Here is a 56,926-nt window from a genome sequence, read left to right as displayed (position 1 = left end):
GGCAGCGCCGGTTCCTCGTCCACCGCGCCGGTCGCCAGCAGCACGCGGCGTGCGCGGATCGGCCGGTCGGCGTCGCCGTCCACCTCCGCCAGGAAGCTCTCCGCCGTCTGGCGCAGCGCGGTCACGGTTCCCACCCGCGGCGCCACGTCGTAGCGACGGAGGTTCTCGCGCTGGCGCCGCAGCATCTCGCGCCCGCCCAGCCCGTCCGGCGAAACGGGGAAGTTGTGCGACACCGGAATCCAGTCCGCCCGGCTGCTGCCCGAGTCCACCAGCGCGAAGCGCCGCCCGAAGCGCGCGAGGTAGAGCGCCGCCGTCATCCCGGCAGGCCCCGCCCCCACGATCAAACAGTCCAGCGCCCCGTCCGCTCGCTCCGCCATGTCACCTCACGCCCCCTGTCGCAGGGGGCAACGCGGCAGCACGCGGGTGTTTGCGCGCCGCAGCATCGGGGCGGTTGCTTTGCGGCAGGAGGGTTCGGAGGGTGACCGTTGTCCCGGGGAGGAGGAGAAGGAATTCTCCCCCTCCCCGGACCCCTCGCCCCTCATCTTTTTTCAGGACGCTGCCGCGGGAACGTGGCTGGGGCGGTGCGCTCCGGCTCATCGAGCCGGAGCGAAGGACGGTTCAGCCAGGGCTGACAGGAAGCCTGTTCTTTTCAGAAACACCCGCGGCCGCCGTTTCGCGACCACTCCAACACCGCCCCGCGGCAGCGTCCCAAAAGAAGATGAGAGGGGGTCCGGGGGAGAGAGCTCCTTCTCTCCCCCGGGACAGCGCCGCGCAGGATCAGCCGCCGCTCAGACCCGGCGGATGTTCCAGAAGGCCGGCAAGCCCTTGACCACGCCCTGCAGGTCCGCCCGGTGCGCCACCGGCGAGAAGAGCTGTCCGGTCGGGATATAGGGCAGGTCCTGGAAGGCCTGGAGCTGGATGTCGCGCGCGATGCGCTTCTGCGAGGCCTCGTCGGGCGCGCCGAGCCACTCGGTGCGCAGCGCTTCCAGCTTCGGGCTTTCGGGCCAGCCCGGGGCGGCGGACTTGCCGTTGCCGCGCAGCCAGATGTTGCTGACCGGGCTGAGCTCCTCCGAGCCGCCCTGGCCGGTGTGGAAGATGCTCCAGCCGCCGGCCTCCACCGGGTCGGGCTTGGCTCGGCGCTGCATGGCGGTGGCCCAGTCCATCGCCTGCACGTCGACGTTGAAGCCGATCGCGCGCAGCAGCTCCCCGGTGACCTCGGCCATGGCGTTGTAGATCGGGAAGTCGGTGGGCATCATCACCACCACCTTCTCGCCCTTGTACGAACTCGCGGCGAGCGCGTCCTTGGCCCTCTTGATGTCGCGCGGCGCGGTCAGCGCCTCCATCCCCGCGTCCGAGGCCATGGCGGTGCCCGGCGTGAAGAAGCCCGCCCCGTCGCGCCACAGCGTCGTGTCGGCGCCATTGGCCGCCTGCATGTAGTCCGCCTGCGAGAATGCCGGCAGGATCGCGCGGCGCACGCCCGCGTCGTTGAACGGCGCATGGAGGTGGTTGAAGCGGAACTTGCCCACCAGCCCCAGCGGCTCGATCACCGTGACCGCCACGCCCGGCGCCTCGCGCAGCATCGGCACCAGGTCGATCAGCGGCCAGCGCAGGAAGTCCACCTCGCCCCGCTGCAGCGCCGAGGCGGCGGTGGCGCCGTCGGGCATCACCAGGAACTCGACCCGCTTGAAATGCGCGACCTTGGGCCCGGCCGAGCCCTGCGCCACGCCGTCCGGCCGCGGCACGTAGCCGTCGAAGCGCTCATAGGCCATGCGCGAGCCCGCCACGCGCTCCCCCGCGAGGAAGCGGAAGGGCCCGCTGCCGGTCGGCTCGGTCACCGCCGTGAAGGCATCGGTCTTCGCCAGCCGTTCCGGCATGATCACGCAGACCGGCGAGGAATACTTGGCCAACGCCGCCGGCAGCTGCGGAAAGGGCGACCTGAGGCGGAACACGACGGTCTTGTCGTCGGGCGCCGACAGCTCCTCCGTGATCGCCATCAGCGACTGCCCGAAGCTGTCGCGCACCGCCCAGCGGCGGATCGAGGCCACGCAGTCGCGCGCCAGCACCGGCGTGTTGTCGTGGAAGCGCAAGCCCTCGCGCAGCGTCATGCGCCACAGGCGGCCGTCATTCTCCACCACGTGGCCGGCCACCATCTGCGGCTGCGGCTTCAGCGACTCATCGAGGCCGTAGAGCGTGTCGTAGATCAGGAAGGCGTGATCGCGCGTCTGCGAGGCCGTGGTCCAGATCGGGTCGAGCGCCGGGATATCGGCCGCCGGCACGAAGCGCAGCACGTCCGGGCTGCCTTTGGCCCCTCCTCCGCTCCCCTGGGCGCGGGACAGCGACGGGGCGGCGAGCGCGGCGAGGCCGGCGCCCGCCGCGAGAAAGGAGCGGCGGTACATGACGGTGTTTCCCTGGACGTCGCGGCACCGTCTCGAGGCGGCGCCTGGGTGCCATGTCAGCGCCGGCCAGGGCGGCTGTCAAAGCCCCATGGCGGGGGGGGGAGCCGCTTTTCGCCGCTACCTTCCGCCACGCTCCTCACGGCGGGCGGGCACCGGGCGCGGTCCGGTTCGTCAGGATGCGGCGGGCGGGGCACGCACCGGACTGTCCCACCCGGCGGGCCCGCGCCGGTTCATACCAGGCGTGATCGCGCCGGGTTGGGCCACGCCGGACAACCACGCCGGGTTGGGCCCAGTCGGACGACCACGCCGGACGACCACACCGGACGACCACGCCGGGCTGAGCCAAGTCGGGCCAGGTCACGCCGGGCAGCGCCACACGGCGCGATGCCACGTCGGTCCCGCGGGCCGTTAACGATCCGCCAGCACGCGTCGGCGCAGCCTCCGCCGCATGATCCGCCCGCTCCTCGCGCTCCTGCTCCTCCTCGCCCAGCCCGCCCTGGCGGACGGCGACCTCGACGCCCGCCTGGACCGCTTCGGCGACGCCTTTCCCGCCGGCGCCCCGCCGATGCCCGTGTGCAACCGCCCGCGCGAGGGTGTGGCGGCCTGCCTCGCCGGCAAGCAGTGCGTGTGCCGCTTCGAGCGCGGCGGCAGCATCACCGGCCGCCCCGACGGCTTCCGCTGGGACTGCGGCGTGCTCCAGGCCGACTGCCCGGCGGCCCCGGCCGCGGTGGCGCCCCCGCCCGCGCTGGACCCGGCACTGGGCGCGGCGCTGCCCTACCTGGCGAACCCCTATGGCGGGGCCGCCGCGCCGGAGGGTATCGGCCGCAGCGGCGACGACCTGCTGCGCGGCCGCTGAGCCTCCCCCACGCCACGCCGCCCCGCGGCGCGACCGATCAGGCAACGACCCTGCCAGGCCCGCAGCGCCAACCCAGCACCACCAAGGTGGCACGATCCGGCACGCGCTGAGCGCCGCCTACCACCAGTGTCCCCCGGCCTTGCCCCACCCCGCCCCGCTGCCGACATGCCCTCCTCCACGACCGCAGAGGCCCCCTCGCATGAGCAACGCCGCCGGCACCCGCGTCCTTCTCGCCAGCCGCCCCACCGGCCGCCCCACGGCGGAGAACTTCCGGATCGAGCCCATGCCCATCCCCACACCCGCCGAGGGGCAGGTGCTGCTGCGGGTGCTGTTCCTGTCGCTCGACCCCTACATGCGCGGCCGGATGGACGACCGGAAATCCTACGCCGCCCCCAACCCGCTGGGCGCGGTGATGGAAGGCGGCACGGTGGCCGAGGTGGTGGAAAGCCGCCATCCCGACTACGCCGCGGGCGAGGTGGTGCTGAGCTATTCCGGCTGGCAGACGCACGCTCTGTCCGACGGCAAGGACCTGCGCAAGCTCGACCCCGCGGCCGCGCCGCTTTCCACCGCGCTCGGCGTACTGGGGATGCCAGGCTTCACCGCCTGGTCAGGCCTGCGCAACATCGGCCAGCCCAAGCCCGGCGAAACCCTGGTGGTCGCCGCCGCCAGCGGCCCCGTGGGCTCGGCGGTGGGGCAGATCGCCCGCATCCACGGCGCCCGCGCCGTGGGCGTCGCCGGCGGCCCGGAGAAGTGCCGCTTCGTGCGCGACGAGCTGGGCTTCGAGGCCTGCCTCGACCACCGTGCGCCGGACTTCGCCGAGCAGCTGCGCGCCGCCTGCCCCGACGGCGTGGACGTGTATTTCGAGAATGTCGGCGGCGCCGTCTGGGACGCGGTCTTCCCGCTGCTCAACACCTTCGCCCGCGTGCCGGTCTGCGGCCTCGTGTCGCAGTACAACGGTGCCACCCCTGGCAACACCGACCGCCTGCCCGGCATGATGCGCGAGGTTCTGTCCCGCAGCCTCCTGATCCGCGGCTTCATCCAGCGCGAATTCGCGGCGCAACAGCCCGAGTTCCGCACCGAGATGGCCGGCTGGATCAAGGACGGCCGCGTCCGCTACCGCGAGGACATCGTGGATGGTCTGGAGCACGCGCCCGAGGCCTTCATCGGCCTGCTGGAAGGCCGCAACTTCGGCAAGCTGGTGGTCCGCGTCGGCTGAGGTGGCGCCGGTTCCGGGGGAGAGAAGGAATTCTCTCCCCCAGACCCCCACTCATCTTTCTTTGAGACGCTGCCGCGGGAACGCCCAGAGCCAATCGCGGTACGGCACCGCCAGCGCTGCTGAAAAGAATCAAATTCCCTGTCAGCACGAACGGACCTGTCCCTCGCTCCGGCTCGGTGAGCCAGAGCGCACGACCCTGGCCACCTGCCCGCGGCAGCGTCGGAGAAAAAGATGAGAGGGAGGGGTCCGGGGAGGGGGAGAACACCTTCTCCCCCTTCCTGGCCACAGCGCTCCCTCACCCCTCGAAGGCGGCGCGTGCTTCCGGCAGGTCCCAGATGCGCCGGATCGCGGCGGCGCCGGCGGCGGTGATGGCGGCCTCGTCGCCGTGCAGGTATCGCCCGCCGCCCAGCAGCACGCGCCCGTCCACCATCACCACGTCGACGTTGCCGCGGTTGGCGAGCCAGACCAGCGCGCGCTGCGGCTCGTAGGTCGGTTGCAGGTGCGGGTGCGACAGGTCCACCACCGTCAGGTCCGCCTTGGCGCCGGCGCGGATGCGGCCGAGGTCGGGGCGGTTGATCGCGGCGGCCGCCTCGGTGGTGACGGCGGCGATGATCTCCGGCGACGTCGCGACCGTGGCGTCGCCCGCGATCAGCTTCGAGATCATCGCGGCCGCGTTCATCTCGCCCAGCAGGTCCATGTTGTAGCCGTCGGTGCCGATCACGGTGCGCACGCCCTGCGCGCGGAAGCGCCCGAAGGAGGCCACCGTGCCGGCGCGGGCGAAGACGCGCGGGCAGTTCAGCACCGTGGCGCCACGCGCGGCCATCAGTCGCAGGTCCGCGTCGGTGGAGGCGATGCAGTGCGCCGCCAGCAGCTCCGGCAACAACCCGAGCCAGTCGAGGTATTCCGCCGGCGTGCGCCCGTCGTAGCGCGCCGCGATCGTGGCCACCTCGCCCGCGCTCTGCGCCAGGTGCGTGGTGATCGGCACGTTCAGTTCCCGCGCCCGCGCGGCCGCGGCGCGCAGCAGGTCGGGGCCGCAGGTGTCGGTGGCGTGCGGGCTCATCGCCAGGCGGATGCGCCCCTCGTCGCGCCCTTCCCAGGCCTCGTGCAGCGCGTCCCAGGCGGCGAGGTCCGCCGCGCCGTCATCCACACCGCCCGAGGCCGCGGCGTAGCGCACCGTGCCGTCGCGCCCGGCCACCGCATCGGCGGTGGAGAACAGGTAGGGCGCGCCGTAGAAGCGCAGGCCCATCTCCTCGGCCGCCTCGAACATCTCGGGGATGCCGTTGCGGAACGGCTCCATCGCGGTGGTGGCACCGCCCTTGAGCAGCTGCAGGATGCCCATGCGCGCCACCGCCAGCCGCTCCTCGTGCGACAGGATCTCGATGCCGCGCTTGGTCAGCGGCAGCAGCACGGTATAGACGATGCTCTGGTTGTTCTTGCGCCCCGCACCGTCCTCGGAATGGGTGCGCGCCACCGCCTCGCTGAAGCAGTGGTTATGGAGGTTCATCAGCCCCGGCAGCACGAAGCGGCCCGGCGCGTCGAACACGATCTCCGCGCCTTCAGGCTTCGTCGGCGTGACGGCGGCGATCTCGCGCCCTTCCGTCAGCACCCAGTGGTCGCGCAGCACCCGTGGCTGCCCCTCGACCTCCGCCAGCACGTAGGAACCGAAGATGGCGGTCTTGCCGGGGTCGAGGATGGCCATGCTGCGTTCTCCCGCTTTTCTCTCGTTCGTTCCCGTCAGGCCGGCCGCACGTTCCAGAACACCGCCGTGCCGTTCAGCACGCCGGTGATGGAGCTGCGGTGGGCCGAGGGCTGACGGTACACGCCGACCGGGTAGAAGGGCACCTCCTCCACCGCGACCTGCTGGATCTCGCGGCAGATGCGCTGCTGCTCCGCCAGCGTGGGCGCCTGCAACCACCCGTCGCGCAGCGCCGTGACGCGGTCGCTCTTGTACCAGCCGGGATAGGTGCCGTCGCCGCGCAGCGGGATATGCGCCGCCGGGTTGAGCCAGTCGATGCCCTGCCAGTTGGCGGCCACGGCACTCCAGCCGCCTTCCTCCACCGGACCCTTCTTGGCGCGACGCTGCAAGACGGAGGCGAAGTCCAGCGCCACGTACTCGACGTTCATGCCGACCTCGCGCAGCATCCCCGCCGCCACGTCGCCCAGCGGCTTCTGCGCCAGGCTGTCGGCCGGCACCAGCAGCACCACCTTCTCGCCGGCATAGCCAGCGGCCTTCAGCGCTTCCTTGACCTTGGCCGGGTCGCGCGGACCTTTCAGGACCTCCAGCCCCACCTCGCTCGCCATCGGCGTGCCGGGGCAGAAGTAGCCTGCCGGCGTCTGGCGATAGGCCGGGTCCTCGCCCGCCACGGCCGACATGAAGGCATCCTGGTCGATCGCGCCCCACAGCGCGCGGCGGATCGCGGGGTTGTTGAAGGGCGCCTGCAGGTGGTTGACCTGCAGCAGGCAGTCGTAGCCGCGCGGGTCGAGCACGGTGACGCGGATGTTGGGATCACTCTTCAGCAGCGGCAGCAGGTCGTGCGGCGTGGTTTCCTGCCAGTCCTGCTCGCCCGCCTGCACGGCCGAAGTGCCGGTGGCGGCGTCGGGCATGGTGGTCCATTCGACGCGGTCGTAGTGCACGACCTTCGGGCCCGCGGTCCAGTCCGCCACGCCGCTCGCGCGCGGGCGGTAGCGATCGAAGCGCTCGTACACGTTGCGGGCACCCGGCACGCGCTCATCCGCCTTGAAGCGGAAGGGGCCGGAGCCCACGACCTCGGGGATCTGCTTGAACGGGTCGGTGCTGGCCAGCCGCTCGGGCATCATGAAACAGGCCTGCACCGCCGCCTTGCCCAGCGCGTCGGGCAGCAGCGGGAAGGGCCGCTTCAGCCGGAAGCGGATCGTGCGGTCGTCGGGGGCCGAGAGATCGTCGGTGGCCTCCATCAGCGCCGCGCCGAAGGCGTCGCGCTTCGCCCAGCGCCGGATGCTCGCCACGCAGTCGCGCGCCAGCACGCGCTCGCCGTCGTGCCACAGGAGGCCGTCGCGCAGCCGCAGGTTCCACAGCTTGCCGTCGGCCTCGACCGTGTGCCCTTCCACCATCTGCGGCGAGGCCTCGAGCTTCGTGTTCACGCCGTAGAGCGTGTCGAACACCATGAAGCCGTGGTTGCGCGACACCTGGGCCGTGGAAAAGATCGGGTCGGTGAAGGCGAGGTCGATCACCGGCACGAAGCGCAGCGTGGTGTCGCTCGCGGCGCGGGCGAGGCCCGGCAGGGCGAGCATGGGCGCGGCGGCGGCCGCCTTGAACAGCGTGCGACGAAGCATCGGCAGGATTTCCGGCGGTGATCGGGAAAGAAAAAGCCGGCGGCAGGCGAGGCCGCGCCGCCGGCGGGCGGGCGTTACTCGCCCTGGTCCACGGTGATGGCGGTCAGCGCCTGCCGCTCCATCCCGTTGCGGCGCACGATCTCGGCGTAGGAGCCGTCCGCCACCATCCGCTGCAGCCCGGCCGCCACGGCATCGCGCAGCGCCGCGTCCTTCTTGGCGAAGGCCAGGCCGAACAGCCCGCGCGTGATCGGCGCCCCCACGGTCACGAAATTACCGGGCTCGAGCGACTGGAGGTACACCACGTATTCCGCGCCCAGCACCGCGCCGTCGGCCCGGCCCTGCTGCAGGTCGAGGCGGGACGCCGCGGCGCCGTCGGTGCCGATCACGCGGATCGGCGGCTTGCCGGCGGCGACGCAGTGCGCGTCGCTCCATTCCTGAACCTGGCGCGGATAGTTGGTGGTGCGCGGCGTGGCGACGCTGCGGCCGCAGAAGTCCACCGCCTCCTTGGCGCCGCGCGCCTGGGCGGTGGTGGTGAAGATCTGCGCCCCGGTGGACAGGTAATCCACGAAGCTCAGCGTTTCCCGGCGCGCCGCGGTGTCGCTCATGGCGGTGCCGCTGAAGTCCACGCGCTCGGTGGTGACGGCCGGGATCAGCTGCGCGAAGGCCATCTCCTCGTAGCGGATCTCGACGCCCATCACCTTGCCCAGCGCGTTCAGCAGGTCGACGTTGATGCCGCGCCGCTCGTTGGTGGCCGGGTCCTTGTAGGCCATCGGCGGATAGGTCGCCTCGATGCCCACGCGGATGAAGCCCTGCTTGCGGATCGCCTCCGGCAGGTCGGCCGCGGGGGACTGCGCCCAGACCGGCGCGGCGCCCAGCAGCGGCAGCAGCACCGCCGCGGCGGCGAGCAGGATGCGGCGCGCGCTCATGCCCGGTCTCCCTTCTCGCAGGCGGCGAAATGCGCCGCGATCTGTTCGCCCGTCGCGATCCACACGTCGCCGAAGTCGCGGGCGTAGCGCAGGAAGTTGCGCAGGAGGCGAAGGCGCATCGGCCGGCCGCTGACCTGCGGGTGCAGCACGGTGGTCACCATACCGCCCCAGTCGCGCGTTTCCGCCAGCTCGTCCTTCCAGATCGACAGCACGTGCTCGGCCGGGAACATGGAACGCGGGCTGTAGCGCTGCGACAAGCCATACAGCCAGTCGTCGTAGGTCATGGTCACCGGCAGCTCGATCAGCCCCGGCGTGCCGTCGTCCAGCAGGTGCCGGTAGGGCCGCACGTCGTCGCGCCAGGAGGAGGAATACAGCAGCCCCCTTTCCTTCAGCAGCACGCGCAGCTCCTCGCAGCTCTCGCCCGACGGCGCGCGATAGCCCACCGGCACCACGCCCAGGCGCCGCTTGAGGCTGTCGAGGCCGCGGTCCACCTCCTCCACCAGGCTCGGGTCGCCCGGCATCGGCATCAGGTGGTGGAAGCCGTGATGGCCGATCTCGTGCCCGTCGCGCAGGATCGCCTCGCACATCGCGGGATGCGCCTCGACCGACCAGCCGGTGATGAAGAAGGTGGCCTTCATCCCTTCTTCCCGCAGCAGCTCCAGCAGCTTCGGCACGCCCACGCGCGCCTCGAAGCCGCCGAAGCTCATGGTCACCAGCTCGCCGTAGCGGGCGGGGTCCTTGGCGGTCCAGGCGCTCTCGGCATCGACGTCGAAGCTCAGGAACATCGCCGCCTTGTTGCCCGCCGGCCAGGGGTATTCCGGCGCCAGCGGCGCGCGATTGGCAGGCGCCAGCGGCACCGGCTCGGGCTTGCCTTCCCAGCTCATGATCTCACTTCCCCGCGTTGATGGTGATCTCAGGCACGCCGCTGGGCGTCAGCGACCACTTCTCCAGCAGCTTGGCGTAGCTGCCGTCGGCCACCATCGCCTTCAGCCCGTCGCGCAGCGCGTTCTGCAGCTCCGTCGCGTCCTTGCCCGTGGCGATGCCCATCAGCGTGTAGCGCACCGGCTCACCCACCAGCGCGTAGGTGTTGGGCTCCTGCGCCATGATGTAGGGCAGCGTTTCTCCCCCCTGCATCGCGGCGTCGATGCGGCCCTGGCGCAGCTGCGTGCGCGCGTCGGCCGAACCCTCGGTGCCCACGACCTTGATCTCGGGCCGCCCCTTGGCCACGCATTCGCGGTCGGAGAATTCCTTGATGTCGTTCACCAGCGCGGTGCGGCGGCTGGCGCCCACCGACTTGCCGCACAGCCCTTCGGGCTTGCTGAACTCCGCCGCGCGGCTCGCCTGGGTGAAGAACTGCGAGCCGGAGCGCAGGTAGTCCACGAAACTCGCGGTGTCCTGCCGCGTGGCCAGGTCGCTCATGCCCGACAGGATGATGTCGACGCGCCCCGTGCGCACCGAGGACAGCATCTGATCGAAGCTGGTTTCCTGCCACTCCATCTTCACGCCGAGCGACTTGGCCAGCGCCTCGCCCAGCTCCACGTCGAAGCCGGTCAGCTTGTTGCTGGCCGGATCGCGCATCTCCAGCGGCGGATAGTTCGGCACGATCGCGGCGGTGATCGCCCCCTTCGCGCGGATCGCCGCCGGCAGCTCCGCCGCGGCGGCCGCACCGGCGGAGAGCGCGAGGACCGCGCCCAGGAGACTATGCTTCACACTACGCTTCAACATGGCTCCGAACGCTCTCCTTGGGATGTTTTCAGCTCAGCACGGCATTGAGGAAGGCGCGGGTCCGCGCCTCGCGCGGGTTCCCCAGAACCTCCTCGGCGGTGCCGGATTCCACGATGGCGCCGCCGTCCATGAACACGACGCGGTCGGCCACCTCGCGCGCGAAGCCCAGCTCGTGCGTCACCACGATCATGGTCATGCCCGAGCGTGCCAGCTCCTTCATCGCCGCCAGGACCTCGCCCACCAGCTCGGGGTCGAGGGCCGAGGTCGGCTCGTCGAACAGCATCAGCTTCGGCCGCATCGCCAGCGCGCGCGCGATGGCCACGCGCTGCTGCTGCCCGCCCGACAGGTTGGCCGGAAAGGAGCGCTCCTTGTCGGCCAGGCCCACGCGCGCCAGCAGCGCCCGCGCTTCCTCGACCGCCTCGGCGCGGCGGCGCCCCTGCACGCGCACCGGCCCCTCGATGATGTTTTCCAGCGCCGTCATGTGCGCGAACAGGTTGAAGCGCTGGAACACCATGCCGGTGTGCAGCCGCTGCCGCGCGATCTCCCGCTCGCTCAGCGGATACAGCCTTCCCTCGCCCAGACGGTAACCCGTCAGGTCGCCGTCCACCCAGATCGCGCCCGCGTCGGGCCGCACCAGCTGGTTGACGCAGCGCAGCAGCGTCGTCTTGCCCGAGCCTGAGGCGCCGATGATGCACAGCACCTCGCCCGCCTGCACGTCAAGCGAAACGCCGCGCAGCGCGTGGAAGTCGCCGAAGCTCTTGCGCACGTCGACGATGGAGACCAGCGGCACCGCGCTCATCGCGACACCCCCGTGCCGCGGGCGAAGCGGCGTTCCAGCAGCGCCTGCAGCGGCGTCAGCACCGAGATGATCACGAGGTACCAGACGCCCGACACGATCAGCAGCTCGATCACCCGGTTGTTGGCGTAGTAGATGTTCTGCGCGTTGTGCAGGATCTCGCTGTACTGAATCACGCTGGCCAGCGAGGTCGACTTCACCATGCCGATGAACTCGTTGCCCAGCGGCGGGATGATCACGCGCATCGCCTGCGGGAAGATGATCCGCCGCAGCGCCTTCAGCCGCGTCATGCCGATCGCCTTGGCCGCCTCGTACTGCCCGTTGTCCACCGACAGCATGCCGGCGCGGATCACCTCCGAGGTATAGGCGCCCTGGTTGATGCCGAGCCCCAGCAGCGCCGCGAAGGCCGGCGTGATCACGTCCACCGTGCGCGCCGACCAGAGCCACGGAATGCCCAGGCTCGGGAACACCAGCGCCAGGTTGAACCACAGCAGCAGCTGCAGGATCAGCGGCGTGCCGCGGAACAGCCAGGAATAGCCCATGGCCACCCCCTGCAGCACCGGGTTGGCCGACATCCGCATCACCGCCGTCACCACGCCCAGCACGATGCCCAGCGCCATGGCCGCCACCGACATCAGGATGGTGTTCACCAGCCCGTCCAGGATGGACTGCGCCGTGAGAAAGGTGCCGACGAAGCGCCACTCGATCTGCCCCACCGCGAAGGCGCGCACCAGCGCCGCCAGCAGCACCAGGATCACCGCCACCGCGACCCAGCGCCCCCAGTGCCGCTTGGGCACCAGCGCGTAGCCGGAAACATCCGGCAGCGCGGCGCTGCCTCCCACGGTCGGGGCGTTCGGGTGCGTGGCGCTCACGGGCGCAACTCCTGGAGTAGGGTGGGGCTCGGGCGTCGGGATGGGCGTCGGGTCGGGCGGCGGCGCGTCACGGGTGGCGGGGCGGGCAGCGCCGGCTCAGACCGTCACCTCGGCGCCGGTCTGCCCGGTGATGCGGCCGTAATGCTCGGGCCGGCGGTGCATGGCGAAGTTGAACATCTTCTCCTTGCCCTGGCGGCAGGCGTCGAGGTCGCAATCGGCCACCACCACCTCGTCGGCCAGCGTCTTGGCCTGCGCCACCACCACGCCGTTCGGATCCACGATGCACGACCCGCCAATCAGGCCGGAGCCGTCCTCGTCGCCGGCCTTGGCCACGCTCACCGCCCAGGTGGCGTTCATGTAGGCGTTGCCCTGCGCCGCCAGGGTCGAGTGGAAGGTGCGGATCTCCTCGTTCTCGGTGGAGCCGCCATTGGGGTCGTAGGCCGCGGAGTTGTAGCCGATCACCATCAGCTCCACGCCCTGCAGGGCGTAGACGCGCCAAGCCTCGGGCCAGCGGCGGTCGTTGCAGATCAGCATGCCCATCACCGGCCCGCCCCAGGCGGCCGGGCCGCGGAAGGCCGGGAAGCCCGTGTCGCCGTACTCGAAGTAGCGCTTCTCCAGCTGCTGGAAGCGGTCGCCCACGCGCGGCTCGACGGAGCCCGGCAGGTGCACCTTGCGGTACTTCGCGATGATCGTGCCGTCCGGCCCCACGGTGACGGCGCTGTTGAAGCGCTTGCCCTCGGCCGTCATCTCCGCGTAGCCGACGTAGAAGCCGACGCCGAGTTCCCGCGCCCGGCTGAACAGCGGCTGCACCGCCGGGTTGGGCATCGCCGTCTCGTAGTAGCCGTCGAGCTCCGCGCCCTCGAGCAGCCAGCGCGGAAAGAAGGTGGTGAAGGCGAGTTCCGGGAACACCACCAGCTGCGCGCCCCGGCCCGCCGCCTCCTCCAGCAGCCGCAGCATCCGCGCCAGGATGGCCTCGCGCGTGTCGGCGCGCTGGTTGGGGCCCATCTGGGCGGCGGCGATGCGAAGGATGCGGGGCATGGTGCGGGCCTTTCGGAACAGGCGGGCGCAGCCCCGGAGCAGGAGGGGGCCGGCCGTCTCGCGATCGTGTTTGCCGCACTCCGAAGTGGCAGTTCAATCCGTTTTCTTATACGAAATCGCCGAACTCCATTCGCAAACCGAATAGCCTGCCCAAGAATGACGCTACGACAGCTCGAAATCCTCCGCGCCGTGATCCGCTGCCAGACCACCATGGCCGCCGCCCGCCTCCTGGGCATGTCGCAGCCGGCCGTCAGCAACGCCATCCGGCAGATCGAGGCGCAGCTGGGCTTCCCGCTGTTCGAGCGGGTGAACAACCGCCTCTTCCCCACCGAGGGCGCCACCATCATCCACGAGGAGTCCGAACCCCTCTTCGCCATGCACGCGGCGCTGGAGGAACGGGTGGGGGATCTCCGCGCCGACAAGACCACGCGGCTGCGCATCCTCTCGACCCCGCCGCTCGGCCACGGCGTGATCCCCGCCGTGCTGGCCGGCTTCAGCCGCCGCCACCCCCGCCTGCGCACCGTCTTCGACACGCGCGAGCTCGACGAGGTCATCCGCGGCGTCGAGAGCGGCAAGGCCGAGCTCGGCTTCGGCCTGGGCCTGGGCGCCCAGCCCAGCCTGGAGGTGGAGGCCATCGCGGAAGGCCGCATGGTCTGCGTCTGCCGCCCCGACCACCCCCTGGCCCGCCGCGGCAGCGCCGGCGGCCACGACGGCAGCGCCGGCGACACCCCGGCCAGCACCGCCGACGACCCCGCCGGCCGTTTCTCTGGCAGCCCTTCCACTGGTTCCTCCGGCAGTGCCACCGGCAAACACGTGGACGCCCCCACCGACCATCCCGCCGGCCACCCGAACGGCGCCCCCAACGGCGGCCCCCATGGCGGCCCCCATGGCGGCCCCCATGGCGGCCCGGTCACGCCGGCCGACCTCGCCGGGCAGCGCCTCATCGCGCTCGACCCCACCACCCGCATGGGCGCGGCGCTGCGCGACAGCTTCGCCGAGGCGCGCCAGCCGCTCCAGGCCGCGGTCGAGGTCCGGCTGTGCAACACCGCCTGCGTCCTGGTCGCGGCCGGCATGGGCGCCGCGGTGGTGGACCCCTTCACCGCCGCCCACCACGCCCGCAGCCTGGTGGTGATCCCCTACGAGCCCGCCATCCCCTCGGTCGCCTGGGTGTTCTGGAGCAACCGCAAGCCACTCTCGGAAACCGCCCGCCGCTTCGTTCGGGAAATCCGCCTGGCGCTGTCGGGCTGAGGCGGTGGTTCGGAGGTCGCTCCGGTTCGGCGTCGCCCCGTCCCTGGGGAGGGCTCCGCCTTCCCCCGGAGCCCCCATCCGCCAGGAACCTGAGGTTCCTGGACCTCCCGGGAATTGGCGCTCCGAGGCTCAGGCGCGTGCCCGTTCCCTGGTCGGCTCACGCCGGAGAGCCATGCTCTCCGGCGACTGCCAAGGCAGCCCGCGCGGCCTCATGGATTCTTCTCCATGCCCTGCCTGAACCCGCGCGCGGCCGGATCGGCGTTGGATACCTCGCCTCGCTGGCACCTCGGTCACCCGGACACGCGCACGGCCCAATCGGCCCGCAGCACCTCCGGCAATCAGGCGGCACCAATTCCCCGGCGGGATCTCGGGGTGGCCCTGCCACCCTGAGCCGAGAGGGTCCGGGAGAGGCAGCGCCTCTCCTGGCCACCGCGCGACACCCCCAACCCTTCGCGACCTGCCGCAGCGGTGCCACCCTGCCGCCCCTGCCATCGTTGGTTCCCCTGGATGAATGCCCTCCGTGTCCGGCTCGTGGTGTTGTGGCTCCTGTCGCTCGCGGTGTCGGTCGCGGCGGCGCTGCTGCTCGTGCGCGCCTCCACCCAGTCGGTCGAGGCGCAGGTCGCGCGGGGCGAGGCGATCGTGGCGCGGGCCTGCGACCTGATCCGCGACCGCTACGGCTTCTACAGCACGGACTGGAGCGGCCCGGTGCCGCCGCCCGACGATCCGGCGCTGCAACAGTCGCTCGGCGCCGTGGTGGCGGTGGCGCTGGCGCGGCAGCCGGGCGTCGCCGGCGGGGTGTGGCAGAGCGAGGCCGGGCCGCTCACCGCGATCCGCCTGCCGCGGCGGCGGCCGCGCGCCTGGGGCGAGCGCTGGCTGCGCGCCCGGGCGGAGGGGACGCCCGCCGCCGATCCTGCCAGCGGGGTTTCCGCCGGGGACGCGGCGGCGCCGGGCACCCCTGCCGGGAACACCGCGGCCGGCGATGTGCCGGGCGGGCCAGCGGGTGGCGCCGCGGGTGCTCCGCCCACCGACGGGACCGGCACCTCCCTCACGGAGGCCTGGCTGCGCAGCGCGGCCGGCGCGGCGCTGCGCGAGGACACGACCGTGGCGCGGTCCTGGCGCGCGGACGGGGCGACGCGGCTGCTCGCCGCCTGCCCGCTGCCCGGCCCGATCACCGGGCTGACCGCCTGGGCACTGACCGATGCGGAAGGCGTGGAGGCCGATCACGGGCTGCAGCTCGGCCTCGCGGCGCTGCTGGCGGTGATGCTGCTGCTCTCGGTCTGGGTGTTCTGGCTGTTGCGGGACTGGTCGCGCCGCGTCGGCCGGGTGGAGGCGGCGCTGACCGCCGGCGACGACCGCCTCGCCCTGCCCTTGCCCGGCGAGCGCGACCTCGATCGCATCGTGGGCGCGCTGAACCGGGCCGGCGCGCGGCTGGCCGAGGCCCGGGCGCGCTCCGAGGCGCTGCGCCGGCAGGTGGCCGAGAGCGAGCGGCTGGCGGCGCTGGGCCGCGTCGCCGCCGGGCTGGCGCACGAGATCCGCAACCCGCTGGCCGCCATGCGCCTGAAGGCCGAGAACGCGCTGGCGGGCGACGAGGCGCGGCGCGTGCGGGCGCTGGGCGACGTGCTGGCGCAGGTCGGCCGCCTCGACACCCTGCTGCGCGAGCTGCTCGCCATGACGCAGCGGCACGAGCCGGTGCCGGAGATCGTGCAGCTCGACGCCCTGCTGGCCAGTTGCGCCGAGGCCCATGCGGAGCGCGCCGCGGCGGCCGGCGTGGCGCTGCGCCATGAGGGCAGCGGCACCGCGCGCCTCGACCCCGCGCTGCTGCGCCGCGCCGTGGACAGCCTGCTCGACAACGCCGTCCGCCACACCGCGGTGGGCGGCACGGTCAGCCTCCTGGCCGGGTGGCGGGACGGCACGCTGGCGATCGCGGTGGAAAACACCGTGGCGCCCGGGGCGCCGGGCGTCGATCCGTCGCTGCGCGACACGCTGTTCGAGCCCTTCGTCACGGGCCGGCCCGAAGGCACCGGCCTCGGCCTCGCCATCGCGCGGGAACTGGTGGCGGCGCAGCGCGGCCGGCTCCTGCTGGACGATCCCGGCGGCGCGGGCCATCCCACGCGCTTCCTGATCCTCCTCCCCGAGGCAACCACCCCTTCGCCCACCCCTTCGCCGGACACCGCCGCATGGCCACCATCCTGATCGTGGACGACGACGCGGCCCTGCGCGAAGGGCTCGCGGAAACCCTGGGCGACCTCGGCCACCGCACCGCCGAGGCACCCGACGGCCTTGCCGCCCTGGCGCGCCTGGGCCACCCCGGGATCGACGCGGTGCTGCTGGACCTGCGGATGCCGGGCCTCGACGGGCTGGAGGTTCTGCGCCGCATCCGCGCCCTGCCCGCGCCGCCGCCCGTCGCGGTGCTGACCGCCGTGCCCACCGCCAGCAACACCATCGAGGCGATGCGCCTGGGGGCGGTGGACCACCTGGCCAAGCCGGTGGGGCGCGACGACCTCGCGGGCCTGCTCACCCGCCTCCTCGCGGCCGCCGCCCCGCCGCCCGAACCTGCGCCGGAGGCCGAGGCGGCGGACGAGGGCGAGATGGTGGGCGGCAGCGCCGCGATGCGGGGCGTGCAGAAGACGATCGGCCTGCTCACCGACAGCGACGCCACGGTGCTGATCACCGGCGAGACCGGCACCGGCAAGGAAGTCGTGGCCCAGGCGATCCACCGCCACGGGCGCCGTGCCGGGAAACCCTTCGTGGCGGTGAACTGCGCCGCCATCCCGGCGGAGCTGCTGGAAAGCCTCTTGTTCGGCCACGTCCGCGGCGCCTTCACCGGCGCCACCGCCGACCGCCCCGGCGCCTTCCGCGAGGCCGATGGCGGCACGCTGTTCCTCGACGAGATCGGCGACATGCCGCCCGCCATGCAGGCCAAGCTGCTGCGCGCCCTGCAGGAACGGCAGGTGACGCCGCTGGGCGGCCCGATGGGCGGCGCGCGCGCCGTGCCGGTGGACGTGCGCGTGCTGGCCGCCACCCACCGCGACCTCGCGGCCGCGGTGCGCGAGGGCCGCTTCCGCGAGGACTTGTTCTACCGCCTGGGCGTGGTGCCGCTGCACCTGCCCCCTCTGCGCGAGCGCTTGGCCGACATCGTGCCGCTGTGGGAACACTTCCTGGCGCTGGCCACCGCGAAGGCGCCGGCCGGACCCTCGGGCAGCCGGACGCCGCCGCGCCTGTCCCCCGGCGCCGCGGCGCGGCTGGTGGCGCATCCCTGGCCTGGCAACGTGCGGGAGCTGCGAAACGCCGCCGACCGCGTGGCCGCCCTGCTGCGCCGCCCGGTGGTGGAGGCCGCCGACCTCGACTTCCTGGACGCAGCCGCCGCCATCCCGGGCGCGATCCCGGCCGGCACCGCGGCCCCCGCCGACGCAGCGCGCCGCACCGCTTCCTCACCGGAGAGCACCGCCGCCATCTCGCCGGGCGAGACCCCCGAGGAGCCGGTCGACTGGCTTTCGGGCGACCTGCCGACCGCCCTGGCCCGGCTGGAGCGCGCGATGATCCGCCGCGCCCTCCTGGCCAGCCACAACAACCGCGCCGAGGCCGCACGCCGCCTCGGGATCCACCGCCAGCGCCTCCACGAGCGCCTCGCCCGCTTCGAGGCGGAGGACGCCACCGGCGACCCGCCCGCACCACCACCGCCCGGCAGCGGCTGAGGCGTGCCCCCCGGTGGGCCTCCGGGTCCCCCCTGTCTTTCCTCAACCTCTTCCCCGCCTCCTCCGTCATCCCTTCCTCTGGCATGGTGCCGCGCATGACCCGCCCCCCAAGCCTCATCCCGATGCACGCCGCCCACGGCCCGCAAGCCGCACCGCCGCGTGGCCCGTCCACCCGCCACGGCGGGGGGCGCTGAGCGATGGAGCGCCTCGGCCTGATCGGCGCCGGCGGCATGGCCGCCACGGTGCTGGACGCGCTCGCCGCCGCGCTGCCGGCCCCGCTGGAGCACCTGGCGATCCTCACCCGTCCGGGCGGCGAGGCGCGGGCCGAGGCGCTGCTGCGCGCCCACCCGGTGGCGCGCGACGCCACGGTCCACACGGCGCTCGACCCTTTCCTGGCCACCGGCCCGGCGGTGGTCGCCGAATGCGCCGGCCACGCGGCGGTGCGGGCCCACGGCGCGGCGGTCCTGCGCTCGGGCCGCGACCTCGTGGTGATCAGCGTCGGCGCCCTGGCCGACCCGGCGCTGCACACCGCGCTGGAGGACGCGGCGCAAGCGGGCGGCGCGCAGCTGATCCTGCCAGCGGGCGCCGTGGGCGGGCTCGACGCGCTGGGCGCCGCGCGGCTGTCGGGGCTGGAAGCGGTCACCTATGTCGGCCGCAAGCCGCCCGCCGCCTGGCGCGGCACCGCGGCGGAAGAGATGGCGGACCTCGCCACGCTGCGCGAGGCCACGGTGTTCTTCACCGGCACCGCGCGCGAGGCGGCGCAGCGCTTCCCGCAGAACGCCAACGTCGCCGCCGCGGTGGCGCTGGCCGGGCTGGGCTTCGAGCAAACGGCGGTGCAGCTGGTGGCCGACCCCACCGTCACCCGCAACGAGCACGAGGTCGCGGTCCGCTCCGCCTGCGCCGACTTCACCATCCGCCTCGCGGGCCACCCCTCGCCGGCCAACCCGAAAACCTCGCTGAGCGCCGGCTACAGCGTGGCGCGGACACTGCTGAACCGGGTCGCGCGGGTGGTGATCTGAGGCGGCGGGGCGAGCTGTTCCGGCGGCTTGCCGTGGCCAGGGAGAGGGAGAAGGAATTCTCCCCCTCCCCGGACCCCTCGCCCCTCATCTTTTTCCGGGACGCTGCCGCAGGAAGGCGGCCAGGGCGGTGCGCTCCGGCTCACCGAGCCGGAGCGAGGGACGTGTCAGCAAGTGCTGACAGGAAGCCCGGTTTTTCTGGATGGCGCCGGCGGCCGCCGTACCGCGAGCCGCTTTCACCGTTCCCGCGGCAGCGTCTGGGAAAAAGATGAGTGGGGGTCCGGGGGAGAGAATTCCTTCTCTCCCCCGGGACATCCCGCCTCCGAACCCTCGCGCGGAACCGCCCGACCTCAGCCGACGAGGTACTTGCGGAAATGCGCCAGCGTGCGGTCCCAGGCCAGCTTCGCCGCGGCCTCGTCGTAGCGGGGCGTGGAGTTGTTGTGGAAGCCGTGCTGGGTGCCCGGGTAGATGTAGCCTTCGCAGGGGATATTGTTCGCCTTCAGCGCCGCCTCGTAGCCGGGCCAGAGCGCGTCGATGTTCGGGTCGTTCTCGGCGAAGTTGGCCAGGATCGGCGCCTTGATCTGCGGCACGGTCGCGAGGTCCGGCGCCGCGCCGTAGAAGGGCACCGCCGCCTGCAGATCGGCACCCAGCGCGGTGGCCAGGTAGTTCGTGGTGGTGCCGCCCCAGCAGAAGCCGGTGATGCCGAGCTTGCCGTTCGCCACCGGCAGGGCGCGCAGGTAGCGGGCGCTGTTGAGCATGTCGGTGCGCAGCTTCCCCTGGTCGAGCTTGGCCTGCAGGTCGCGCCCGTCGTCGTCGTTGCCCGGGTAGCCGCCCGCCGGCGCCAGCCCGTCGGGCGCCAGCGCCACGTAGCCTTCCACCGCGACGCGGCGCGCCACGTCCTCGATATACGGGTTCAGACCGCGGTTCTCGTGGATCACCATCACCGCCGGGAACGGCCCCGTCCCCTTGGGCTGCACGAGATAGCCGCGCATCGTGCCCGAGTTCCCGCCCGGCGAGGGGTAGTTCACGTAGTGCGCCACGATGCGCTCGTCGGTGAAGGAAATCGTCTGCGCCTGGGCGTAGCGGGGCAGCAGCGCCTGCGCCATCGCCAGCCCGCCCGCGGTGATGGCGGCGGCGCGCAGCAGGAAGGTGCGGCGGTCCATGCTGCCGTGGCAGTACTCGTCGTAAAGGTCGAAAACCCGCTGGTCGATCTCGGCCTGGGTCAGGCTCGGGAAGCTGGCGGGATCCTCCGCCTCGATCTCGCGGGTCGCATCCTGCAGGTCGGACATGCTGCGCGCTCTCTCCATCCTCGTCCGGGATGCGGCAGGCAGGGCCGGAGCGGCCGTGCGGCAACGCCGCGCCGGTGCCGGAAAGGGACGCTAGCCGCCGGAACGGTCGTGCCGCAATCGCCGCGTTGGTCGCCGTAGCCAGGGAGGAGGAGAAAGAATTCTCCCCCTCCCCGGACCCCTCCACCCTCATCTTTTTCTCCGACGCTGCCGCGGGAGCGTGGTCAGGGTCTTGCGCTCCGGCTCACCGAGCCGGAGCGAGGGACGCGTCAGCAAGGACTGAAAGGAAGTTTTGCTTCTTCTGGGCAGCGCCGGCGGTATCCGTTCCGCGACTCACCTTCAACGTTCCCGCGGCAGCGTCCCAAAGAAAGATGAGTGGGGGTCCGGGGGAGAGAATTCCTTCTCTCCCCCGGAACAGCGCCCCACCGGAACACCCCGCCCCTACTCCGCGAGGGCGCGCATCTCGCGGATCAGGTCGGACTTGCCTTCGAAGCCGATGCCCGGAAGGTCCGGCATGGTGATGTGCCCGTCCACCACCCGCACGCCGTCGGGAAAGCCGCCATAGGGCTGGAACAGGTCCGGGTAGCTCTCGTTGCCGCCCAGCCCCAGCCCCGCCGCGATGTTGAGCGACATCTGGTGCCCGCCATGGGGGATGCAGCGGCGGGGCGACCAGCCGAACTGCTTGAGCACGTCGAGCGTGCGCAGGTATTCCACCAGCCCGTAGCTCAGCGCGCAGTCGAACTGCAGCCAGTCGCGGTCGGGCCGCATGCCGCCGTGGCGCAGGAGGTTGCGCGCGTCCTGGTGCGAGAACAGGTTCTCGCCGGTGGCCATCGGGCCGGGGTAGAACTCGGACAGCGCGGCCTGCAGCGCGTAGTCCAGCGGATCGCCCGCTTCCTCGTACCAGAACAGCGGATACTCCCGCAGCATCTTGGCGTATGCGATCGCGGTCTCGAGGTCGAAGCGCCCGTTGGCATCCACCGCGAGCTGCGCCTGGCTCCCAATCTCGCTCAGCACCGCCTCGATGCGCCGCCGGTCCTCGGCGATCGGCGCGCCGCCGATCTTCATCTTCACGACGTTGTAGCCGCGGTCGAGGTAGCCGCGCATTTCCGCCCGCAGCGCCGTGTCGTCCTTGCCCGGGTAGTAATACCCGCCGGCCGCGTACACGAAGACGCGCGGGTTGGCCTCCACGCCCTCGCGCTCCGCCAGGAGGCGGAACAGCGGCACCCCGGCGATCTTCGCCACCGCGTCCCACACCGCCATGTCGATCGTGCCCACCGCGACGGAGCGCTCGCCATGGCCGCCCGGCTTCTCGTTGCGCATCGCCGCCGCCCAGACCTTGTGCGGGTCGAGGTTCTCGCCCGTGGCATCGAGCAGCGTCTCGGGCGCGGCCTCCAGGATGCGGTCGCGGAAGCGTTCGCGGATCAGCCCGCCCTGGCCGTAGCGGCCGTTGGAGTTGAAGCCGTAGCCCACCACCCGCCGCCCGTCGCGCACCACGTCGGTCACCACCGCCACCAGGCTCGTGGTCATCTTCGTGAAGTCGATATAGGCGTTGCGGATCGGCGAGCTGATCGGCTTGGTGATCTCGACAACGTCCACGATGCGCATGGCGCTCGGCTCCTCCTCTGGTCGTCCCGGCGGCCGGGGCGGATCCTTCCGCCCGCCCCCGTCGCGGGATGCGCGGGCCGCATGACCCGGCCTGCGCGCTCCGCACTGAACAGCGCCGGCTCTAGCCCTCGCCCTCTCGTGCGGCCAATGCCAAGATCGGTTCACCTTATGCGCGGGACGCATCGACGTGGAACTGGACTGGCTGGAGGATTTCCGCGCCCTGGCCGAGACGCGGAACTTTTCCCGCGCGGCGGAAGCGCGCCACGTGTCGCAGCCGGCCTTCAGCCGGCGCATCCGGGCGCTGGAGGACTGGGTCGGCACCGCGCTGTTCCACCGCCATCCCGCCGGGGCCGAGCTGACCGCGGCGGGCGCGCATTTCCGCCCCCTCGCCGCGACGATCCTGCAGGACCTCGCCCGCGCCCGGCGCGACACCCGCGCGGCGGGCGGCACCGGGGCGGAGGCGCTCTCGATCGCGGCCACCCACGCCCTGTCCTTCACCTTCTTTCCCGCCTGGATCCGCCAGCACCGCGCCCTCGGCGCGCCCGCCGCACCCGGGCCGGCCCGCCCCCAGGCCGGCGCGCCGGCATCGCGGCCACCGGCGCCCCTTGCCGCGGCAGGCCGCCACCGTCCCGGCGCGCCGGGAACGCGCCCCGCCGGAACGCCGCCCCTCCCCGCCGCCGTGAACGCGGGCGCCGGTGAGATGGGCCTGGGTGGGATGGATCTGGGTGGGATGGACCCTGGCGAAATGGGCACGGGCGCGATCAACCTCGTTTCCGACAGCCTGGAGGCCTGCGAGCGGCTGCTGCTGCGCGGCGAGGTGCAGTTCCTGCTCTGCCACCACCACCCGGCCATGCCGCTGCCGCTGGAGCCGGGGCGCTTCCCCAGCCTCGTCGTGGGCCGCGACACGCTGGTGCCGCTCTGCGCCCCCGACGCGCGCGGCCGGCCCGCCTGGCCGCTGCGGCCCCGACACCCCACGCCGGAACGAGCCGGGATGGAGCCGGCAGGATCGCCCCGGGACGGCGCACCGCGGGCCGAACCGCGCGGAACCGGGGTCGGGCGCGGCGCCAGGGAAGCGGAGAACGGCGCGGGGCCGACGCGGCTGCTGGGCTACAGCGAGGCGTCCGGCCTCGGCCGCATCCTGCGCGCGGCGGGCCACGGCACGGCACGAAACGCCGGGGAAGTCGTGTTCACCTCCCACCTCGCGGCCACGCTGATGACCATGGCGCGGCAAGGCCACGGCCTGGCCTGGCTGCCGCTCACCCTCGCGGAGGAGGAGATCGAGGCCGGGCGCCTCCTCCGCGCCGCCCCGGCCCGCCACGACATCGCGCTGGAGATCCGCCTGTTCCGCGACGGCGACCGCCGCGCCCCGGCGGCGGAACAGTTGTGGCAGGCGCTGCTGCGCGGCGGCGGGGCGGCGGCCGCGGCACCCGCCCCCGGCCAGGGGCGGCGGAACGGGGCCGGACGGGCGGGGCGGGGGGTCTCACGGCGCTGACCGGCGGGCGGACCGCGAATGTCACGACGCTGACCGGCGGGGGCAGGAAGCGGCCCGTTCCCGCCGCCCGCATCGCCGGGGCAGCGATGGAGCCGCCGGCGCGCCTCGGATAGAAGGGCGCCGCACGGACCGGACGCCCGGTCGGCGAGGTGGGGAGCAAGGGTTCGATGTCGGAGGTTCTGCGCAAGGCCAGCGTGATCCGGGTCCCCGCCGCCTCCACGCTCGGCAGGGCCGCGCTGGCGCTGAGGCACGCGGTGTTTGTCGTGGAACAGGGCGTCCCCGCGGACGAGGAGGTCGACGAGTACGACCCCGCCGCGACGCACTTCGTCGCCATCCACGAAGGCGAGGTGGTGGGAACGCTGCGGGTCGTCCTCCTGCCGGAACACGCCAAGATCGGCCGCGTGGCCGTGCGCCAGGACCGCCGTGGCTCGGGCATCGCGCGGCAGATGCTGACGGCCGCGATGGCCCATTGCCGCGCGCTCGGCGTCGAGCGCTTCTTTCTCGCGGCGCAGATCGACAAGCTCGGGCTCTACGAGAAGCTCGGCTTCACCGCCTTCGGCCCGCAGTTCATGGATGCGGGCATCCCGCACCTGGCCATGAAGACCTACTGAGCCAGCTTCGCGTCCCACCCGCCCCGGCGCCCGGACGGTCGCGGCGGCGCTGGCCGACGCCGCGACCCGGCCGCCCGACGCGGGCGCCGAGCCGTCACGGCTACGGTCCGACCGGGCGCAGAGCCCGCGTCCGGAGTGGGCGTCCGGTGGTGGAGGCGCCCGGTGGGGGAGGCGCCAGCCCGGCGGAGGCTGGCAGGTTGCTACCCCCCTGACGGTCCGGAAACCGGACGCCCTTGTCGGGAAGCCGGACGCCCCGCGCCGGGCCAGACAGAAGGATTTTCTATTGAAAACAACAACCTGAACTCTGGCACGCCGCCTGCAAAGCACGTCTTCCCCGGGTGTTTCGCCCGGGAGCAAGACGCGAGAGGACGCCGATGACCACCCCTGACAACACCCCCCGCGGGACGGCCGGGCCGGCCTCCCCATCCCGCCGCTTCCGCTTCACGCTGCTGGCCGGCGCGCTGCTGCTCAGTGCCGGCGGCGTGGCGCTGGCGCAGAACGCCTCGCTCTACGACCCGGCGCAGCTGCCCGCCACCAAGGGCCGCGTCGCGCAGTACAGCCTGACGCCGCGCGGCGACGTGGACGGGCTGATCCTGGAGGACGGCACCGAGGTCCACCTGCCGCCGCACCTGGGCACGCAGCTGGTCTTCGCGGTGAAGCCCGGCGACGCCGTGACGGTGCGCGGCCTGCGCGCCCGCTCCGTCCCGATGGTGCAGGCGATGCAGGTCACCAACGACGCCAGCAACGTCAGCGTCACCGACATGGGCCCGCCCGGTGGCCCGCCGCCGCGCGGTCCCGAAGCTGGTCCCATGGGCGGCCCTGGGGGTGGCCCTGGGGGTGGCCCGGAGGGCGGTCCTGGGGCCGGTCCCGACCACGGCCCCGGCTTCCGGGCGGGGCGCGGCCCGGACGGGCGCGGCCCCGGCCGCCCGCACGATGGTCCGCCGCCTGGTCCCATGGGCGGTCCCATGGGTGGTCCCGGCATGGGTGGCACGCCGATCGAGGCCACCGGCCGCGTGAAGCTGCAGCTGCACGGGCCGCGCGGCGACCTCAACGGCGCGGTGCTGGAGGACGGCACCATCATCCGCCTGCCGCCGCCCGAGGCGCAGCGCCTGGCCGCCCGGCTCGCGGTGGGCCAGACCCTGTTCGTGCGGGGCGAGGGCCTGTCGAACCCGTTGGGCAAGGTGATCGCCGCCCGTGCCCTGGGCACCAGCGCCGCCGATGCGGTGGAGCTCGCCCCGCCGCCGCGCGGCCCCCATGGGCCCGATCGTGGCCCGGACCGTGGTCCCGAGGGGGCGCAGAACCGTTCGCCGCGCCCCGACGCCCCGCCGCCGGCCGGCACGCCGAACACCAGCGCCCCGAACACTGGCGCCCCGAACACCGGCACGGCCACGCCGGCGCGCTGAGCCGCGACGGGAGGGGGGCCGGTCCACCCGGGCCGGCCCCTTCCACCGGAGGCGCCATCGAGGCCGCCGCTTCGCTTGCGGGCGGAGGGCGGCGGATGATATAGGAATATAATCAGCAGCAGAACCGCGCCCGCCGACCGGCGGCGCGGGGCCGGTCCGGAAGTAAGATGGTAAGATAGTAAGATGGTAAGGAAGTAAGGCGAACCCGCGCCGGCGCACCGCAACGCCCCCCGGAAAGGCACAGGCACCGGCATCCCGAAGCGGGTGGGTCGCACCGGCCGCCGATCGACCCTACATTGCGCGCCAGACCCTCACCTTCCGGGCCGGCGCGCCCTCGCGCCCCAGGCCCGATCGCTTCCGGAAAGACCCGCCCGCCCTATGACCGACGCCGTGCGCCTGACGCGCCTGCCCAATGGCCTCACCGTGGTGTCCGACACGATGCCCCAGGTCGAGACCGCTTCCTTCGGCGCCTACGTCCATGCCGGCACCCGCGACGAGAACGCGGACGAGAACGGCGTGTCGCACTTCCTCGAGCACATGGCCTTCAAGGGCACCGAGCGGCGCGACGCCGCCGCCATCGCGCGTGAGATCGAGGACGTGGGCGGCCACCTCAACGCCTACACGGCGCGCGAGAACACCGCCTACTACGCCAAGGTGCTGAAGGACGACCTGCCGCTGGCCGTCGACATCATCGGCGACATCCTGACCCATTCCGCCTTCGCGCCCGAGGAGGTGGAGCGCGAGCGCGGCGTGATCCTGCAGGAGATCGGCCAGGCCAACGACACGCCCGACGACATCGTCTTCGACCACTTCCAGGCCACCGCCTACCGCGATCAGGCGATGGGCCGCCCGACGCTGGGCCCCTCCTCGATCATCGAGACGATGCCCAGGGACACGCTGCGCAACTACATGCGCCGCCACTACGGCCCGTCGCGCATGGTGGTGGCCGCGGCCGGCGCCCTGGATCACGACAAGCTGGTGGAGATGGTGGGCCAACACTTCGCCGACCTGCCCACCCCGGACGAGCACGCGGCCGAGCCCGCCCGCTACACCGGCGGCGAGTTCCGCGAGGACCGCGAACTCGATCAGGTCCACGTCGTGCTGGGCTTCCCCGGCCCCGGCTACGCCGACCCGATGCACTACCCGACCATGCTGCTGAGCGGGCTGCTGGGCGGCGGCATGTCGTCGCGCCTGTTCCAGGAAATCCGCGAGAAGCGCGGCCTCGTCTACTCGATCTACTCCTTTCACTCGCCCTTCCGGGACAGCGGCATGTTCGCGATCTACGCCGGCACCGGCGAGGACCAGGCGGCCGAGCTGGTGCCCGTGACGCTGGAGGAGCTGCGCCGCGTCCAGCGCGACGTGACCGAGGACGAGCTGAACCGTGCCAAGGCGCAGCTTCGCGCCTCGCTGCTGATGAGCCTGGAATCCACCGGCAGCCGCTGCGAGCAGCTGGCCCGCCAGCTCCAGGTCCACGGCCGCATCGTGCCGGTCGAGGAAACCAAGGCGAAGATCGCCGCCGTCACCGTGGAACAGGTCCAGGCCGCCGCGGCGGCTGCCTTCCGCGGCAAGCCGACGCTGACCGCGCTGGGTCCCACTGCCAAGGTCCCGAACCTCGCCAACATCAGCGAGATGCTGGCGGCGTGAGCACGACCACCGACCGGCTGCGCGACCTGGTGGCCGCCGCCCGGGCGGCCGGCGCCGACGCGGCCGATGCCGTGCTGGTGCGCGACGTGGGCCTGTCCGTCACGCGCCGCCTCGGCACGGTGGAGCGGATCGAGCGCGCCGAGAGCACCGAGCTCGGCCTGCGCGTCCTCGTCGCCACGCGCGGCGGCCGGCGGCAGGCGATCGTGTCCACCGGCGACACCGACCCGCTGGGCTTCCCGCCGCTGGCCGAGCGCGCCGTGGCCATGGCCCGCGCCGTGCCCGAGGACAGCTTCGCCGCGCTGCCCGAGGCGGTGCGCTTCGAGCCGCCCGCTTTCGACGGCACCGGCCTCGACCTCGTCAGCGGCGCCCAGCCCGACGTCCACGACCTGACGGAGCGCGCCGCCCAGGCCGAGGACGCCGCCCTGGCGGTGGCCGGCATCACCAACAGCAAGGGCGCCGAGGCCGGCTGGAACCGGCGCACCGTGGCGCTGGTGGCGAGCAACGGCTTTTGCGGCGAGTACACGCGCTCCGCCCACCACCTGTCGCTGACCGCGCTGGCCGGGCACGGCACGGCGATGGAGCGGGACTACGAGTACCTGTCCGCCGTCCACCTGACCGACCTGGATGACCCGGCAACCGTGGGGCGCGAGGTCGCGGCCCGCGCCATCCGCCGCCTGAACCCCGGGCGCCTCCCCACCGGACGGATGCCGGTGGTCTACCACCCGCGCGTCGCGGCCACGCTGGTCGGCCACCTGGCCGCGGCGGTCAGCGGCGCAGCCGTGGCGCGCGGCACCTCCTTCCTGCGCGAACGCATGGGCGAGCGCGTCCTGGCCGCGGGCCTGACGGTGCGCGACGACCCGACCCGCCCGCGCGCGCTCCGCTCCCGCCCCTTCGACGGCGAAGGGCAGCCGGGCGCGCCGCTCACGCTGGTGGAGGACGGCGTGCTGCGCTCCTGGATCCTGGACAGCCGCGCGGCGCGGCAGCTGGCGCTGCGCCCGACGGGCCACGCGGCGCGCTCCGCCGGCGGGGTGCCCTCGCCCGCGCCGAGCAACCTGTGGCTGGAGCCAGGCACCCTTTCGCCCGAGGCGATCATCGCCGACATCCGCGAAGGCTTCTACGTCACCGAGTTGATCGGCCAGGGCGCCAACATCCTGACCGGTGACTACAGCCGCGGCGCCGCCGGCTTCGCGATCCGCGATGGGCAGATCGCCGAGGCGGTGAGCGGCCTTACCGTGGCGGGCAACCTCGGCGACATGTTCCTCCACCTCGCGGCCGCCGACGACTTGCGCATCCATCGTGGCACCGACAGCCCGACGCTCCGTGTCGAGGGCATGACTGTGGCGGGCGGCTGAACCGGGAGGGCGTACCGCTGCCTCGTCCCTGCCTGGGCCGAAGCCGCCGGCGCCAATGGTCCTTTGCTGCAATCTTCGGGGTTGCGTTTGCGGACGCGTCCCGGGGGAGAGAAGGAATTCTCTCCCCCAGACCCCCGCTCATCTTTTTCTGAGACGCTGCCGCAGGAACGGTGAAAACCGGTCGCGGAACGGCAGCAGCCGGCGCTGCTGAAAAGAACAGATTTCCTGTCAGCGCGGGCGGACCTGTCACTCGCTCCGGCTCCGTGAGTCGGAGCGCACAACCTTCATCACGCTTGCGCGGCAGCGTCCCGGAAAAAGATGAGGGTGGAGGGGTCCGGGGAGGCGGGAGAATGCCTTCTCCCGCCTCCCTGGCGGCGACCACCGTCGGCCGGCGCGAACAAACTGAGCGGCCCTACTGCCGCTCGATCCCGGCCTGCTTGGCGACGGCGGACCACTTGCTGATCTCGCTCCGCACGAAGGCCGTGGCCTCGGTGGGCGGGTTGCACACGGCGGTGGCGCCCAGGGCATCGAGGCGGGCGTGCATCGCGTCGTCGGCGAACACCGCCCGGGTGTCGGCCGCGATCTTGTCCACCACCGGGGCCGGCATGCCCTTGGGTCCCAGGATCGCGCCCCAGGTGGAGGCCTCGAAGCCGTCGAAGCCGCTCTCGATCATGGTGGGAACACTGGGCAAGGTCGGCAGCCGCGCCGGGCTGGTCACGGCGAGCGCCTTGAGCTTGCCCGACTGCACGTGGCCCAGCACGGCGGGGAGCGTGTCGAACATCACCGAGACCCGGCCGGCCATCAGGTCCGGATGCGCGGCGGTGCTGCCGCGATAGGGCACGTGCTCGATGTCCTGCTTCGTGCGCGCGGCGAACATCGCGCCCGCCAGGTGCACCGTGCCGCCGGTGCCGGCGAAGTTGGCGCGCGCGGGCTCACGCTTCATCAGCGCGGCCGCCTCGGCGGGGGTGTTCGCCGGGAAGTCGGGCGCGGCCACCATCACCAGCGGCACGGAATAGATCACCGTCACCACGGTGAAGTCGTCCAGCGCGTCGTAGGGCGTGTTGTAGAGCGCGACGTTCACCGCGTGCACCACCGACACGCAGGCGAGATTGAGCCCGTCGGGCGGCGACTTCGCCACCACCTCGGTGCCCACGATCCCGTTGCCGCCGGCGCGGTTCTCCACCACCACCGGCTGCTTCCACAGCGGTGTGAGGCGTTCGCCCATCAGGCGCGCGGCGATGTCGGCGGCGCCGCCCGGCGTATAGGGCACGATGATGCGCACGGCCCGGTCCGGCCAGGTGGCGGCCTGGCCTGCGCCAGTCTGGGCGGCGGCGAGGCGCGGCGCGGCCAGCAGCGCCAGCGGCGAGAACAGCGTCAGGCGACGCGATAGTGGTTCGGATGGGCGGTGAGGCATGGGCGTTTCTCCGGTCGGGTGAAGGCCGTTGCTCGGCTCTTGCGTTCTACAGAACACCCGCCGGCGCCGATCCGCCAGGGGGGGGTTCCGCCCGGAGCTTTCGCCAAAGGTTTACGCCCGGGACTTCTGCCCAGGACAGGCGCTCAGAGTTTCCGCCGGAGGTTGACGCCCAGGCCTTTCGTCCAAGGCGGGCACCTGGGAAACATCCGGGACCGTCGCCACGGAGTTTCCGCCCGAGGGAGGTTTCCCGTTCGGAGGTTTCCAGGACCTCCGGCGGCGGGGTGCCGATGGCACCGTTCCGCTCGGGGCCGGCTCCCCCTGCCCGACGCACCGCACCGCCCCTGGCTGCCGTCAGGCCCCGTGACAAAGCCCGGCGGCAGCGCGAAGCTTCCGTCCAGGGGAAACGCGGTCGGGGGAGCAGCTGGCATGGCAGGCCGACTTTCAAACAAGACGGCGCTGGTGACCGCCGCGGCGCAGGGGATCGGCCGCGCCACGGCCGAGGCCTTCCGGCGCGAAGGCGCGCGGGTGATCGCCACCGACCGGGACGAGGCCGCGCTGGCCGGGTTGGAAGGCTGCGAGACGCACCGCCTCGACGTCACCGACGCCGCTGCCATCGCGGCGCTGTCGGCCGCCCTGGGGCCGCTGGACGTGCTGTTCAACGGCGTCGGCGTGGTACACGCCGGCACGGTGCTGGACTGCACCGAGGCGGACTGGAACACCGCCTTCGCGGTCAACGTGACGGCGATGTTCCACACCATCCGCGCCGTGCTGCCGGGCATGCTGGAGAGGGGCGGCGGCTCGATCATCAACATGGCCTCCGCCGCCTCCAGCGTGAAAGGCGTGCCCAACCGCTTCGCCTACGGCGCCAGCAAGGCCGCCGTGGTGGGGCTGACCAAGTCCGTGGCGGCGGATTTCGTGGCGCGCGGCATCCGCTGCAACGCGATCTGCCCGGGCACGGTGGAGTCCCCCTCGCTGCGGGACCGCATCCGCGCCCAGGCCGCGGCCAGCGGGCAGGACGAGGCCGCGGTGCGCGCCGGCTTCGTGGCGCGGCAGCCGGTGGGCCGCGTCGGCCGGCCGGAAGAAGTGGCGGCGCTGGCGGTCTACCTGGCCTCGGACGAGTCCGCCTTCACCACCGGCACCGCGCAGGTGATCGACGGCGGGTGGTCGAACTGAGGGTTGGGCGCGTCCCGGGGGAGAGAAGGAATTCTCTCCCCCGGACCCCCACTCATCTTTTTCCGGGACGCTGCCGCAGGAGCGGTGCAGGCCGGTCGCGATACGGTGGCCGCCGGCGCTATCCAGAAGAGCCAGGCTTCCTGTCAGCGCTTACTGACGCGCCCCTCGCTCCGGCTCGGTGAGCCGGAGCGCACACCGGCAGCCACGTTCCTGCGGCAGCGTCTCAAAGAAAGATGAGGGTGGAGGGGTCCGGGAAAGGGGAGAATTCTTTCTCCCCCTCCCTGGCCACGGCAATCAGCCAGCCAACCCCAGCCTCAATCCTCCACCAGGCACCGCGCGACGATCCGGGCCAGCAGGGCGGGGTTGAACAGGTGCGCCGCGTGGCCCTGGCCCGGGATGGGGTAGAGCGTGGCGCCGCGCAGGCGCTCCACCAGCGCCGCTGTGCAGCGCATGCTCGGGTCCTGCTCGCTCCGCTCTCCCAGCAGCAGCCAGGGGCGCGCCCGCAGCGCCGCCAGTTCCGCCGCGGTGGGGGCGATCGTGTCCAGCGCCGCGGCCTCCTGCACGAAGCCGGGCGTCAGCGCCACCATGCCCGGCCACAGCGGGGTTTGCCGCAGCAGCGCGAGCTTTTCCGGCGGCGTGCGCACGATGTGCTCCAGCGCGAAGGCGGTGGCGGCGTCGTGGTCGCCCGCCGCCACGAGGGCGCGGAGTGCCGGCAGGTGCGCGCCACCCAACGGCTGCGGCAGCGCGCTCATGGCCTCGTAGAGCACCAGGCGCCCGCGAAAGCCGTCGCGCAACGCGTACATCAGCGCGCAGCCCCCGCCGAAACTGTGCCCGAGCACCGCCGCCCCGTCCCCCGCCAGGGCCACCACCGCCGCGAGGTCGTCCATCTCGGCCGCGAGGGAGTACGGCCCCCGCCCCGCCTCGCTGCGCCCGCGTCCGCGCCGGTCGTACAGGAGGACGCTGTGCGATCCCCGCAGCGCCCGGGCGAAGCGCACCCAGTCCGCCGCCGCGTTGAAGGCGCCGTGGCACACCACGAGCGGCGTTCCGGCCCCGAAGCGGCTGTAGCCGATGGTGGTTCCGTCGCGCGACACCACCGTGCCGTCGATCCGCTCCGGCGCTGCAGCATCCTCCATCATCGCATATCCCTGCCCCACTGGCCGGCCCTGCTGACCCGCCCTGCTGGCCTGCGCCTCCGGCCAGCCCTGCCGGAGCCCGGTGCCCCCCGGGTTCCGTTCCGTGCTGGCGCCATGGCACGGGGCGCGGCGACGGCCAAGCCGGGGATGGGTGGCGCGGAGCGGATGGGCGGGATGGAGTGTGGCGATCCTCCGGCAGGGTTTGACGGGCGGCGCCACGGATCGCAGGCTCCCTTTCCAAGAGCGCCCGGCCTCGCGAACGGGCGCCTCAGTGAGGGGAGGAGCGTGGCATGGTCCGGGCCAGCAGCACCGGGAACAGGCGCCGGCTGACCGTGCGGCGCATCCCGCGCGACCGCTGCCTGATCACCCCCGCGCCCCACTGGCGGGCGCGGCCACGGCGCCCGGGCCCTGGGCGCAATCGTCGCGCCTGACCATCAGGCGACGCTTCCGCCGCGGCGGGCCACACTGGTGACTGACGCACGAAGCAGCACCGACACAACAGGAGGAAACACCGATATGCCGCTCGATCCTGCCCCCCTCAACGATGCCAAGGGCGTTTTCCCGATCGCACCCACGCCGTTCCACCCCGATGGCCGCGTGGATTATGATTCCATCGACCGCATGACCGACTTCTACGGCGAGTGCGGCGGCAACGGCATGACGGTGCTGGGCGTGCTGGGCGAGGCACCCAAGCTCGACGGTGCGGAAGCGCTGGAAATCGCGCGCCGCTTCATCCGGCGCGCGGGGTCGCTGCCGGTGATCGTGGGGGTGTCGGCGCCGGGCTTCGCCGCGATGCGCTCGCTGGCCCAGGCCTCGATGGAGGCGGGCGCCGCGGCGGTGATGATCGCGCCGCCCAACACGCTGCGCACCGACGACCAGATCGCCGGATACTACCGCCAGGCGGCGGAGGCGATCGGCGAGGACATTCCCTTCGTGATCCAGGACTACCCGCTGAACTTCACCGTGGTGATGAGCCCGGGCGTGGTGCGGCGCATCATCACCGAGAACCCGAGCTGCGTGATGCTCAAGCACGAGGACTGGCCGGGACTGGAAAAGATCTCCGCGCTGCGCCGCTGGGAAGCCGAGGGTTCGCTGCGCCACGTCTCGATCCTGTGCGGCAATGGCGGTCTGTTCCTCGACTTCGAGACGGAGCGCGGCGCCGACGGCGCCATGACCGGCTACGCCTTTCCCGACATGCTGGTGGACGTGGTGCGCCATGCCCTGGCGGGCGAGCGCGACGCGGCGCACGACCTGTTCGACGTACACTTGCCGCTGTTGCGCTACGAGCAGCAGCCGGGCGTGGGACTGGCGGTACGGAAATACGTGATGATGCGCCGCGGCATCATCGCCAGCGACACGCAGCGCAAGCCGGCCGCCGCGATGAGCGCCACGGCGCGCTCGGAGGTCGAATACCTGCTGGCGCGGCTGGCAAAGCGCGACCCGCGGGCGGGCAAGCTGGTGGGCTGACGCCGCCCTTCCCGAGCCGGCGGCCCGGCGCGTTGACGGGTCGTTCTGTTTGATTGCCGCGGCCACCGCCGCCGTGATGTTATCCTGCCAGAAAGACGAAAAAACTGGGAGGGCATCATGGCGGACGGCATGTCGATGCGTGGCGACACGCGTCCCAGGCTTGAGATGCGCAACGTTTCCAAGACCTTTCCCGGCGTGAAGGCGCTGAACGGCGTCCGCCTTCAGGCCTGGGGCGGCGAGGTCCTGGCGCTGATGGGCGAGAACGGCGCCGGCAAGTCGACGCTGATGAAGATCCTTTCGGGTGCCTACCGGGCCGATCCGGGCGCCGAGATCCTGATCGACGGCGAGGCGGTGGAGATCACCGATCCCATCGTCGCCAAGCGGCACGGCATCGCCATCATCTATCAGGAGCTGGCGCTCGCCCCGAACCTGACGGTGGCGGAAAATATCTATCTCGGCACCGAGCCGTCGCGCCGCGGCATGATCGACCGTCGCGCCATGGTCGCCGGCAGCCGCCCGGTGCTGGAACGCCTGGGCGCGCCCTTCACGCCGGACACCAAGGTCGGCACGCTCTCGATCGCGGAGCAGCAGCTGGTGGAGATCGCGCGCGCCCTGCACGGGCGTTCGCGCATCCTGGTGCTCGATGAGCCGACCACGGCGCTGTCGTCGCGCGAAACCGAGCGGCTCTTCGCGCTGGTGCGGCAGCTGCGCGCCGACGGCATCGCGATCCTCTACATCAGCCACCGCATGGCCGAGATCTACGAGCTGGCCGACCGCGTCACGGTGCTGCGCGACGGCGGCTACGTCGGCACGCTGGAACGCGAGGAGCTTTCCGCCGAAACGCTGGTGAAGATGATGGTGGGGCGCGACCTGTCCTCCTTCTACACCAAGACGCACGACCCGCACGGCAGCCGCGGCCCCGCGGTGCTGGAGGTGCGGGGCATCACCGATGGCGGCCGGCGCGTGCACCCCTGCTCCTTCACGCTGCACGCGGGCGAGGTGCTGGGCATCGCGGGGCTGGTGGGCTCGGGCCGGACGGAGCTGGCGCGGCTGATCTACGGTGCCGACCCGAAGCGCGGCGGCGAGGTGCTGGTCGACGGCAGGCCCGTCGCGATCGAGGGGCCCGAGGACGCGCTGCTCGCGGGCATCGCCTACCTGACCGAGGATCGCAAGGGGCTGGGCCTGTTCCTCGATCTCAGCTGCGGCACCAACATCAACCTCGGCGTGATCTGCCGCGACGCGCGGCCGCGCGGCATCCTCGACCTCACCGCCGCGCGCAGGCGGGCGGTGGCGGCCTTCGAGGCGCTGCGCGTGCGCGCGGCCAGCCCGCAGGTGATGGTGGGCAGCCTGTCGGGCGGCAACCAGCAGAAGGTGCTGCTGTCGCGCTGGCTGGAGATCGGGCCGCGCGTGCTGATCCTGGATGAGCCGACGCGCGGCGTCGACATCGGCGCGAAGTCCGAGATCTACCGCCTCATCGACGACCTCGCGAAGCGCGGGATCGGCGTGGTGGTGATCTCCTCCGAGCTGCCGGAGATCATCGGCACCTGCGACCGCGTGCTGGTGATGCGCGAAGGGCGGCTGGTGGGCGAGGTCGGCGGCCCGGGCGGCGATGCCATCACCCAGGAGAACATCATGCGCTACGGCGCGGGCGTCGCAGCCTGACGGTCGGCGACGGCGGGGAGGAACAGAACCATGAGCGAGGCGAAGATCCCGCAGGCCACCGCACCCACCGGGGGTGCCGGGCTCTCGGAACGGCAGGTGCGTGTTCGCAGCATGATCCAGGCGCTGGGCATGCTGCCGGTGCTGATCCTGCTGGCGCTGGGCTTTCACCAGCTGGCGGAACAGGGCTTCCTGACCGCGCAGAACATTCCCATCGTGCTGCAACAGGCCGCCATCAACACGGTGCTGGGCGCGGGCATGACCTTCGTGATCCTGACCGGCGGTATCGACCTGTCGGTGGGCTCGATCCTGGCAGCCTCGGCCATGGCGGCGCTGATCGCCTCGCTGATCCCGGACTGGGGCTGGCTCGGCGTGCCGGCGGCGCTGCTCACGGGCCTGGGTTTCGGTCTGATCAACGGTGCGCTGGTCGCCTTCGCGAAGCTGCCGCCCTTTATCGTCACGCTGGGCTCGCTCACTGCGGTGCGCGGGCTGGCGCGCCTGATGGGTGAGGACACCACGGTGTTCAACCCGGACCTGCCTTTCGCCTTTATCGGCAACGCCACGATCCCGCTCGGCGTCGGCTTCGGCATCCCGGTGCTGGCGGTCATCGCGCTGCTGGTGATCCTCCTGTCCTGGTACGTGCTGCGGCGCACAGTGCTGGGCGTGTGGATCTACGCGGTGGGCGGCAACCCCGCGGCGGCGCGGCTGTCGGGCATCAAGGTCTGGATGATCCTGTTGTTCGTTTACGCCACCTCCGGCCTGCTCGCGGGATTGGGTGGCGTGATGTCGGCGGCGCGGCTGTTTGCGGCCAACGGCTTGCAGCTGGGACAGTCCTACGAGCTCGACGCGATCGCGGCGGTGATCCTGGGCGGCACCAGCTTCGTGGGCGGCATCGGCACGATCTGGGGCACGCTGATCGGCGCGCTGATCATCGCGGTGCTGAGCAACGGCCTCACCCTCGTGGGGGTGTCGGACATCTGGCAGTTCATCATCAAGGGGCTGGTGATCATCGGCGCCGTGGCGCTCGACCGCGTCCGCCTGCAGGGCAGCGCGCGCACCTGAACCTTGGCTGCAACGCGCCTCCGGGTCACCCGCGGCCCGGAGGCGCCTTTGCCGGCCCGAACAGCCCCGGGCCGGCGTCGGAATGCTGGGCCTTCTGGAGGAAACAATGCTCAAAACCATCCTGCTGGCGGGCGCGGTGCTCGCGTCAGGCTTCGCCGGCCTTCACGATGCTTCAGCGCGGGAGCTTCGCTCGATCGGCGTGACCGTCGGCTCGCTCGGCAACCCGTTCTTCGTGGCGATCGGCAAGGGCGCCACCGACGCGGCCCGGGCGATCAACCCGCAGGCGCGCCTCACCATTGCCTCGGCGGATTATGACCTGAACAAGCAGTTCACGCAGATCGACAACTTCATCGCCTCGGGCGTCGACCTGATCCTGGTGAACGCGGTGGACCCACGCGCCATCACGCCCGCGATCAAGCGCGCGCAGGCCGCCGGCATCACCGTGGTCGGCGTGGACGTGGCGGCCAACGGCGCCGATGCCACGGTGCAGACCAACAACGTCCAGGCCGGCGAGATCTCCTGCCGCTACATGGCCGAGCAGATCGGCGGCAAGGGCAACGTGGTGATCCAGAACGGGCCGCAGGTTTCGGCCGTGATCGACCGCGTCAACGGCTGCAAGCAGGTGCTGTCGCAGTTCCCGGACATCAAGCTCCTGTCCTCGGACCAGGACGGCAAGGGTTCGCGCGACGGCGGGCTGAACGTGATGCAGGGCTTCCTCACGCGCTTCCCGTCGCTGCAGGGCGTCTTCACGATCAACGATCCGCAGGCGATCGGCTCCGACCTCGCGGCACGGCAGCTCAACCGCAGCAACATCGTGATCACCTCGGTGGACGGGGCGCCCGACATCGTGGCGGCGCTGAAGGGCAATACCCAGATCCGCGCCTCCGCCAGCCAGGACCCCTACGCCATGGGCAAGCAGGCGCTGGAGGTCGGCAATGGCATCTTGAACGGCAACAAGCCGGAAAACCCGATGGTGCTGCTGCCCTCGACACTGGTGACGCGGGACAACGTGAACCAGTACCCGGGTTGGTCGCGCTGAGGCGGCGCTCGCGTTCGAGCCTGAGGGTGCGCCGTGGCCAGGGAGGGGGAGAAAGTGTTCTCCCCCTCCCCGGACCCCTCCGCCCTCATCTTTTTTCAGGACGCTGCCGCGGGAGCGTGTTGGGCGCCGTGCGCTCCGGCTCATCGAGCCGGAGCGAGGGACGGTTCAGCCAGGACTGACAGCAAATTCTGATTTTTTGAGTAGCGCCGGCGACCATCGTACCGCGACAGGCTTTCAACGTTCCCGCGGCAGCGTCTCAAAGAAAGATGAGTGGGGGTCCGGGGGAGAGAATTCCTTCTCTCCCCCGGGACAGAGCGCCCCTTCAATCCTCCGGCTCGGCAGCAAGGAAATCGAAGTCGCAGCCCCGGTCAGCCTGGGTCACCGTGTCGTGGAACAGCCGGGCGTAGCCGCGCTTCGGCCGCGGTGCGGCGCCGCCGGTCTGCGCGGCGCGGGTGCGCAGTTCCTCGTCCGGCACCAGCAGCGTGATCTCGCGCGCCGCGACGTCGAGGCGGATCTGGTCGCCGGTCTGCACCAGCGCCAGGGGGCCGCCCGCAGCCGCTTCGGGCGTGATGTGCAGCACGATGGTGCCGAAGGCGGTGCCGCTCATCCGCGCGTCGGAGATGCGGACCATGTCCTTCACCCCTGCCGCCGCGAGCTTCTTCGGGATCGGCAGGTAGCCGGCCTCGGGCATGCCGGGCGCGCCCTTCGGCCCGGCGTTGCGCAGCACCAGCACGTCGTCCGCCGCGACCTCCAGCGCGGGGTCGTCGAGGCGCGCCGTCATGTCCTCGACGTTCTCGAAGACCACGGCGCGGCCGGTGTGCTGCAGCAGCGCCGGCGTGGCGGCGGCGTGCTTGATGACGGCGCCGCCGGGCGCGAGGTTGCCGCGCAGCACCGCCATGCCGCCGGTCTCCTTCAGCGGTGCGCTGCGGGGGCGGATCACGGTCTGGCCCGGCACGTCCTCGGCCATGTCGGCGTAGTCGCGCAGCGTGCCGCCGGTCACGGTCGGCGCGTCGAGGTCGAGGAAGGGCGACAACTCCCGCAGCAGGCGCGGCATGGCGCCGGCGTGGTGGAAGTGTTCCATGTAGTGGTCGCCCGAGGGCTTGAGGTCGATCAGCACGGGGACCTCGCGCCCGATGCGGTCGAACTCCTCCAGGTCGATGCGGTGGCCGACGCGACCGGCGATGGCGGCCAGGTGGATCAGCCCGTTGGTGGAACCGCCGATCGCCTGCAGCACCACCATGGCGTTGCGGAAGCTGGCGGGCGTCAGCAGCGCCGCCGGCGCGGGGCCGCCGCGCGCCACCATCTCCACCGCCGCGCGGCCCGAGGCCTCGCCACAGCGCAGCCGTTCGGCATGCGGGGCGGGGATCGCGGCGGCGTAGGGGATCGACAGGCCCAACGCCTCGATCATGCAGGCCATGGTGGAGGCTGTGCCCATCACCATGCAGGTGCCGACGGAGGGCGCGAGGCGGCCGGAGATGACCTCGATCTCGGCCGCGTCGATGCGGCCGGCGCGATGTTGCCCCCACAGCCGGCGGCAGTCGGTGCAGGCGCCCAGGACCTCGCCCCGGTGATGGCCCACCACCATCGGCCCCACCGGCACCACGATCGCCGGGATGCCGGCCGAGGCCGCGCCCATGATCTGCGCCGGCAGCGTCTTGTCGCAGCCGCCCACCAGGACGACGGCATCCATCGGCTGGGCGCGCACCATCTCCTCGGTGTCCATCGCCATCAGGTTGCGCAGGAACATCGAGGTCGGGTGCGCGAAGCTCTCGTGCACCGAGATGGTCGGAAAGTTCATCGGCAGCCCGCCCGCCAGCATCACGCCGCGCCGGATCGCCTCGATCAGCTGGGGCGCGTTGCCGTGACACGGGTTGAAGTCGCTGGCGGTGTCGGTGATGCCGATGATCGGCCGGTCCAACGCGTCGTCGGAATAGCCCGCGGCCTTGATGAAGGCCTTGCGCAGGAACAGCGAGAAGCCGTCATCGCCGTAGCTGGTGAGGCCCTTGCGCAGGCCCTTCCTGCCGGAATCGTCTGTCATGGCGCGTCCCCCTTCCTTGTTTGCGGCTGAGCCTCGGGCAAAGCGGGGTGGGATGCCAGGGGGATCTGGAGTTGGCGCGCCTGTCCGGGCCGCGCTGCGGGGAGAGGAGGAATTCTCTACCCCGTGCCCCCACTCATCTCTTTTCGGGACGCTGCCGCGGGATGGTGGAGGCCGGTCGCGGTACGGTGGGCGCGGGTGCTGCAAAAACCAAGATTTATGGCCATGCCCGGTGTGGTATATTGGCTTTCATGCTCGGGCTAAAACACAACATCAATTGTCTTGTGGACTACGACCCCGCATGGCCGACGGAGTTTGCCAGAGAGCGCAAACGGATCGCCGATGCGCTTGGCGGACTTGCGAAAGGCATTGAGCATTACGGTTCCACATCTGTGGCAGGAATGCGCGCAAAACCCATTATAGACATCCTTATCGGTGTTGCCCCGTTCGAGGATTGGGAGAAATGCAAAGCTCCACTAGAAAAACTCGGATATGACTATGCCGCGCACGCCGGCGTTCCGGGGCATCATATCTTTGGTCGTGGCAGAGACGCTACGGAGCGCACTCACCTCGCCCATGTCGTCGAATTCTCAGGCGAGGAATGGCGCTCTAACCTTGCACTCCGGAACGCCCTTCGCATCGATGAGCGGCTACGGGCCGCGTATGTGGCAGAGAAAGAGCGAGCGGCGGTGGCGGCACCAGAAGGCCGCGCCAGATACAACGCGCTCAAGCACGACTTCCTCGTTAAAGTGAAGGCAAGCCTGCTTTAGCCGCTGCATCGCAGGTGTTGCGAGATTTAAGACTTCCAGTCAGCACGAGCCAATGCGCCCCTCGCTCCGGCTCAAGGGGCCGGAGCGCACGACCCCGGCCACGCTCCCGCGGCAGCGTCCGGAAAAAAGATGATGGGGTGGGGTCCGGGGAGGGGAAGAATTCTTTCTTCCCCCTCCCCGGGGCAGGACATCCACCCAGCGAAGGCCTGCTCAGAACCGACGCAGCAGCCGGTCGTAGTAGTCCAGTTCCTCCTGCGGCCGCTCACGCTCGCCGACCCGGCGACGGAGCTCGTCCTGCAGGCGGCGGGTGCGCAGCACCTCGGCCTCGTCCGGCACGCGGGTGTCGCCGCCGTCCTGCGCGGTGCCAGTGCCGGGGCGCACCGGGCGGCCGAGCGGGTCGCGCCCCTGGCCCTGCGCCGTGGCCTGGTCGCCGCCCCGGTTGTCGCCCTCGCCGTTCTCGCCGCCGGGCTGGCCCTGGGCGAGGCCCTGGCCTTCCCCTTCGCCCTCACCTTCGCCATCGCCCGGCTGCGGCGGGCCGAAGCGCTGGCGCATGGCCTGCGCCATCTGCTGCCCGCCCTGCGCCAGCGCCTGCACCGCGCGCGCCTGCGCATCCTGGGCATCGCGGCCCTGGGCCAGGGCTTCGGCGCCCTCGCGCATCGCCTGGTCGGCGCGGCTCAGCGCCTCGGGCACCTCGCCGGTGAGTTCGCCGAACTGCTGCGCCAGCTCGCCCAGGGCGCGGCGCAGGGCGCGCTGGGTGCGGGCGTCGCGCTGCACGTCCGACCCGGGCGGCTGCTGCGGCGCGCCTGCCTGCGGGGCGCCGTTCTCCGCGCCGCGCTGCCGCTCGCCCTCGCTGCCGGGCCGCTGGCGGAACCCGTCGCGCGGGATGCCGCCGAAGGGCAGGCGGTCGAGCTGCCGCTGCAGGGCGTTGCGCTCTTCCGCGCCGTCGGCCCGCTGGTGCGACTGGTCGAGCAGCTGCGACTGCCGCTGCACCATGTCCTGCACCGCGCTGCGCTGCGACTGCCCCTGCTGGCGCTGCTGCCGGCGCTGCTCGTTGCCGGCGGTGGTGACGCGGCCTTCTTCCAGCGCCTTGAGCATGTCCTCCATCTCGGCCAGCTCGCGCTTGGCGTCCTCCTCGCGGCCTTCGCGGGCGGCGTCGCGCATCCGGTCGGTGCCCTCGTCCAGCCGGCGCTCGTCGGGCGTGCGGTCGGCCTGCTGCGGCGACTGTTCCCCGTTCTGCTGTTGCAGCTTCTCGGCCAGGGCCTGGAGGTGCCGCTGGATCGCTTCGCGCAGCGCCTCCACCCGGCGCTCGAGCTCGGCGCGGCGCTCGGCCTCGCTGCGGTTGGGGTCGCGGTCGTTCAGCGCGCGCTCCAGCGCCTGACGCGCCTCGGCCAGCGCCCGCGCGGTGCGGTCGGTGCGCCCTTCCTCCAGCACCAGCGCCAGCTGCCAGAGCAGCGACTGCACCTCCGCGATCGCCTCGGCGCGGTTGTCGTGGCGCAGTTGCCCGCGCGCGGCCGAGAGCGACAGGAAGATCGCGGTGTCGTTGTTGAAGCTGTCGGGGTTGCTCATCACCCCGTCGAGGCCGCCGATCACCGGGTCGCGGTTCTCGGGCATCATCGCCAGCATCTTGCGGAACTGCACCAGCAGCTGCGCCACGGGATGGTTGAAGTGGCGTTCGGGCAGGATGAGCGACACCGTGGCGGAACGGCCCTCCTGCTCCGCGCCGTCGCGCGCCACGAGTTGCACCTGCACCGGCAGCCCCGCCCAGGGATGCGCCGTCAGGTCCGGCTGCGCCACCGCCTTGACGGCGCGGCCGTTGCCGCCCGGCAGGGGCAGCGGCACCACCAGCGCCTCGGCGGCGGGGCGGGCGTCGAGGCGGAACTCCGCGCGGGCCGAGGCGATGCCCCAGTCATCCGTGGCCTGCCAGGGCAGCCGCAGCGCCAGGCCGCCGGCAGGACCCCGGTTGCCGGCGGGCCCCGGCGGCTCGGTAAAGGCGATCGTGGGCGCGGCGTCGTTCTGCACCGTGATCGACCAGGCCGCGACCTCCTGCCCGTCGCGCCGGACGCTGAGGCGGCCGCCCTGTGTCAGCGTGGCCTCGGCGGTGAAGCTGCCGCCGTCGATCGCGGCGAAACCTTGCGCGGCGCTGTCGAGCAGCAGTTCCGGCGTGCCGCCCTCGCCGCCCGACAGGGCGACGCGCAGGGCCGAGCCGGCCGGCACGGTGATGTTGTTCGCGGGTGCTCCCGCCTGGCCGCTGCCGGCACTCGTGCCCGCCGCGGCACCGCCGGCCATGGCAAGGAAGATCGGCGCGGCGCCGGTATAGCCCGGCGGCGTGACCCAGGCCTCGACCCGCTGGGCCGGCACGACGCGCGGCGTTCCGAGCGGCGGCGTGACGGCGCGACGCAGCCGCTCCCCGCCTTCCCCACCCGCCACCACGGCGGCGGCGGCCAGCGCGACCGTCAGCCCCAGGCGCAGCGCCCGCCGGTCACGCGCCGGCAGCCCGGGCGAGGGTGCGCGCACGCGCAGGCGGCCCAGCCGCTCGGCCTCGCGCCGCTGATGCACCTGCCACAGCGCCAGAGCCGCCGGGTCCTCGGTGGCCGGCGCATCGGCGAGCGCCAGCAGCGGCCGGTGCCGCAGCCCGGAATCCCGCTCGATGCGGCGGTCCGCCGCCGGTGCGCCCGGCAGGGCGAAGCCCCGCGCGGCGCGCCAGGCCGCGAAGCCCAGCGCCGCCGCGAAGCCAATCAGCAGCAGCCAGTGCAGCGTGGCCGGCAGCAGGAGGAACAGCCCGCCCAGCGCCAGGAGCAGAAAGACCCCGATCACCGCCAGCACGGGCCAGAGGCGGGGCCAGAGCGTTTCCCAGACCAGGGCGGCGCGCGCCACGCGGCGTTGCCGCGCGAGCCTGCGGGACCATTGCTCCGGAGCCTTCGCCATGCCGCCTCCCGCGCTTTTCCAGGTTCCTGCCCGTCAGGTCCCTCGCCGCACCGTCCACACCGCCCGCCAGCCCACCGGCCGTCGCATCGGCCACCCCACTGGCCACCCCACCGGGTCGTTCACCCAGGGCGGCGTCCCCCGGTTTTTCACGTCCCGGTCTTTCACGCCCGGTCTTTCACGCCCAGTCCTTCACCCCTGGCCGCGCCCCGTCCAATTTCGGGCGCCGCGCCCGGCTAGGATGGAGGTGGGATCAGCCCCTCCCGCAACCCGCCCGGGCCGCGCCCCGCACGGAGGTTCAGCCGGCGACCCAATCCGGCACCGACTGCCGCGCCAGCAGGTCCTCGAAGGGCTGCCGCTCGCGCACCACGGCCCAGCGATTGCCGTCCACCAGAACCTCGGCGGCCAGCGGCCGGGCGTTGTAGGTGGAGGACATCGCCGCACCGTAGGCCCCGGCGTCGAGCATCGCCACCACATCTCCGGGCCGCAGCTCAGGCAAATCACGTCCGCGCGTGAAGGTGTCGCCGGTTTCGCAGACCGGGCCTACCACGTCGGCCGGGCGGCGGGCGGAATGAAACAATTCGGCACCGACCGGCAGGATGCCGTGCCAGGCATCGTACATCGCCGGGCGTAGCAGGTCGTTCATGCCGGCATCCAGCACCACGAAGCGCCGCGTGGCGCCGTGCTTCACCAGCACCACCCGCGAGATCAGCACGCCGGCCGGCCCCGCGATCCAGCGCCCGGGCTCGATCATCACCGGCAGGTCGAGATGCTTCAGCGCGCCGGCGATGGCGCCGGCCAGGGCTTCGGGCTTCGGCGCCACCTCGTCGCGATAGGGGATGCCGAGGCCACCGCCGCAATCCACCCGTTCCACCGGCAGGCCGCGGCCGCGCAAGGCGGTGACGAGTTCCGCCACCCGGGCATAGGCGGCGCGGAAGGCCGACACGCCCTCGGTGATCTGCGAGCCGATATGCACCGCGATGCCGATCGGCCGGATGCCGGGCAGCGAGGCCATGCGGGCGTACAGGGCGGCCGCGTCCGCGATCGCCACGCCGAACTTGTTCTCGGCCTTGCCGGTGGTGATCTTGGCGTGGGTGCGGGCATCGACGTCGGGGTTCACGCGGATCGCCACCGGGGCGCGCAGGCCCATCTCCGCCGCGACCGCGGACAGCATCTCCACCTCCTCGGCGCTCTCGGCGTTGATCTGGAAGATGTTCGCGGCCAGCGCCTCGCGCACCTCCGCCGCCGTCTTGCCGACGCCGGAGAACACCGTCCGGTCCGCGCCGATGCCGCCCGCCACGGTCAGGCGCAGCTCGCCGCCGCTCACCACGTCGGCGCCGGCGCCCTCACCCGCCAGCACGCGCAGCACGGCGAGGTTGCTGTTGCTCTTGGCGGCGAAGTGCACCGTGGCGCGCAGGCCGGCATCGCCCAGCGCGTCGCGCAGCGCCCGGTAGCGGCGGCGCAGGGTGTTGGCGGAATACGCCCAGCTGGGCGTGCCGACTTCGGCCGCGATGCGGGCGAGCGGCACGTCCTCGAGGCACAGCCCGTCCTGGGCATGGGCCGTCAGCTGCGGGCGCTGCGCCAGGAGGTCGCGGAACTCCGGGTCGGGCGTGTCGGGAGCGAGGGGAAGCGGGGAAGCCATGGTGCCCCAGTGTGGGGCCGCGCGGCGCTTGGGAGAAGGGGCGATGCCGCGGGCGGGCGGCGCGCGCGGCGCGGGGACGGGCGTGGCGCCGCGCCGCTGCGGGCCGGGGCCGGCACGCCGCGGCGACGGGACGGGCGCGGGGCCGTGACGGGGCGAGGCTGGGCGGGCGCTGCGGGGGAGCGTTCCGGCGGTGTTGCGCCGCGTTGCGATCCCCCGCGACCGGGCGGCCAGGGCTGTGCCGGCGGATCGACGAGGGATCTTCCGGCGATCGCCCAGGGATTGCTCAGGAACCGCCCCAGGGATCACGGGACAACGACGTAGCGGTGCGGCCGGGCGGCGCGCTACAGATCGGCCGGGGGCTGAGGGGGTTGCGAGGATGAGAACGCGATGGAGCGCGGGGGCGCTGCTGCTGATCCTGGCCGGCTGCGGCGGACCGGGCGCTTATTATCCCGGCATGGTCCACTGGGACGGGCGGCGCGGCTACGACGGCAACGGCGACTACGGCTACAACACCGCCGCCAGCGCCTATACGCGGGCGGAGGCCGGGAGCTACCGCGCCCAGGCCAGCGGCAACTACCCGGCGCCGGGCCCGGCCGACGATCCCTGGGGCCCTTACATCGAGGAAGCCGCCAGCCGCTTCCGCTTCCCCGCGCGCTGGATCCGCGCCGTGATGCGTCAGGAATCCGGCGGGCGCCTTTACAATGGGGATGGGTCACTGATCACCTCGCCGGTGGGGGCGATGGGGCTGATGCAGGTGATGCCCACGACCTACGACCTGGTGAGCCGCCGCTACGGGCTGGGTGCCGATCCCTTTGAGCCGCGCGACAACATCCTGGCCGGCACCGCCTACCTGCGTGAGATGTACGACCGCTTCGGCTCACCGTATTTCCTGGCCGCCTATAATGCCGGGCCGGACCGGGTGGCGCTGTTCCTGGCCGGCAGCACCATCCTGCCCGACGAGACCGAGAACTACGTCGCCTCGATCTCGCCCAGCCTGGGTGACGAGGCGCCGGGGGTTGGCGGCACGGTGCTGGCCGGTGCCGGCACCTACGCACCGCGCCCGGCGCCGCGTTCCGGTAGTGCCGATGCGGCCTATGCCGGCGGCGGGATGGTCTCCGGCGCTGACCCGTCCGACCGGGCCTTCGAGGGGGGCGGCCTCGTGACCGCCGAGGCTCCCACCGGCCTGTTCGGCGCCGGCAGTGGCGGGGCGCCGGCGGGCGTCACCGGGGCGATGCGGTTTCCCGACGCGGAGCCCACCGCCGGTGGCCTGACGGAGAGCGCCTACCTGCCTGCCTCCCCTGCCCGCTACGATGGTGCCGGCACCGCCGGTGCGCCGCGAGGCTACGGCGCGAGCTACACGGGCGCGGGCCTGGGGCTGCCGGCCCCGGTGCCGGTCGGCAGCCCGCCCTCCGGGGGCCGCTGAGGCCGGGCACCTTTCGTACGCTGCGAAACTTTCGCGGGCGGCCAGGCCAAGATCCCGTGATCGCTGGCCCCGCTGCCCTGGCAGGGGCACCTGCCACGGCCCAGCCTGACACGGGCGCGCGGAGCACCGCTTCCCTGGGGATGAACCCCGGCTGCGCTTTGTCTCCCCGAAGGGAAGCTTCCCCGTTGCCCCGACGTCGTCCCCTGCTCCTCCCGACGTCTTTCGCACTCGCCTCCATCGCCGCATCGCTGGCGGGCTGCGCCTTCGAGGATGCGCGCACCGCCGCCCGCGCCCCTTCCGCCCTGATCGGAATGTCGGAACTCGACCTGCAGACCTGCCTCGGCAACCCCAACAGCAGCGCCAGCTTCGGGAGTTCCAAGGTTCTGACCTACAACTCCGCCTCCACCAGCAGCGGCGGCATCACGCTGACCCTGCCGCTGGTGGGCGGCATCACCATCACCGGCAACGGCTACTGCCACGTGGTGGTCAGGCTGGATGGCGAGCGCGTGTCCAAGGTCCGCTTCGTGGGTGAGACCGATGAGCCGGGCGCGCCCAATGCCTGGTGCGCACCCATCGTGCGCAGCTGCGTGGCGCATCCGGAGCCGTACTGGAGCCCCGGGCCGCCCGTTCCGCCCGCCATCTCCGGTTCCGCCGGAACAACGGCGGCGCCCGCCACATCCGACCCTGTTGGAGCCATGGTGACGCCCGGAGCCCCGGCGCCCGCGGATCAGGCGGTCGTGCCGGCCGGTGCGGCGTCCTTCACGCCCGCGCCGCCGGCGGGTGGCAGCATTTCCAACCCTTGAACACGGGGCGCCCGATTGCCCTCCGGCGGCGGCGGGCGCAATCGGGAGCCATGCCGCCACCGTCCCCTTCCGATCCCACGCCGCCGCCCGTCACGCCCCCGACGATCGCACCAACGGCGTGGCAACTCTTCACCGGCTTCCTTACGCTGGGGCTGACCGGCTTCGGCGGCGTGCTGCCGCTGGCGCGGCGCCTGATCGTGGAGCGCCGGCGCTGGCTGTCCCCGCCGGAATTCACCGAGTTGCTGGGCCTGTGCCAGTTCCTGCCGGGCGGCAACATCATCAACCTGTCTGTGGCACTGGGCCTGCGCTTCCACGGGGTGCGGGGCGCGCTGGCGGCGATCACCGGGCTGCTGGCGGCGCCCTCGATCATCGTGATCCTGTTGTCGGCCGTTTACGCGCGCTTCCAGGACGACCCGGACGTGCGCCACGTCTTCGCCGGGCTGGCGGCCGCGGCGGCCGGGCTGCTGATCGGCCTCGCGGTGAAGCTGGCCCTGCCGCTGCGCACGCGCTGGCTGGCGGCGGCGCTGGCGGCGCTGTGCTTCGTGGCGATCGCGGTGCTGCGCCTGCCGCTGCTGCCGGTGATGCTGGTGATGGCGCCGCTCAGCACGCTGGTGCTGCGCCGGGATGCCCGCCGCCGCGACGGCACAGGCACCGGCCCGGGCGCCCCCGGCCAAGGCACCCGCGGTACGGGGGCGCGGGCGTGATCGCCACCCTCGTCAGCCTGGCGCTGATCTTTGCCGAGCTTTCGGTGCTGGCCTTCGGCGGCGGCAATTCCATCCTGCCCGAGATGCAGCGCCAGGTGGTCGAGGTCCATGGCTGGATGAGCGCCACGGAGTTCAACGCGCTCTACGGCCTGGCGCAGGCGGCGCCGGGGCCGAACATGATGGTGGTCACCGCGATCGGCTGGCACGTCGCGGGTGTCTGGGGCGTCATCGTGGTGACGCTGGCGAAGTTCGGCCCCTCCTCGGTCATCACGGGCGTCGCGCTGCACCTGTGGAACCGCTTCCGCGACGCCCCGCTGCGCGGGCAGATCCGCGACGGCCTCGTGCCGGTCACGGTGGGGCTGGTGGCGGCCAGCGCCGTGCTGATCACCCAGCCCGTGGCCACCACGCCGATCCTGCTCGCGGTGGCGCTGGTCGTGGCGGCGCTGTCGCTCTGGGGGCGGCTGCACCCGCTCTGGCTGCTGGCAGGGGGGGCGGGGATCGGATGGCTGCTGGGCTGAAGAACCGTCGCGGCTGGCTCACCCGCCTCCTGCGCGGGGCGATCCTGGCGCCCTTCGCCGCCCCCGCCAGCAGCGCCCTCGCGCGTCGCGCGTTACCCGCAGCATCCGGATTTGCGGAAACGAGCGGGGGAAGGGCGACGATGCACGACGAGGTTTCACCCGCGAGTGCGTCGCCATCAGGAGGAAGGTCGTCGGAAGGCCCGGGCGCCACCCGCACGACCGGCCGGGTCGCCGCCGCGCTGACGCGGCTGCGCGACGCGAACCGCTGCACCGTGCGGCCGGACAACCTCATCGCCTATCAGGGTTTCGCGGTGCTGATCACCGACCGGCAGGCCCGCCTGCGGGAAGGCTCGCACGGCTTCTTCCTTCATCAGACCCGCTTCCTGTCGCGGCTGGAGCTGGAGGTGGACGGCAAGCCGCCCAGCCCCATCTCGGCCAACACGGTGGAAGCGCACTCGCTGCTGGCCTACCACCTCGCGCCCTCGCCCGCCGGCCTCGCGGCGAGCCCGGACCGGGACAATCCCAACGCTTCCCCGGGCGAGGTGGTGAGCAAGGGCATCGCGCTGCAGCTGCACGCCTTCGTGGGCGGCGGGCTGCACCTCGACCTCATCGTCACCAACCACGCGCTGGCCGAAACCGAGGTGACTCTGGGCCTCGTGCTCGACGCCGACTTCGCCGATATCGAGGAGGTCCAGGCGGGCGAGCGCCAGCAGCGGGGCACGGTGGAGCGCCACTGGGCGCCGCGCCCCAACAGCGGCGGCGGTGAGCCCGGCGGGGCGCTGACCCTGCGCTACGGCCATCCCGGGCTCGACCTCGCCACCACCGTCGCGCTCGCCGGCGGCGACGGGTGGAGCGAGGCGGGGGAGCGGCTCGAGTGCCGCCTCCGCCTGCGCCCGCAGGAGCCGCGGCTGATCACGCTCGACCTGTCGCCGCGCATGGCGGGGACGGAAACGGCGCCCTTCTACGGCGTGGACGGCGGCTTCGCGCCCGAGGCGACGCCCGCGGCCGCGCGGCGCGACTGGGCCGACGGCTGCGCCGTGCTGGAAGCCGGCGACCCGGCGGTGCAGGCAACCTGGGACCGGGCGGTGAGCGACCTCGCCTCGCTGCAGACCGGCGAGGGCACGGAAGGGCAGCCCTGGATGGTGGTGGCCGGCATCCCGAATTTTTCCGGGCTGTTCGGGCGCGACGCCTTTGTCGCGGCGCTGCAGAGCGCCGTGCTCAACCCCGCGACGCTGCGCGGCGCGCTCGACGCCGTCACGCCTTGGAACGCGCAGAACACCGACGACTTCCTGGATGCCGAGCCCGGCAAGGTGCTGCACCAGCGGCTGCGCGGCCCCCTCGCCACGCTGGGGCTGACACCCTTCGGGCGCTACTACGGCGATCACACGGCGCCGGGGTTGTTCCTGCTGGCCGCCGCGCGCCACTTCACCCAGACCGGCGATGCCGCCCTGCTGCGATCCCAGCGTCCGGCGCTGGAGCGGACGCTGGACTGGATGGCCGCGAACCGCGACGCTTCCGGCTTCCACTTCTACCGGACGCGCTCGCCCAAGGGGCTCAAGAACCAGAGCTGGAAGGATTCCGAGCAGGCGGTGCTCTACCCCGACGGCCGCAACGTTGCCGCGCCGATCGCCATGGCCGACGTGCAGGCAATCTTCTTCGGTGCGCAGCGCTCGCTGGGCGAAGCCTTCGCGACGCTCGGTGAGGCGGCGCTGTCGGAACGCCTGCACGGCGAGGCGGCGGCGCTGCGGGAGCGCTTCAACGAACGCTACTGGATGCCCGGGGAGCGGTACTTCGCCATCGCCCTCGACGGCGCGGGACAGCAGGTCCGCAGCATCGCCTCCGACCCCGGCTCCTGCCTGGCCTACGGCATCGTGGACGAGAACAAGGCCGCGGCGGTGGCCGACCGGCTGCTGGCACCGGACATGTTCAGCGGCTGGGGCATCCGCACGCTGTCGAGCGAGCACCCCGCCTTCAACCCCTTCGCCTATCACCTGGGCACCGTCTGGCCGGCACCCAACGCCATCGCCGCCTTCGGCCTGCGCCGCTACGGCTTCGACGATCATGCCCACCGGGTGGTGCGGGCGCTGTTCGACGCGGCGCAGATCTTCGACGAGGACCGGCTGCCGGAAGTCTTCGGCGGCCACCCGCGCGACGCGCGCCACCCGCACCCGGGCCTCTACCCCGGCGCCTGCTCGCCCCAGGCCTGGTCGGCCAGCGCCGTGGTGCTGATGGTGGACACGCTGCTGGGGCTGCTGCCGATGGCGCCCCGCGGCACGCTGGTGGTCGATCCAGCCCTGCCCGCCTGGCTGCCGGAGGTCACGCTGCGCGACGTGCGGGTCGGTTCGGCGCGCGCCAGCCTGCGCTTCCGCCGCGACGGCAGCGGCCGTACCGGGGTGCAGGTGCTGGAACACGGCGGGCTGCGCATCCTCCGGCTGGAGGACCTGCCCCCCGGCCAGGACCGCGTCTCGGCCCGGACGCGCGCCGCGCTGGGGCACCCGGGCGCCACCGTGCTGGCGGGGGGATGAAGGCGCGGCGACCCAGGCGATACAGGGGCCCGGGTCGCGGCGGCCGTGGGCGGGGCTACTTGCTCGGGTAGGCCCGCGGGTAGGTGATCTCGCTCTGCGGACCGGGCGGGCGGATCGGCCCCGTCCGCCCGCAGGCCGCGAGCGTCAGCCCGAGGAGAAGCAGCGGCAGCACCGCCGCGATGATCCGGTGCATCAGCCGAGCCTTTCCTGCCATTCGCGCGCCATGGCGGCCACGTTGTCGGGCGCGGTGCCGCCGAAGGAGGTGCGCGAGCGCACCGAGGCTTCCACCGAGAGCACGTCGAACACGCCCCCGTGCAGGCGCGGCTCCACCGTCTGCATCTGCGCCAGCGTCAGGGCGGGCAGGTCCACGCCTTCCCGCTCGGCCAGGGCCACGAGGCGGCCGGTGACGTGGTGCGCGTCGCGGAAGGGCAGCTTGAGTTCCCGCACCAGCCAGTCCGCGAGGTCGGTGGCGGTGGAGAAGCCGGCACCCGCCGCGGCGCGCAAGCGATCGGCGTCGGGCTGCATGTCGCGCACCATGCCGGCGGTGGCGGCGAGGCTGAGCGACAGTGAGGCGGCGGCGTCGAAGATGCCCTCCTTGTCCTCCTGCATGTCCTTGCCGTAGGTCAGCGGCAGGCCCTTCATCACCGTCAGCAGCCCCACCAGCGCGCCGGTGATCCGCCCCGGCTTGGCCCGCACCAGCTCCGCCGCGTCGGGGTTGCGCTTCTGCGGCATGATCGAGGAGCCGGTGGTGTAGGCGTCGCTCAGCCGCACGAAGCCGAAATACGGGTTGGTCCAGATCACGAACTCTTCCGCCAGCCGCGACAGGTGGGTGGCGCAGATGGCGCAGGCGGAAAGGAACTCGATCGCGTAGTCGCGCGAGGCGACGCTATCGAGGCTGTTGCGGGTCGGGCCGTCGAAACCCAGCGCGGCCGCCGTCATGTGCCGGTCGATCGGGAAGCCGGTGCCGCAGAGTGCTGCGGCGCCGAGAGGGCTCTCGTTCAGGCGGCGGCGGCAGTCCGCGAGGCGGCCGCGGTCACGGTGGAGCATCTCGGCGTAGGCCAGCAGGTGGTGGCCCAGCGTGGTGGGCTGCGCCGGCTGCAGGTGGGTGAAGCCCGGCATCACGGTGGCCGCGTGCTCGGCCGCGCGCGCCACCAGGGCGCGCATGGTGTCGGCCAGCTGCGCGTCGAGGCCGTCGATCGCGTCGCGGGTCCACAGGCGGACGTCCAGCGCCACCTGGTCGTTGCGGGACCGGCCGGTGTGGAGGCGCTTGCCGGCCTCGCCCACGCGCTCGGTGAGCCTCGCCTCCACGTTCATGTGGATGTCCTCCAGCGCCTCGCTGAAGGGGAACTCGCCGCGCTCGATCTCACCGGCGATGGCGTCGAGGCCTTCGCGGATGCGGGTCTCGTCCTCGGTGGAGATGATCCCCACATGGGCCAGCATCGCCGCGTGGGCGAGGCTGCCGCGGATATCCTGGCGCCACATCTCGCGGTCGAAGCCGATGGAGGCATTGATGGCCTGCATCACCGCCGAGGGTCCCTCGGCGTAGCGGCCGCCCCACGCGTTATTGGGATCGTTGCTGCTGCTGGACACGAACGGAGGAGTTCCCGTGCTGAGGATCGGACGCCGCCAAGCCCTGGCTGCCACGCTGGCAACGGGGGCGCTGAGCGCTGGCACGTTGAGCATGACCCTCCCCGCGCGTCCAGCGCGGGCCCAAGGGGGAACGCAGGGCGGCGGCCCTTCCGGCGATCTGGGCCAGCTGCGGGAAGGCGAGCCGAAGCCCCTGCCCGCCCTGCGATTCACCGATGCGGAGGGGACGGCGAAGACCCTGGGGGAGTTCCGTGGCCAGGGCGTGGTGATGAACTTCTGGGCCACCTGGTGCGGCCCCTGCGTCGAGGAGATGCCCTCGCTCGACCGCCTCGCCGCGGCGCTGGCGGGGGACGGGATCGCGGTGCTGCCGCTGTCTTCCGACCGTGGCGGGGCGCCGCAGGTCAAGGGCTTCTACGCCGCCCACGGAGTGCGCAACTTGGCGATCTGGCTCGACCCGCAGGGGGCGGCCGGGCGGCAGCTGGGGATCCGGGGCCTGCCGACCACGGTGATTCTGGACCGGCAGGGGCAGGAGGTCGCGCGGCTGGAAGGGGCCGCCGCCTGGGATGCGCCCGACAAGTTGGCCGCGATCCGCCGTCTCGCCGGCCCTCGGGGTGGCGATGCACTGCCGGCGGGCGACAAGCCCACTGCCACGTGATCGGTCCCCTTGCAGCCACCGGCGGCGCGGGGGCTTAGAAGCTGCATCCTAGGTTAAGGAGTCCGACCATGCCCGATCCCGACATCCGGGTCAGCGGCGACAGCGAGCCGGCCGTGGCGCTGGCGCTGCTGCAGCTCATCATGCGCTCCGAAGGCGAGACCGCGCGCTTCGACCGGGACTGGATCCTCTCGACCTATGCCGACTGCCTGGCCGTGGTGGGGGGCGCCGAGGTCGAGTACGGCGACGAGGACGAGGACGACGAGGCGGAAGAGCGCAAGGAGTGATCCGCCGGGGGAGTTCGCCTCCCCCTCGGTGAGTGCTGCCCGCCGCGCTACCGGCGGCGGGGCCTTCCGGCACGGCGGGCGCCGTCCTTCACCGCGGCGCCGCGCCTCCGGCGGGGCATCCGCCGGCCCGGCATGAGTCCGGACGCACCGGGCTACGCGACGGAGTTTCCAGAGCGGCTTCCGTTCGCCCTGGCTTACGCGAAGCGCTTCAGACTGTTGTTTTTCCGGGCGTCTTCACCCGATCGGGATTTGCTCTACCCCAGCAGCGCCGCGCTGGTGGTGGTCCCGACGCCCGCCGCGGCCATCGCGGCCATGGCGCGGTCCAGGCTGGTGCCACCAGCCGGCTCGGGCGCCGCGATGGCGCGGGACGCATCGCCCACCAGCCAGGTTTCGAAGCCGCGCTCGGCCGCCCCGATCGCCGTGGCGGACACGCAGAAGTCCGTGGCCAGGCCGCACACGAATACCCGCCGCGCGCCGGTGCCGCGCAGGTAGCCCTCCAGCCCCGTGGGCGTGCGCCGGTCGTTCTCGACGAAGCCGCTGTAGCTGTCGACCGCGCGCCGAACGCCCTTGCGGAACACGGCGCGCAACCGGTCGCTGTGCAGCAGCGGGTGCAGCGCGGCGCCGGCCGTTCCCTGCACGCAGTGGTCGGGCCAGACGATCTGATCCCCGTAATCGAGTTGCACGATCCCGAAGGGCAGGTTTCCGGGATGCTGGCTGGCGAAGGACAGGTGATCGGCCGGGTGCCAGTCCTGCGTCGCCACCGCGTGGCCGAAGCGGTGCAGCAGGGCGTTGACGGGATGGAGCACCGCGTCCCCGTCGGAAACCGGCAGGGCGCCGCCCGGCATGAAGTCGGGCTGCACATCCACCACGATCAGCACGTCCCGCTCCGGATCGAGCGGGAGGGGGGCCGTGGTCGGGGAGAGGGTCATGCTGGGCCTTTGCGCCGGACGGGGGCGCATCTGGCCATGGAAGGACCCCCGTGGACAACGCCCCGGCCATCACCCTTCGGGAGGGCTGATCCCCCGCCACGGCAGGGGTGGCGGAACCGCCCACCCTGGCAGGCGGCGGGCGGCCGGTCCGGCGAAGTCCCCCCCGGCGCTCAGCGGTCGCTGAACAGCACCCCGCCCTTGCTCTTGCTGTCCAGGGACGATTCCACGATCTGCACCGTCACCTGGTCGGCCGCGACCCCGAAGTTGCGGACCATGGCTTCGGTGATGTCGCGGCACAACCCGCGCTTCTGTTCCGTGCTGCGCCCCGTGGCGGCAAAGACGACGATCTCGGGCATGGTTCTCTCCTTCTCCGGCAGGCCGCAGCCCCCGGGAGCGGCATCAAGCCACGTCGGCCGGCGCCTGCCCAGCGCCGTGCCCGACACGCTCGGTCCGGACCCTTCGGGCGAGCGCCTTGGGAGGCCGTGCCGAGCGGTCACTCCAGGGCCATCCCAGAGAGCCATGCCACAGGCCCCAAGCTCCCCCTTCATGCCACTCACCCCAGGGCGTCCAGCAGGTCGGTGCGGTCGAGGAGGCGCCGCACCACGAGGTGGATCACCGGCACCTCGGTGTCGGCCTCCTCGCGCTCCACCCGGCCTTCCGCCAGGATCAGGCGCGCGCCCACCAGCACGGCGTGGTCGCGCGCCACGATGTCCGGGTAGATCACGAGGTTGGCGACGCCGTGCTCGTCCTCGGTGGTCACGAAGACGATGCCCTTGGCGCTGCCCGGCCGCTGGCGCATCAGCACCAGGCCCGGCACCCGCACCCGTGTGCCGCTGGGGGCGGTGTCCAGCCGCCGCGTGTCGTCCCAGCCCAGCCGTTGCAGCCCGGGCCGCAACAGGGCCAGCGGGTGCGGGCGCAGCGACAGCGTGGTGCTGCGGTAGTCTTCCACCACCTGCTCGCCCGCACGCTCCGGCGGCAGAAGCGGCGCCGCTTCCCGCTGAAGGCGCGGGGCCGCCACCGCCGCCTCGGCGCGACCCACCGCGAAGAGCGGCAGGTCCTCCACGCCGCTGCCCAGCGCCGCCGCGTCCCACAGCGCTTCGCGCCGCCCGAGGCCCGAGGCCGCGAAGGCGTCGGCCGCCGCCAGCGCCTCGATCCCGCGCCGCCCGATGCCGGAGCGCCCCGCCACCTCCCGCACCGAGCCGAAGGGGGAGCCGTTGCCGGCCGCCCGCGCCGCCACCAGCGCCTGCCCGTCGCGCTCGGTCAGGCCGCGCGCCAGGCGCAGGCCGAGGCGCAGCGCCAGCCCGCCGGTGCTCCCGTGGTCGGACTCCAGCGTGCTGTCCCATTCGCTGCTGTTGAGGTCGAGCGGGCGCACCGCCACGCCGTGCGCCCGCGCGTCGCGCACGATCTGCGCCGGCGCGTAGAAGCCCATGGGCTGCGAGTTCAGCAGCGCCGCGGCGAAGACGCCTGGGTGGTGGCACTTGATCCAGGCCGAGGTGTAGACGAGCTGCGCGAAGCTCGCCGCGTGGCTTTCGGGAAAGCCGTAGGAGCCGAAGCCCTCGATCTGCCGGAACACGCGCTCCGCCAGCGCCCGCTCGTAGCCGCGCGCCACCATCCCTTCCACGAGGCGGTCGCGGTACTGGCCGACACCTTTGGTGTACTTGAAGGTCGCCATGGCGCGGCGCAGGTCGTCGGCCTCGGCCGGGGAAAAGCCGGCCGCCACGATGGCCAGCCGCATCGCCTGTTCCTGGAACAGCGGCACGCCCAGCGTGCGGCCAAGGACGCGCTCCATCTCGTCGGGCGGGCCGAAGCCCTCGCCGGGGCGGGGATAGATGACCTCCTCCAGGTGTTGGCGACGGCGCAGGTAGGGATGCACCATGTCGCCCTGGATCGGGCCGGGGCGCACGATCGCGACCTGGATCACCAGGTCGTAGAAGGCGCGCGGGCGCAGGCGGGGCAGCATGTTCATCTGCGCCCGGCTTTCCACCTGGAACACGCCCAGGCTGTCGCCGCGGCGGAGCATCGCGAAGGTTTCGGCGCAGTCCCCCTCGATCGCGTGGAGCTGCGGCCGCCGGCCGGTATGCCGCTCCATCAGGGTGAAGGCCCGCCGGAGGCAGCTCAGCATCCCCAGGCCCAGCACGTCGACCTTGAGGATGCCCAGGGCGGTGATGTCGTCCTTGTCCCATTCCAGCACGGTGCGCCCGTCCATCGCCGCGCGGCCGACCACCACCAACTCCGTCAAGGGGCCGCGCGTGATCACGAAGCCGCCCACATGGGTCGCGAGGTGGCGCGGGAAGCCCCGGATCTCGGTGGCCAGCGTCAGCGCCTGGCGCAGCCGGCGGTCGCGGGTGTCGAGGCCGAGCTCCGCGGCCAGCGCGTGCAGCGTCATCTCGCGTCCCGGTCCCCAGCTCGCCCGGGCGAGGCGGGCGGTCACGTCCTCCGACAGGCCCATGGCGCGGCCGACCTCGCGGATGGCGGAGCGGTCGCGGTAGCGGATCACGGTGGCGCAGATCGCCGCGCGCTCACGCCCGTAGCGCTGATACAGGTGCTGGATCACCTCCTCGCGGCGCTCGTGCTCGAAGTCGATGTCGATGTCGGGCGGCTCGCCGCGGTTTTCCGACAGGAAGCGCTCGAACAGCAGGTCGTGCTTGCCGGGGTCCACGGCGGTGATGCCCAGCACGAAGCAGACCGCCGAG

46 protein-coding genes (2 of these 46 running past the window's edge) are annotated in these 56,926 nt (G+C 72.5%); 24 read left to right on the top strand and 22 right to left on the bottom strand.

Going from position 1 to position 56,926, the window contains the following annotated elements; genetic code table 11:
* Positions 1–377, bottom strand: the beginning of a protein-coding gene (locus ACFFGY_RS01060) for an NAD(P)/FAD-dependent oxidoreductase (RefSeq protein ID WP_377042500.1). 595 nt of this gene lie to the left of the window's left edge; only the first 377 of its 972 coding nucleotides appear in the window; it begins with the start codon at positions 375–377; the stop codon falls past the left edge of the window.
* Positions 378–788: 411 nt separating this feature from the next.
* A complete protein-coding gene (locus ACFFGY_RS01055) occupies positions 789–2,396 on the bottom strand; it encodes an ABC transporter substrate-binding protein (RefSeq protein ID WP_377042499.1) in 1,608 nt (535 codons plus the stop codon).
* Between the two features lie 448 nt (positions 2,397–2,844).
* Between ACFFGY_RS01055 and ACFFGY_RS01050 the strand changes: the two genes are divergently transcribed.
* Both ACFFGY_RS01050 and ACFFGY_RS01045 read left to right on the top strand, forming a co-directional pair.
* Entirely contained in the window at positions 2,845–3,252 is a 408-nt protein-coding gene (locus ACFFGY_RS01050) for a hypothetical protein (protein ID WP_377042498.1), read from the top strand.
* 199 nt (positions 3,253–3,451) lie between these two features.
* Positions 3,452–4,468, top strand: a complete 1,017-nt coding sequence (locus ACFFGY_RS01045) for an NADP-dependent oxidoreductase (RefSeq protein WP_377042497.1) — start codon at positions 3,452–3,454, stop codon at positions 4,466–4,468.
* Between the two features lie 295 nt (positions 4,469–4,763).
* Here the strand turns inward: ACFFGY_RS01045 and ACFFGY_RS01040 are convergent, their stop codons facing one another.
* The 8 genes from ACFFGY_RS01040 to ACFFGY_RS01005 all read right to left on the bottom strand — a co-directional run bounded on the left by ACFFGY_RS01040 (position 4,764) and on the right by ACFFGY_RS01005 (position 13,137).
* Positions 4,764–6,167 carry an amidohydrolase family protein gene (locus ACFFGY_RS01040; RefSeq protein ID WP_377042496.1) on the bottom strand — a complete coding sequence of 468 codons (1,404 nt, stop codon included), beginning with the start codon at positions 6,165–6,167 and terminating at the stop codon, positions 4,764–4,766.
* A 35-nt stretch (positions 6,168–6,202) separates the two neighbouring features.
* Positions 6,203–7,780, bottom strand: a complete 1,578-nt coding sequence (locus ACFFGY_RS01035) for an ABC transporter substrate-binding protein (protein ID WP_377042495.1) — start codon at positions 7,778–7,780, stop codon at positions 6,203–6,205.
* A 74-nt stretch (positions 7,781–7,854) separates the two neighbouring features.
* The gene (locus ACFFGY_RS01030) at positions 7,855–8,706 is read right to left on the bottom strand and encodes an ABC transporter substrate-binding protein (RefSeq protein WP_377042494.1); all 852 of its coding nucleotides are present in this window, start codon (positions 8,704–8,706) and stop codon (positions 7,855–7,857) included.
* A complete protein-coding gene (locus tag ACFFGY_RS01025) occupies positions 8,703–9,590 on the bottom strand; it encodes a polysaccharide deacetylase family protein (RefSeq protein ID WP_377042493.1) in 888 nt (295 codons plus the stop codon). The genes ACFFGY_RS01030 and ACFFGY_RS01025 overlap by 4 nt, the downstream gene beginning before the upstream one ends.
* A 4-nt stretch (positions 9,591–9,594) precedes the next feature.
* A complete protein-coding gene (locus ACFFGY_RS01020) occupies positions 9,595–10,431 on the bottom strand; it encodes an ABC transporter substrate-binding protein (protein ID WP_377042492.1) in 837 nt (278 codons plus the stop codon).
* Positions 10,432–10,459: 28 nt separating this feature from the next.
* Entirely contained in the window at positions 10,460–11,230 is a 771-nt protein-coding gene (locus tag ACFFGY_RS01015) for an amino acid ABC transporter ATP-binding protein (RefSeq protein ID WP_377042491.1), read from the bottom strand.
* On the bottom strand, positions 11,227–12,099 hold the full coding sequence (locus ACFFGY_RS01010) for an amino acid ABC transporter permease (RefSeq protein WP_377042490.1): 873 nt from the start codon (positions 12,097–12,099) through the stop codon (positions 11,227–11,229). Before ACFFGY_RS01010 ends, ACFFGY_RS01015 begins: the two co-directional genes overlap by 4 nt.
* Before the next feature lie 96 nt (positions 12,100–12,195).
* A complete protein-coding gene (locus ACFFGY_RS01005; RefSeq protein ID WP_377042489.1) occupies positions 12,196–13,137 on the bottom strand; it encodes an N-carbamoyl-D-amino-acid hydrolase in 942 nt (313 codons plus the stop codon).
* 156 nt (positions 13,138–13,293) lie between these two features.
* Here ACFFGY_RS01005 and ACFFGY_RS01000 point away from each other — a divergent pair, with 156 nt between their 5' ends.
* From ACFFGY_RS01000 to ACFFGY_RS00985, 4 genes are all read left to right on the top strand, one after another.
* The gene (locus tag ACFFGY_RS01000) at positions 13,294–14,385 is read left to right on the top strand and encodes a LysR family transcriptional regulator (protein WP_377042488.1); all 1,092 of its coding nucleotides are present in this window, start codon (positions 13,294–13,296) and stop codon (positions 14,383–14,385) included.
* Positions 14,386–14,892: 507 nt separating this feature from the next.
* A complete protein-coding gene (locus ACFFGY_RS00995; RefSeq protein WP_377042487.1) occupies positions 14,893–16,578 on the top strand; it encodes a PAS domain-containing sensor histidine kinase in 1,686 nt (561 codons plus the stop codon).
* The gene (locus ACFFGY_RS00990) at positions 16,563–18,080 is read left to right on the top strand and encodes a sigma-54-dependent transcriptional regulator (protein WP_377042486.1); all 1,518 of its coding nucleotides are present in this window, start codon (positions 16,563–16,565) and stop codon (positions 18,078–18,080) included. Before ACFFGY_RS00995 ends, ACFFGY_RS00990 begins: the two co-directional genes overlap by 16 nt.
* 197 nt (positions 18,081–18,277) lie before the next feature.
* Entirely contained in the window at positions 18,278–19,099 is an 822-nt protein-coding gene (locus ACFFGY_RS00985) for an aspartate dehydrogenase (RefSeq protein ID WP_377042485.1), read from the top strand.
* Between the two features lie 347 nt (positions 19,100–19,446).
* Here the strand turns inward: ACFFGY_RS00985 and ACFFGY_RS00980 are convergent, their stop codons facing one another.
* Positions 19,447–20,385, bottom strand: coding sequence for a dienelactone hydrolase family protein (locus ACFFGY_RS00980; protein WP_377042484.1), 939 nt, complete (start codon positions 20,383–20,385; stop codon positions 19,447–19,449).
* Between the two features lie 438 nt (positions 20,386–20,823).
* On the bottom strand, positions 20,824–21,987 hold the full coding sequence (locus tag ACFFGY_RS00975; RefSeq protein WP_377042483.1) for a mandelate racemase/muconate lactonizing enzyme family protein: 1,164 nt from the start codon (positions 21,985–21,987) through the stop codon (positions 20,824–20,826).
* Between the two features lie 187 nt (positions 21,988–22,174).
* On the opposite strand from ACFFGY_RS00975, the gene ACFFGY_RS00970 reads away from it, so the two are divergent.
* The 5 genes from ACFFGY_RS00970 (at position 22,175) to ACFFGY_RS00950 (ending at position 28,489) form a co-directional block, all read left to right on the top strand.
* On the top strand, positions 22,175–23,479 hold the full coding sequence (locus ACFFGY_RS00970) for a LysR family transcriptional regulator (protein ID WP_377042482.1): 1,305 nt from the start codon (positions 22,175–22,177) through the stop codon (positions 23,477–23,479).
* Between the two features lie 167 nt (positions 23,480–23,646).
* Positions 23,647–24,090, top strand: coding sequence for a GNAT family N-acetyltransferase (locus tag ACFFGY_RS00965; RefSeq protein ID WP_377042481.1), 444 nt, complete (start codon positions 23,647–23,649; stop codon positions 24,088–24,090).
* Between the two features lie 374 nt (positions 24,091–24,464).
* The gene (locus ACFFGY_RS00960) at positions 24,465–25,493 is read left to right on the top strand and encodes a hypothetical protein (protein WP_377042480.1); all 1,029 of its coding nucleotides are present in this window, start codon (positions 24,465–24,467) and stop codon (positions 25,491–25,493) included.
* Positions 25,494–25,871: 378 nt separating this feature from the next.
* Complete coding sequence (locus ACFFGY_RS00955) at positions 25,872–27,137, top strand: M16 family metallopeptidase (RefSeq protein WP_377042479.1); 1,266 nt, start codon at positions 25,872–25,874, stop codon at positions 27,135–27,137.
* Positions 27,134–28,489, top strand: coding sequence for a TldD/PmbA family protein (locus ACFFGY_RS00950; protein WP_377042478.1), 1,356 nt, complete (start codon positions 27,134–27,136; stop codon positions 28,487–28,489). Before ACFFGY_RS00955 ends, ACFFGY_RS00950 begins: the two co-directional genes overlap by 4 nt.
* A 412-nt stretch (positions 28,490–28,901) precedes the next feature.
* Here the strand turns inward: ACFFGY_RS00950 and ACFFGY_RS00945 are convergent, their stop codons facing one another.
* On the bottom strand, positions 28,902–29,903 hold the full coding sequence (locus tag ACFFGY_RS00945) for a tripartite tricarboxylate transporter substrate binding protein (protein ID WP_377042477.1): 1,002 nt from the start codon (positions 29,901–29,903) through the stop codon (positions 28,902–28,904).
* A gap of 426 nt (positions 29,904–30,329) precedes the next feature.
* On the opposite strand from ACFFGY_RS00945, the gene ACFFGY_RS00940 reads away from it, so the two are divergent.
* A complete protein-coding gene (locus tag ACFFGY_RS00940; RefSeq protein WP_377042476.1) occupies positions 30,330–31,076 on the top strand; it encodes an SDR family oxidoreductase in 747 nt (248 codons plus the stop codon).
* A gap of 314 nt (positions 31,077–31,390) precedes the next feature.
* Here ACFFGY_RS00940 and ACFFGY_RS00935 read toward each other — a convergent pair whose 3' ends face one another.
* Complete coding sequence (locus tag ACFFGY_RS00935) at positions 31,391–32,212, bottom strand: alpha/beta fold hydrolase (protein ID WP_377042475.1); 822 nt, start codon at positions 32,210–32,212, stop codon at positions 31,391–31,393.
* Between the two features lie 513 nt (positions 32,213–32,725).
* Between ACFFGY_RS00935 and ACFFGY_RS00930 the strand changes: the two genes are divergently transcribed.
* From ACFFGY_RS00930 to ACFFGY_RS00915, 4 genes are all read left to right on the top strand, one after another.
* Entirely contained in the window at positions 32,726–33,676 is a 951-nt protein-coding gene (locus ACFFGY_RS00930; RefSeq protein WP_377042474.1) for a dihydrodipicolinate synthase family protein, read from the top strand.
* 117 nt (positions 33,677–33,793) lie between these two features.
* Positions 33,794–35,338 (top strand): sugar ABC transporter ATP-binding protein, encoded by a 1,545-nt coding sequence (locus ACFFGY_RS00925; protein WP_377042473.1) that lies wholly within the window; start codon positions 33,794–33,796, stop codon positions 35,336–35,338.
* A gap of 30 nt (positions 35,339–35,368) precedes the next feature.
* On the top strand, positions 35,369–36,397 hold the full coding sequence (locus tag ACFFGY_RS00920) for an ABC transporter permease subunit (RefSeq protein ID WP_377042472.1): 1,029 nt from the start codon (positions 35,369–35,371) through the stop codon (positions 36,395–36,397).
* Positions 36,398–36,503: 106 nt separating this feature from the next.
* Entirely contained in the window at positions 36,504–37,436 is a 933-nt protein-coding gene (locus ACFFGY_RS00915) for an ABC transporter substrate-binding protein (protein ID WP_377042470.1), read from the top strand.
* 322 nt (positions 37,437–37,758) lie between these two features.
* Here the strand turns inward: ACFFGY_RS00915 and ACFFGY_RS00910 are convergent, their stop codons facing one another.
* Complete coding sequence (locus tag ACFFGY_RS00910) at positions 37,759–39,474, bottom strand: IlvD/Edd family dehydratase (RefSeq protein ID WP_377042469.1); 1,716 nt, start codon at positions 39,472–39,474, stop codon at positions 37,759–37,761.
* A gap of 161 nt (positions 39,475–39,635) precedes the next feature.
* Between ACFFGY_RS00910 and ACFFGY_RS00905 the strand changes: the two genes are divergently transcribed.
* A complete protein-coding gene (locus tag ACFFGY_RS00905; protein ID WP_377042468.1) occupies positions 39,636–40,241 on the top strand; it encodes a GrpB family protein in 606 nt (201 codons plus the stop codon).
* Between the two features lie 210 nt (positions 40,242–40,451).
* Here the strand turns inward: ACFFGY_RS00905 and ACFFGY_RS00900 are convergent, their stop codons facing one another.
* Both ACFFGY_RS00900 and lysA read right to left on the bottom strand, forming a co-directional pair.
* A complete protein-coding gene (locus ACFFGY_RS00900) occupies positions 40,452–43,166 on the bottom strand; it encodes a TIGR02302 family protein (protein ID WP_377042467.1) in 2,715 nt (904 codons plus the stop codon).
* 295 nt (positions 43,167–43,461) lie between these two features.
* Entirely contained in the window at positions 43,462–44,805 is a 1,344-nt protein-coding gene (lysA, locus tag ACFFGY_RS00895) for a diaminopimelate decarboxylase (protein ID WP_377042466.1), read from the bottom strand.
* 376 nt (positions 44,806–45,181) lie between these two features.
* Here lysA and ACFFGY_RS00890 point away from each other — a divergent pair, with 376 nt between their 5' ends.
* From ACFFGY_RS00890 to ACFFGY_RS00870, 5 genes are all read left to right on the top strand, one after another.
* The gene (locus ACFFGY_RS00890; RefSeq protein WP_377042465.1) at positions 45,182–46,228 is read left to right on the top strand and encodes a lytic transglycosylase domain-containing protein; all 1,047 of its coding nucleotides are present in this window, start codon (positions 45,182–45,184) and stop codon (positions 46,226–46,228) included.
* A 185-nt stretch (positions 46,229–46,413) separates the two neighbouring features.
* On the top strand, positions 46,414–47,031 hold the full coding sequence (locus ACFFGY_RS00885) for a hypothetical protein (protein ID WP_377042464.1): 618 nt from the start codon (positions 46,414–46,416) through the stop codon (positions 47,029–47,031).
* 50 nt (positions 47,032–47,081) lie between these two features.
* Complete coding sequence (locus tag ACFFGY_RS00880) at positions 47,082–47,735, top strand: chromate transporter (protein WP_377042463.1); 654 nt, start codon at positions 47,082–47,084, stop codon at positions 47,733–47,735.
* A complete protein-coding gene (locus tag ACFFGY_RS00875; RefSeq protein ID WP_377042462.1) occupies positions 47,732–48,253 on the top strand; it encodes a chromate transporter in 522 nt (173 codons plus the stop codon). Before ACFFGY_RS00880 ends, ACFFGY_RS00875 begins: the two co-directional genes overlap by 4 nt.
* Before the next feature lie 140 nt (positions 48,254–48,393).
* On the top strand, positions 48,394–50,778 hold the full coding sequence (locus ACFFGY_RS00870) for an amylo-alpha-1,6-glucosidase (protein ID WP_377042461.1): 2,385 nt from the start codon (positions 48,394–48,396) through the stop codon (positions 50,776–50,778).
* A 55-nt stretch (positions 50,779–50,833) separates the two neighbouring features.
* Here ACFFGY_RS00870 and lptM read toward each other — a convergent pair whose 3' ends face one another.
* Entirely contained in the window at positions 50,834–50,971 is a 138-nt protein-coding gene (gene lptM, locus ACFFGY_RS00865; protein WP_377042460.1) for an LPS translocon maturation chaperone LptM, read from the bottom strand.
* Complete coding sequence (argH, locus tag ACFFGY_RS00860; RefSeq protein WP_377042650.1) at positions 50,971–52,299, bottom strand: argininosuccinate lyase; 1,329 nt, start codon at positions 52,297–52,299, stop codon at positions 50,971–50,973. Before argH ends, lptM begins: the two co-directional genes overlap by 1 nt.
* Positions 52,300–52,384: 85 nt before the next feature.
* Between argH and ACFFGY_RS00855 the strand changes: the two genes are divergently transcribed.
* Positions 52,385–53,020, top strand: a complete 636-nt coding sequence (locus tag ACFFGY_RS00855) for a TlpA disulfide reductase family protein (RefSeq protein WP_377042459.1) — start codon at positions 52,385–52,387, stop codon at positions 53,018–53,020.
* Positions 53,021–53,088: 68 nt separating this feature from the next.
* Positions 53,089–53,304, top strand: coding sequence for a hypothetical protein (locus ACFFGY_RS00850; protein ID WP_377042458.1), 216 nt, complete (start codon positions 53,089–53,091; stop codon positions 53,302–53,304).
* Positions 53,305–53,558: 254 nt separating this feature from the next.
* Here the strand turns inward: ACFFGY_RS00850 and pncA are convergent, their stop codons facing one another.
* The 3 genes from pncA to ACFFGY_RS00835 all read right to left on the bottom strand — a co-directional run.
* Positions 53,559–54,233 (bottom strand): bifunctional nicotinamidase/pyrazinamidase, encoded by a 675-nt coding sequence (gene pncA, locus ACFFGY_RS00845; protein ID WP_377042457.1) that lies wholly within the window; start codon positions 54,231–54,233, stop codon positions 53,559–53,561.
* 170 nt (positions 54,234–54,403) lie between these two features.
* Complete coding sequence (locus tag ACFFGY_RS00840; RefSeq protein WP_377042456.1) at positions 54,404–54,589, bottom strand: tautomerase family protein; 186 nt, start codon at positions 54,587–54,589, stop codon at positions 54,404–54,406.
* Positions 54,590–54,786: 197 nt separating this feature from the next.
* Positions 54,787–56,926, bottom strand: partial view of an error-prone DNA polymerase gene (locus tag ACFFGY_RS00835; protein ID WP_377042455.1) — the 3' portion only. It continues 1,034 nt past the right edge of the window; only the last 2,140 of its 3,174 coding nucleotides appear in the window; its start codon lies beyond the right edge, outside the window; its stop codon occupies positions 54,787–54,789.

The sequence above is a fragment of the Roseomonas elaeocarpi genome (genome assembly GCF_042433915.1).
In the GTDB taxonomy this organism is placed as follows: domain Bacteria; phylum Pseudomonadota; class Alphaproteobacteria; order Acetobacterales; family Acetobacteraceae; genus Roseomonas; species Roseomonas elaeocarpi.
Note: the sequence above shows the minus strand (reverse complement) of the source record. Positions and strands in the feature narration are given on the sequence as shown.

Coding starts and splice junctions, on each gene's coding strand:
- ACFFGY_RS00880 (WP_377042463.1), top strand. CDS start 47,082: ATGCCGCCACCGTCCCCTTCCGATCCCACGCCGCCGCCCGTCACGCCC.
- ACFFGY_RS01000 (WP_377042488.1), top strand. CDS start 13,294: ATGACGCTACGACAGCTCGAAATCCTCCGCGCCGTGATCCGCTGCCAG.
- ACFFGY_RS00925 (WP_377042473.1), top strand. CDS start 33,794: ATGGCGGACGGCATGTCGATGCGTGGCGACACGCGTCCCAGGCTTGAG.
- ACFFGY_RS00915 (WP_377042470.1), top strand. CDS start 36,504: ATGCTCAAAACCATCCTGCTGGCGGGCGCGGTGCTCGCGTCAGGCTTC.
- pncA (WP_377042457.1), bottom strand. CDS start 54,233: ATGACCCTCTCCCCGACCACGGCCCCCCTCCCGCTCGATCCGGAGCGG.
- ACFFGY_RS00840 (WP_377042456.1), bottom strand. CDS start 54,589: ATGCCCGAGATCGTCGTCTTTGCCGCCACGGGGCGCAGCACGGAACAG.
- lptM (WP_377042460.1), bottom strand. CDS start 50,971: ATGCACCGGATCATCGCGGCGGTGCTGCCGCTGCTTCTCCTCGGGCTG.
- ACFFGY_RS01040 (WP_377042496.1), bottom strand. CDS start 6,167: ATGGCCATCCTCGACCCCGGCAAGACCGCCATCTTCGGTTCCTACGTG.
- ACFFGY_RS01045 (WP_377042497.1), top strand. CDS start 3,452: ATGAGCAACGCCGCCGGCACCCGCGTCCTTCTCGCCAGCCGCCCCACC.
- ACFFGY_RS00945 (WP_377042477.1), bottom strand. CDS start 29,903: ATGCCTCACCGCCCATCCGAACCACTATCGCGTCGCCTGACGCTGTTC.
- ACFFGY_RS00990 (WP_377042486.1), top strand. CDS start 16,563: ATGGCCACCATCCTGATCGTGGACGACGACGCGGCCCTGCGCGAAGGG.
- ACFFGY_RS00975 (WP_377042483.1), bottom strand. CDS start 21,987: ATGCGCATCGTGGACGTTGTCGAGATCACCAAGCCGATCAGCTCGCCG.
- ACFFGY_RS01050 (WP_377042498.1), top strand. CDS start 2,845: ATGATCCGCCCGCTCCTCGCGCTCCTGCTCCTCCTCGCCCAGCCCGCC.
- ACFFGY_RS00955 (WP_377042479.1), top strand. CDS start 25,872: ATGACCGACGCCGTGCGCCTGACGCGCCTGCCCAATGGCCTCACCGTG.
- ACFFGY_RS00910 (WP_377042469.1), bottom strand. CDS start 39,474: ATGACAGACGATTCCGGCAGGAAGGGCCTGCGCAAGGGCCTCACCAGC.
- ACFFGY_RS01005 (WP_377042489.1), bottom strand. CDS start 13,137: ATGCCCCGCATCCTTCGCATCGCCGCCGCCCAGATGGGCCCCAACCAG.
- ACFFGY_RS00870 (WP_377042461.1), top strand. CDS start 48,394: ATGCACGACGAGGTTTCACCCGCGAGTGCGTCGCCATCAGGAGGAAGG.
- ACFFGY_RS00985 (WP_377042485.1), top strand. CDS start 18,278: ATGGAGCGCCTCGGCCTGATCGGCGCCGGCGGCATGGCCGCCACGGTG.
- ACFFGY_RS01030 (WP_377042494.1), bottom strand. CDS start 8,706: ATGAGCGCGCGCCGCATCCTGCTCGCCGCCGCGGCGGTGCTGCTGCCG.
- ACFFGY_RS00920 (WP_377042472.1), top strand. CDS start 35,369: ATGAGCGAGGCGAAGATCCCGCAGGCCACCGCACCCACCGGGGGTGCC.
- ACFFGY_RS00960 (WP_377042480.1), top strand. CDS start 24,465: ATGACCACCCCTGACAACACCCCCCGCGGGACGGCCGGGCCGGCCTCC.
- ACFFGY_RS01025 (WP_377042493.1), bottom strand. CDS start 9,590: ATGAGCTGGGAAGGCAAGCCCGAGCCGGTGCCGCTGGCGCCTGCCAAT.
- ACFFGY_RS00905 (WP_377042468.1), top strand. CDS start 39,636: ATGGTGGAGGCCGGTCGCGGTACGGTGGGCGCGGGTGCTGCAAAAACC.
- lysA (WP_377042466.1), bottom strand. CDS start 44,805: ATGGCTTCCCCGCTTCCCCTCGCTCCCGACACGCCCGACCCGGAGTTC.
- ACFFGY_RS00900 (WP_377042467.1), bottom strand. CDS start 43,166: ATGGCGAAGGCTCCGGAGCAATGGTCCCGCAGGCTCGCGCGGCAACGC.
- argH (WP_377042650.1), bottom strand. CDS start 52,299: ATGCAGGCCATCAATGCCTCCATCGGCTTCGACCGCGAGATGTGGCGC.
- ACFFGY_RS01035 (WP_377042495.1), bottom strand. CDS start 7,780: ATGCTTCGTCGCACGCTGTTCAAGGCGGCCGCCGCCGCGCCCATGCTC.
- ACFFGY_RS00980 (WP_377042484.1), bottom strand. CDS start 20,385: ATGTCCGACCTGCAGGATGCGACCCGCGAGATCGAGGCGGAGGATCCC.
- ACFFGY_RS00890 (WP_377042465.1), top strand. CDS start 45,182: ATGAGAACGCGATGGAGCGCGGGGGCGCTGCTGCTGATCCTGGCCGGC.
- ACFFGY_RS00850 (WP_377042458.1), top strand. CDS start 53,089: ATGCCCGATCCCGACATCCGGGTCAGCGGCGACAGCGAGCCGGCCGTG.
- ACFFGY_RS00935 (WP_377042475.1), bottom strand. CDS start 32,212: ATGATGGAGGATGCTGCAGCGCCGGAGCGGATCGACGGCACGGTGGTG.
- ACFFGY_RS01020 (WP_377042492.1), bottom strand. CDS start 10,431: ATGTTGAAGCGTAGTGTGAAGCATAGTCTCCTGGGCGCGGTCCTCGCG.
- ACFFGY_RS00930 (WP_377042474.1), top strand. CDS start 32,726: ATGCCGCTCGATCCTGCCCCCCTCAACGATGCCAAGGGCGTTTTCCCG.
- ACFFGY_RS01015 (WP_377042491.1), bottom strand. CDS start 11,230: ATGAGCGCGGTGCCGCTGGTCTCCATCGTCGACGTGCGCAAGAGCTTC.
- ACFFGY_RS00965 (WP_377042481.1), top strand. CDS start 23,647: ATGTCGGAGGTTCTGCGCAAGGCCAGCGTGATCCGGGTCCCCGCCGCC.
- ACFFGY_RS00940 (WP_377042476.1), top strand. CDS start 30,330: ATGGCAGGCCGACTTTCAAACAAGACGGCGCTGGTGACCGCCGCGGCG.
- ACFFGY_RS00995 (WP_377042487.1), top strand. CDS start 14,893: ATGAATGCCCTCCGTGTCCGGCTCGTGGTGTTGTGGCTCCTGTCGCTC.
- ACFFGY_RS01055 (WP_377042499.1), bottom strand. CDS start 2,396: ATGTACCGCCGCTCCTTTCTCGCGGCGGGCGCCGGCCTCGCCGCGCTC.